The sequence below is a fragment of the Streptomyces sp. LHD-70 genome (assembly GCF_031157275.1).
Lineage (GTDB): Bacteria > Actinomycetota > Actinomycetes > Streptomycetales > Streptomycetaceae > Streptomyces.
The window spans coordinates 1-56,408 of record NZ_JAVIFW010000009.1 but is presented as its reverse complement, the minus strand read 5'-3'; the positions used below and the strand labels follow the sequence as shown (position 1 = coordinate 56,408).

Below are 56,408 nucleotides of genomic sequence, written 5' to 3'. Positions count from 1 at the left end.
TTGGCGCCGAAGTACTGGCACACCCGGAAGACGGTCAGGTAGATCAGGTACCCCCACTGGATCGTCGGGGCCACCTCCATCACGGACTTCCCGTTGGACAGCTTGTGCCGGTAGTACTCGGGCATCGGCGGAAGCCCGACGTCCGAGATCCGCTTCCCGTCGAGGTAGAGCCCGAGGGTGCCGTCCTCACCGCCCTTGACGCGGTACGGCGAGTCCGGGTTCACGCGCACCGAGACGACGGTGCGCCGCATGTCGTACTGCCCGCCGGTGAGGACGATCTCCTCCGGCGGCCGGTTCAGGGCGGCCTGGCCCAGCTCGGGCAGGGTGCGGTGGTCGAAGGAGAAGATGAAGTACGACTTCGGCTTCACGTCACCGCCGGACCCGTCGGCGCCTCCGGACAACGCGGACTCGTCGAAGGCCATGCCGCCCCGCAGCAGGTCTTCCTTGATCACGGCTTCCCGTGGCACATGCGGGAAGCGTTCCATGAGGTCTTCGACGAGTGCGGTGCGATTCGGCGTCTCCATGTCCTCATTGGACCAGAGTCGTCCAGTGGGGTTCGTTCAGGGGGCGGGCTTCTTACTTCCCCGTGATTATGTCGTCTGGGACATATAGTGTGGTGGCGTGACTCAGCTCTATGCGGTCGAGATCGAACCCGAGGTGCGGGATTGGCTGGAGGCGCTCCCTGCCCGCCACTTCCTCAAGATCGACGAGTACGTCGGTCTGCTGGCCGAGCATGCGACGACGCTGGGGGAGCCGTTCGCGCGGCACCTCGGGGACGGCGTGCGCGAGCTTCGCCCTACGCTCGACGGGGCCGCGATACGCATCACGTGCTGGCTGACACCGCACCGCACCGCCGTGCTGCTGACGGTGTTCCGCAAGACGCGCATGCGCGAAGATGCCGAGGTGGAGCGGGCGAAACGGGCTCAGAAGATCTGCGCGGCCGAGCACGGTCCAGCGCACGATGATTTTGTGAGAGTGATCGGGAAGGGAGAGGTCTGACATGGCACACAGTCGATGGAAGACACTGCGGGAGCGCCAGCTCGCCGAGAAGCTCGCGGAACCCGACGACGTGGCCGAGGCGCGCCACGAGATCAGGCTCTCGATGGCGCTGGCGCAGGCCGTATACGCGCGACGTACCGAACTGGGCCTGACGCAGACCGAACTCGCGGGGCGCTCCGGCCTGACGCAGGCGAAGATCTCCCGTATCGAGGGCTCCGACACCGTGCCAACCCTGCCTCTTTTGACGAAGCTGGCCCGCGCGCTGGACGCATCGCTCAACATCGCCCTCGACGGCGACAGCACCGAGGTCACGTTCACCGCGCACCAGCACGACGCGGCGTGAGAACGGCGGACCGGCCCGGGCTGGGGATGGGGGTTGCTGGCTCTGGACGACGCCTGTGAGCACGCGTCGCGGCCCATGGCGGCCTCCCCTGCGATCCGTAGCACCCTGAACACGCACGGTGTGCAACCCCACCGGCCCGTACGGGCGTTGAATAAACACGCGCACCCCGCTCGTATCCTCGGGGGATGACGGATCAGCAGGCAGCCCCGAGTCCGCAGCCGCCCACCGCCAACTCCATGCGGCGAGCCCTCAAGCGGGCCCGGGACGGGGTCGCGATCGATGTGGCCGAGGCCGCCGTGCTGTTGCAGGCGCGGGGGGATGACCTGGAGGATCTCGCCGCCTCCGCAGCCCGCGTGCGCGACGCGGGCCTGGAAGCAGCGGGCCGCGCCGGAGTGCTGACGTACTCGAAGAGCATCTTCGTCCCGCTCACCCGACTCTGCCGGGACCGCTGCCACTACTGCACGTTCGCGACCGTCCCCGGCAAGCTGCGCCGCGCCGGGCACGGGATGTTCATGTCGCCGGACGAGGTGCTCGACCTCGCCCGACGCGGAGCCGAACTCGGCTGCAAGGAAGCCCTCATCACGCTCGGCGACAAGCCCGAGGACCGCTGGCCCGAGGCCCGCGAGTGGCTGGACGCGCACGGCTACGACGACACCATCGCGTACGTACGGGCCATCTCGATCCGGATTCTCGAAGAGACCGGGCTGCTGCCGCACCTCAACCCGGGCGTCATGTCCTGGACCGACTTCCAGCGGCTCAAGCCGGTGTCCCCGTCGATGGGGCTGATGCTGGAGACGACCGCCGAGCGGCTGTGGAGCGAGCCCGGTGGGCCGCACCACGGGTCGCCCGACAAGGCTCCGGCCGTACGGCTGCGGCATCTTGAGGACGCGGGGCGCAGCTCCGTGCCGCTGACGAGCGGGCTGCTGCTCGGCATCGGGGAGACCCCGCAGGAGCGCGCCGAGTCGCTGTTCGCGCTGCGCCGTATCTCCCGTGCGTACCACGGCATCCAGGAGCTGATCCTGCAGAACTTCCGCGCCAAGCCGGACACGGCGATGCGGGGCATGCCGGACGCCGAGCTGGACGACCTGGTCGCGACCGTCGCCGTCGCGCGGCACATCATGGGGCCGTCCGGCTGCCTCCAGGCGCCGCCCAACCTCGTGGACGACGAATTCGCGCGGCTCATCGCGGCCGGGGTCGACGACTGGGGCGGCGTCTCGCCCATCACGCCCGACCACGTCAACCCCGAGCGGCCCTGGCCCCAGATCGAGGAACTCGCCGCGAAATCCGCCGAGTCGGGCTTCCGGCTCGAAGAACGGCTCGCCGTCTACCCCGAGTTCATCCAGCGCGGCGAGCCCTGGATCGACCCGCGCGTCCTGCCGCACGTACGCGCCCTCGCCGACCCCGAGACCGGCCTCGCGAACCCGGACGCCGAGGTGCGCGGGCTGCCCTGGCAGGAGCCCGAGGACAGCTTCGTCCCCTCCGGCCGCACCGACCTGCACCGCACCATCGACACCGACGGCCGTACGTCGGACCGGCGCGACGACTTCGACGAGGTGTACGGCGACTGGGAGTCCCTGCGCGAACAGGCCGCGCCCGGGATGGTGCCCTCCCGCATCGACACCGACGTACGGGCGGCCCTGCGCGTCGCCGCCGACGACCCGACCCGGCTCACCGACGACGAGGCGCTCGCCCTGCTGCACGCGGACGGGCCCGCGCTCGACGCGCTGTGCCAAGTGGCCGACGACGTACGGAAGTCGGTGGTCGGCGAGGACGTCACGTACATCGTCACGCGGAACATCAACTTCACCAACGTCTGCTACACGGGCTGCCGCTTCTGCGCCTTCGCCCAGCGCCGCACCGACGCCGACGCGTACACGCTCTCCCTCGACCAGGTCGCCGACCGTGCGCAGCAGGCCTGGGACGTGGGGGCGGTGGAGGTCTGCATGCAGGGCGGCATCCACCCGGACCTTCCGGGCACGGCCTACTTCGACATCGCGCGGGCCGTGAAGGAACGCGTCCCCGGCATGCACGTGCACGCCTTCTCGCCGATGGAGGTCGTCAACGGCGCCACCAGGACCGGCTTGAGCATCCGGGACTGGCTTCAGCACGCCAAGGAGGCCGGCCTCGACTCCATCCCGGGCACGGCCGCCGAGATCCTCGACGACGAGGTCCGCTGGGTGCTGACCAAGGGCAAGCTGCCGACGGCGACGTGGATCGAGGTCGTCCGCACCGCGCACGAGCTGGGCATCCGGTCCTCGTCCACGATGATGTACGGGCATGTGGACCAGCCCCGGCACTGGCTCGGGCACCTGCGCACGCTGGCCAGCATCCAGCAGGCTGCATTGTCTCAAAACGTGGGAGGCTTCACGGAGTTCGTGACCTTGCCGTTCATCCACACCAACGCGCCGGTGTACCTGGCCGGGATCGCCCGGCCGGGCCCGTCGACGCGCGACAACCGCGCCGTCACGGCCATGGCCCGGCTGCTGCTGCACCCGCACATCCCGAACATCCAGACCAGCTGGGTCAAGCTCGGCACCGAGGGCGCCGCGGAGATGCTCCGCTCCGGCGCCAACGACCTGGGCGGCACGCTGATGGAGGAGACCATCTCCCGGATGGCGGGCTCCAGTTACGGCTCGTACCGCTCCATCGAAGACCTCGTCGCCATCGCGGACGCCGCGGGGCGCCCGGCGAAGCCGCGTACGACGCTGTACGGCGAGGTGCCGGAGGAACGGCAGCGGGTCGCGGCGGCATCGGACGGCCACTTGCCGCAGCTGCTGCCGGTGGTGGAAGGGGACTAGGCCCCTTCCCGGGCCCCCGTTTTCGCCGGTGCGGGCTGTTTTCTCCCCTCCCCGCCCCTTCCCGAAAGCCTGCGGCGCTTCGGGGGCCAGCCCCCGGACCCCCGCTCCTCAATCGCCGGAGGGGCTGAATTTTCAGCCCCTCCGGCAATTGAGGAGATTCGGGAAGGGGCGGGGAGGGGAAGGAAGCGCGCCCCGAACCGACCGTCCCCGTTCGATTACAGTGCTGCGAAGTCGTGGAAGGAGGCGTGGTGAGCGCAGGTGTGACAGCGGTCTGGGGCCGTGCCGAACAGCAGGACTTCCGCAGCCGCGTACGGGGCTCACTCCTCGGCGCGGCCCTCGGGGACGCACTCGGCGCCCCCGTGACCCGCCTCGACCTGGAGGCGATCCGCACCGAGCACGGCGCGGAGGGCCTCGCGGACCTGGCCCCCGCGTACGGCCGTCGAGGCACCGTCACCGCGGCCACGCAGCTCGCCCTGTTCACCGTGGACGGACTGATCCGCGCCCAGGTCCGCCGGGACACCGGCGCCTGGCACCCGCCCACCGACATCCACCGCGCCCACCGCCGCTGGGCCGTCACGCAGACCGAGTGGGGCCCCGACGAGCGCCGCGAGGAGGACGGCTGGCTGGCCCGCGAGGAGTGGCTGTACGCCCGCCGCGACCCGGCCCGTGCCTGCCTCACCGGCTTCGCCGACGACACGATGGGCACCCTGGAGACCCCGCGCAACCCCACCGAGCGCGGCCCCGAGGCGGTCACGCGGTCCGCGCCGTTCGGGCTGCTCGTCGGCTGGGAGCCGCAGCTCGTCCTGCAGCTGGCCGTGGAGTGCGCCGCGCAGACGCACGGCCACCCCTCGGCTTATCTGGCGGCGGGCGCGCACGCGGTGATCGTGCACGCCCTGGCCCGGGGCGAGTCCCTCGACGGGGCGGTGCAGCGGGCGCTGGCCCTGCTCGCCACCCGGCCGGGGCACCAGCCCGTCACGGACGCGCTCAAGCAGGCGCTCGGCGCGGTCCGGCAGGGCATGCCGAGTCCGGCCCGGGTCGAGTCCCTCGCCGAGGAGGGCACGGGGGACGCGGTGCTCGGGGCGGCGGTGTACTGCGCGACGGTCTGCGAGGACATCCGGCACGGACTGCGGCTCGCCGTGAACCAGGGCGGCGACTCCTCGTCGGTGGCGTGCCTGACCGGTGCGATGCTCGGCGCCCTGCACGGCGAGACGGCGCTCCCGCCCGGCTGGGTGGCCGAGTTGGAGGGCCGTTCGACGATGCTGGAGCTGGCGGACGACTTCGCGATGGAGATGACGCAGGGGCCCGCGCTGCACGGCCCTGCCGGGTCGTCGCCGGGGTGGCTGGCGCGGTACCCGCGCTCGTAGGCGTTCGGTGGCGCCGCCTCAGCGGTTCGGTGACCGTCGTACGGACAGGACCGCGACGTCGTCGTGCTGGTCCCCCTCTCCGGCGAAGGTGCGCGCGTCGTCGTAGAGCGCGCGCGGCAGCTCGGTGGCCGGCAGCGACACCCGCCGGGTGAGGCTTTCGTCGAGAGGGTAGAACGCGCCGTCGGCGGCACGCGTCTCGGTCAGACCATCCGTGGTCAGCAACAGTGTCGCGCCGGGCGGGAAGGCGAACCAGTCGACCGTCGCGGGTTCGGCGGCGAGTTCGGCCAGGCCGAGGGGCACGCCGAAGGTGAGGTCCGGAGTGCTGACGGCGGTGTCGTGCAGTACCTGCGGCAGGACGTGACCGCAGTTGATGGCCTGCACCTCCGCGTTCGCGTCGACGCTGATGATGAGTGCGGTGACGAACCGTTCGTCGTCGCCGGTCTGCGCGGCGTAGGAGTTGTGCCGTACGACGGAAGCGTCCAGGGCGTCGACGAGCGCGGTCAGGGTGGGCTCCCGGTGAGCCGTCGCACGAAAGGCGCCGATCACGGCGAAAGCCGCCCCGACCGCAGGCAGGCCCTTGCCCTGGACGTCGCCGATGAGCAACCGGGTTCCCCACGGTGAGTCGACGACGTCGTAGATGTCACCGCCGACGAGCCGGTCCTCCTGTACGGGTTCGTACACCCCGTCGACCAGGACATCGTCGGTGAGCAGGGGCAGCGGGCGCAGGATGTGGCGCTGCATCGCCGCAGCGGTCGAGCGCAGCCGCAGCATCTCCCGCTCGTGGCCGATGCGGCGGTGGCAAGCGTAGACGGAGGCCGCGCCCAGGACGAGCGTGAGCAGAATCATCAGCATCCTGTCGAGCCACGGCCACCCGTCCCCCAGCCGGAGCAGCATGGTGGCGATGACGACGAACCCGGTCCAGGCGAACACGAACTTCGTCTGGCGGACGGTGCACAGTGCGGACGCCGCTCCGGGCAGGAACACGAGAAGCCCGAGCAGCCACACCGGGGACTCCGACAGGGCCCCCAGGACCATCACCAGGAGCGTCACCGATGCGACCACGACCACGACTTCGGCTCCGCTCGGTGGCTTGATGACCTCGATCGGACGGGCCGACCTCTGCGGACGCTTACGGAACACGGGACCTCCCGGGCGGATGGAGCATTTCCCCCATACCGTAGGCAGGCTCGACACCAACCGGCCTCGCCCCGCCGGACAGTGCCCCCGCCCGGGCAGGCGGCCCTCTCCTCAGGCACGTCGTTCGCCCTGTCAGGGGGGATAGGGTTCCGTCGAGCCGTATCCACTTGATCCACTCGATCCGCCCGCGCTCCGGCGACGGGCACCGGGACGGCGGTCTGCCCGAGGGGACAAGGATGCTGCAGGCACTGGGACTTGGCCCGGACGAAGAGGCCGTCTACAACGCTCTGCTGCCGCGGCCGTCGGCCTCCGCGCAGGATCTCGCACGGCAGGCCGGACTGGAGCAGGGCGAGACCATCCGCATCCTGCGCGAGCTGGCCGCGCGCGGCCTGGTCCTGGTCACCCCCGAGACCGACTGCGCTGCCTCCGCCCCGGTCCGCTGCGGAGCCGACGGACCCGCCACCCGCTACCGGCTGTCGCCACCCTCCGTCGCCCTGGCCCCGCTCCTCGTCGAGCAGCGCAACGCACTGCACCGGGCCGAGACCGCGTTCGCGATGCTGACCGAGCAGTACCGCAGTACCGCCGCGCACCCCGCGGGCAGTGTCGTGGAGGTGGTCGTCGGCGTGGAGCAGGTCGCGCACCGGTTCCACCAGTTGCAGCGCGGCGCCCGGCGGGAGTTGCTCACCTTTCTCGTGGGCGCGCCCACCGCGGTGCCGCGTGAGGACACCGACGTGGTGGAGCACGCCGCCCTTGACCGCGGGGTGGACTTCCGGGTCGTGGCCACGCGGGACTATCTCGACGGTCATGAGGTGGCGCAGGACATCCGGGCGGCCATCGCGGCAGGGATGGAACTCCGCCTGGTCGAGGCCCTGCCGCTGAAGCTGGTCGTGGCGGACCGGGAGAGCGCCATGGTGCCGCTGGACGTGGCCGACTCCGGTGACGAGCCGAGCGCCATCGTGGTGCACCGCAGCGGTCTGCTCACGGCCCTGGTCCATCTCTTCGAGCAGGAGTGGGCTCAGGCCCGGCCGCTGTACGACACCGCCACGGGCGTGCGGGTGCGGGCTGAGGCGGACCAGTGGCCGACGGTGGGGGAACGTGAGGTCCTCGCCCTGCTCCTCGCGGGGTTCTCCGACCGCAGGGCGGCGTCCCAACTCGGTGTCTCCATACGCACCGTCGAGCGCCGGACCCGGCGCCTGATGGACCTCGCCGGAGTGGATTCACGCCTGCAGCTCGGGTGGTACGCCGCCCGCGCAGGGTGGCTGTGACCGCTCCTTCTCCCGGCAGCGCAAAGGGAGTTGGCATTCCCGCGCCTCCGTGAGCACCGTCTCCGCGCGCCCCTGTGACGGAAACCCGACATGCGGGCTACCCGTCACGCGCGGGCATCCCTACGCCCCGTGCACCTCTGCCAGGCTGCAGCCGCACCACAGGCATTGATGGCGCCAAGTAGGTCAAGTAGGTCAAGTAGGGAGACGCATGCGCCCCATATCGCGCATGGCCATGGGTGCGGCGACCGCCGCGGCCCTGGCCTTCACCGCGGTCACGCCGTCCGGAGCGGCTGACCCGCCGCAGAGCGGCTCGGCCAAGAAGAGACCCGTCGTCGGCAGCGAGGCCGCGAAGACCCGCGCCCGGCAGGCGACGGTCACGCTCGTCACCGGCGACAAGGTCCTCGTGACCACGGACAAGTCGGGCCGCAGCTCGGCGGCCGTGCTGCCCCGCAAGGACGGAACGCAGCCGATGTTCCGCACCTTCCAGTCGGGCAAGGACCTCTACGTCTACCCCGAGGGTGCGACGAAGGCCGTCGCCGACGACAGAGTCGACGCGGAGCTGTTCAACGTCACCGGGCTGATCCGCCAGGGATACGACGACGCGCACACCGACGCACTGCCGCTGATCGCCACGTACGGGAAGGGCGTCGACGTAGCCAAGAGCGCTCCGGAGACCCCCCGCGGCGCCAAGCGGAGCCTGCTCCTCCCCGCGGTGCGCGGTGTCGCGCTCAAGGCGGACAAGGACACCGCCGGTGCCTTCTGGCGGGAGGTCACCGGGTCCGGCGCCCGCTCCGCCGACACCCCCAAGAAGCTGTGGCTGGACGGCAAGGTCAAGGCCACCCTCGACCGGTCCACGAAGCAGGTCCACGCACCGGAGGCCTGGGAGGCGGGCTACGACGGCAAGAACACCAAGGTCGCCGTCCTCGACACGGGCGCGGACGCCGAACACCCGGACCTGAAGGGCCGGGTCGCCACCTCGAAGAACTTCACGGACTCCACGAACAGCGACGACCAGGTGGGCCACGGAACGCACACCGCCTCCACGGTCGGCGGGTCCGGGGCCGCAAGTGACGGCCGCATGAAGGGAGTTGCGCCCGGTACCTCCCTGCTCGTCGGGAAGGTCCTCAACGACAGCGGGTACGGGCAGGACTCCTGGGTCATCGCCGGCATGCAGTGGGCCGTCGACCAGAAGGCCGACGTCGTCTCCATGAGTCTGGGCAGTTCGGCGATCGGCGACTGCACCGACCCGGTGGCACAGGCCGCGCAGCAGCTCGCGCAGGAAAGCCTGTTCGTCGTCGCGGCGGGCAACACGGGGCCGAGCACCGAGACCGTGTCCTCGCCCGGGTGCGTGTCCGACGTGCTCACCGTCGGCGCCGTGGACCGGGACGACAGCACCGCCCCGTTCTCCAGCCGCGGCCCGGTCGCCGTCACCCACACCCTCAAGCCGGAGATCGCCGCCCCCGGCGTCGGCATCTCGGCGGCGAGCGCGGGCGGCCGCGGCGTCTACGCGTACCGCTCGATGTCCGGTACGTCGATGGCGACCCCGCATGTCGCGGGCGCAGCGGCCCTCGTCCGCCAGGCCCACCCGGACTGGAGCCCGCAGCAGATCAAGGCCGCGCTCGTCTCCTCGGCCCGCACCGGCGGCGAGGTGGCGGGGGCCGACCAGACCGGCGGCGGCGTCCTCGACGCGTTCGCGGCGGTGGAGCAGCAGGTGCTCGCCGCGCCCGCCGTGCAGGGCGGCAGCTACGACTGGCCGCAGAGCGCGTCGGACCGCACCACCGTGAAGGTGCCCTTCACCAACACCAGTGACCGCGAGCTGACCTTGAACCTGGCGGTCAGCGGCGTACACGGCAATGACGGCAGCACGGTCCGCTCCGCCGTCATCGAACCGGAGCGGCGCAAGGTGACGATCCCCGCGGGTGCCACCGCCCAGGTGCCGGTCCGCATCGATCCCACCGCCCGGCTCAAGGACTCCCAGTACGGCGCGGTCACCGGCCGGATCCTCGCCACCGGCGGCGACGTGCACGTCTCCGTGCCGGTCACGCTCTACGTCCAGCCGGAGACGGTCACCCTCAAGGTCAAGGCCCTGGACCGCAACGGCAAGCCCGCGACCGGCGCCTCGTCCCTGGACCTCGCCAGTCTGGACGCCGACAAGGGGGACCGGCGCGGAAACTCCGGGGCGCCCGAGCAGACGTACCGGGTCCGTCCGGGCACCTACTCGCTGAGCGGATTCGTGGCGACGCACGACGCCGACGGAGCCCCCGAATCGATGACCTACCTCGCACGGCCGCAGCTTCAGATCACCCGGGACACGACCGTCGTCCTCGACGCCCGCAAGGCCCACCGGCTGAGCCTGGACACCGAACGCCCGGCGGGCATCCAGAACACCACGTTCAGCTACGCCCGCACCTGGGACGACACCTGGCTGATGTCCGGCTCGCTCACCGCGGACGACACCGTCCAGAAGTTCTACGCGGACATCGACGGGCGCACCACGAGCGGCACCTTCGAGTTCCGGCCCACCTGGCGTGCCGTCGGCTCCGAGGAGGGCGCGTCGTACGTCTACAACCTGACGTTCCCGACCGCGGGACCGCTCGGCGCCGACCAGGTGTACCGGCCCAAGGACTCCCGCCTCGCGCGGGTCGACGAGACCTGGAACGCGCTGGGCAAGGAGGGCGATTACGTCGATGCCCTGTTCGTCCGCCCCACCGAGAGCGGCGACTACGTTCCCGTGAGCGGGTTCGGCGCGGTGCATGTGCCCACGACCCGTACCGCCTACTACACGACCGGCGACGACTCCTGGTACCACGGCGCGATGACCAGCTTCCCGTTCGCCGCGTTCATGGGCGACCAGGAGCGCACCTACCGGGCCGGGCAGCGCGGCACCGAGGAGTGGTACCGCGGCCCGCTGCGGCCCGCCGCCGAACGCACCCCGGACGGCGAGCGCGCGCTGGCCGGTGAGCGTCAGGGCGACCGGATCGGCGTCCAGACCGCGCTCTGGCTCGACGGGTCCGGCGATCACTGGTCGCCCGGCGGATCGTTCGGCGACCTCGGCAACCTCGTGCTGAAGCGCGACGGCGAGCAGATCGGCCGCAGCGTCGTCCCCTACGGCGTGTTCGACGTGCCGGACGAGGACTCCGCCTACGAGCTCACCCAGAACCTGCAGAAGATCCCGAGCTCGGACCGGAACTGGCTGCGCTCCACCGCCGTCACCACGTCCTGGTCCTTCCGCTCGCACCGGGAGCCCGACGTCTTCTCACGCGGTCTGCCGCTCCTCTTCCCGGGGTACGACGTGCCGGTGGACGGCATGAACACCCTTCCCGCGCAGAAGGACGTGAAGGTCGGCCTGTCGGTCGACGGCCATGCCGGATACACCCCGGCGGCGATCACGGAGGCCGCGCTGTCCTACTCGTACGACGGCGGGACCACCTGGACCAAGGCTCCGGTCGAGCGGCAAGACGGCCGTTGGACAGCCACCCTCGACCACACCGGCGCCTCCGGCAAGCAGGTCGCCCTGAAGGCGACGTTCACCGACGCCAACCACAATGCGGTCACCCAGACCATCACCCGCGCCTACGACGTCCGGTAAGCGCAGCGTTCCTCCGGCCGGGCGGCCTCTCTCCTGAGGCCGCCCGGCCCTCGGCCGTCCCGCGCAATCCCGGCTCACACGGTCGGGTCGGCAGCCAACTTCCGCTCCGCGTCCGCCTGTTCGCCCGCGCTGGGGTCGGTGTCGAGCGAATCCACCAGCGCCGCCCGCTCCACCGACCCCTCAGGCTTGAGCAGCCCCACCCCCACGTAAAGGACCAGCGACGTCAGCACCGGTGCGCCCACCGTCACCGTCTCGCTCGTGCCCTCGGCGCCCCAGTAGAGCCAGGCCCAGACCGCGAGGCCGCCGGCCCAGGAGACCATCGCTGCGGTCGGCCCGGTGCGCTTGAACCAGGGCAGCAGACCCAGCATGAGGGGGATGGAGATCGGGCCCATCGTCGCGGCCACCACACTCACCACGACCGTCATGATGAAGCCGTTCGGATCGGCGCCCAGCGCGATCGACATGGAGACGGCCACGAACGCGACCGTGGTGATCCTCGCGAAGAGCAGCTTCTGCCGTTCCGTGAAGCGCCGCACCTTCGGTACGAGGACGGGCGCCAGGTCCCGCGTGATGACCGCGGTGATCACGTTGGAGTCGGAGGCCACCATGGCCATCGTGTGCGAGAAGAACCCGGCGAGCAGCAGCCCGATCAGGCCGGAGGGCAGCAGTTCCTGGGCGAGCATGATGTACGAGCGCTCGGGGTTGCCGATGTCGGGCACGATCAGCGGCGCCGCGATCATCGGGATGAACAGGATCAGCGGCCACACCAGCCACAGCGCACTGGAGAGCAGCGCCGACCTCTTGGCGCGGCTGCCCGAGGGGGACGCCATGTAGCGCTGCGCCAGGTTCCACATGCCGCCGTTGTACTCGAAGGTCTTCACGAGCAGGAACGCCATGATCAGCCCGGTGGTGACCGTGCCGTTGACCGGGTCGCTGTGCGAGGCGGGCAGCTCGTCCCACATGGTCCAGAGGGAGGAGACTCCGCCGAGGTGCGCCATGACGGCGACGAGCATCGCGATGCCGGCGACGGCCTGGATGACGAACTGCCCGAAGTCCGTGAGGACATCGGCCCACAGCCCGCCGAAGGCCATGTAGAACATGGTGCACACGCCGGTGAGCGTGATGCCCCAGACCAGCGGGATGTCGGCGAAGCCCTGGAGCAGTACGGCGATGGCCACCCACTTGGCGGCGATGTCGACGACCTTGAGCAACGCGCCGCTGTAGGCGAGGAGTTGCTGGGTCGGCAGGTTGTAGCGCACGGCGAGATAGGCGAGCGGTGAGTCCACGCCGTGCTTGGCGCGCAGCCGGTTCCAGCGCGCGGCGAAGACGAACGCGCCGATGCCGACGCCCAGGCCGATGGTCAGCGGCCACCAGAAGTACACGGTGACGCCGTAGTCGTACGCGACGGCGGCGAAGGTGACGAACATGATGGCGCTGTAGCCCGACATATGGTGCGAGATACCGGACAGCCACCAGGGGATGCGGCCGCGTGCGGTGAAGAAGTCCGCGACGTCGTGGACGCGCGACTTCGACCACAGGCCGATGCCCACCATCACGAAGAAATAGCCGCCGAGCACGGCCCAGTCGAGGGTGTTCATGCGCACTCCAGGGGTCGCCGGCCCCGTCCAGGGGTGCGCTCATCCTGGGTAGGGGCGAGCGACGCCGACAACCGTCTGGAGAGTCAACGGACAGTAAAATCGTTCGAGTTGAGGATCTCCGTTCATATACGTGGACAACTCAACTCTGTTGGAGGCGAGTTGCTGAGGGTGTCTACCGCATCAGCTCACCCGCGTTCACCAGCAACGACTGCCCCGTGATGGCCCGCGCCCGGTCGGAGGCCAGGAAGACGCAGGCGTCCGCCACGTCCCCGTCCGTGGCCAGCTCCGGCAGCACCATCCGCTCGCCGAGCCGCCGCTTCACCTCCTCCTCCGGCACGCCCTCGGTGTGCGCGGTGAACTGGACGTACGCCTCCACCGGCGGCCCCCACATCCAGCCCGGCTGGACCGTGTTGACCCGGATGCGGTGCGGGCCGAGCTCGCGCGCGAGGGAGTACATGGCGGAGACCAGGCCGCCCTTCGAGGCCGCGTACGCCGCCTGCCGTACCTGCGAGGGCGCCGCCACCGAGGACTGCGTGCCGACCAGGACGAGTGCGCCGCCGCGTTCCTTGAGCGCCGGCAGGCAGGCCCGCGCCATCCGCAGGCTGCCGAGCAGATTGACGTCGAGCACGCGCTGCCACGTCGCGAAGTCCGCGTCCTCCAGGCCGCCGAAGTGCGAGTCGAGAGCGGCCACTTGGACGAGCGCGTCGATCCGTCCGGAGCGCTCCACGGCAAGCCCGGCGAGGGCCCGGCACTGCTCCTCGTCGGCGATGTCGGTGGCCCGGTACGCGGTGTGCGCGCCGCCCGGGTCGATCTCGGCGGCCGCCTTGGCGAGGTTGGCCTCCGTGCGGGCGCCGAGCACGGCGTTGCCGCCGTCGCGGACCACGGCGGCGGCGACCTCGTGGCCGAGTCCGGCGCCGACCCCCGAGACGATCACGGTCTTTCCGTCGAGCAGCATCGGCGCCTCCGTAGCCCTGGTGCATTCCCTGACGGGGCGTCAGAGTAGGGCCGTCCTGCAGGGGAAGGAAGGGGAGCACCATGGGCGAGGAGACCCGCAGTGAGACCTACGCGGAGCTGGCGTCGGTAGGGCCGTACGGCGTGCACCCCGGGCACGCCCTGATCACCATGGTCGAGCCGCACCCGGGCCATGAGCACGCCTACAACCGCTGGTACGAGGACGACCACTACTACGCGGGCGCGATGGCCATGCCCTGGATGTACGCGGGCCGCCGCTGGGTCGCGACCCGGGATCTGCAGCTCCTGCGCCGCCCGGAGAAGTCGGCGGTCGCCCAGCCCGTCACGGCCGGCTGCTATCTCTCCACGTACTGGATCACCGAGGGCCGCTATGACGACCACATGCGCTGGACCGTCGGCATCAACAAGCGCCTCAACCGCGACGGCCGCGTCCATCAGGACCGCACGCACGTCTTCACGGCCTTCCAGGACCACGTCGCCACGGTCTACCGGGACGGCGCCGGCGGTCCGCGTGACTTCCACGCGCTCGACCACCCGTACCAGGGCCTCGTCCTGGAGGTCATCGACGCCGAAGGGCCCGAGCAGCGCGCCGAGTTGCTGGAGTGGCTGCGCTCACGCCACCTGCCGGGCAAGCTCGCGCAGTCCCCGGCCGCGATGGTCGTCCTGTTCCGGCCGACCCCGCTGCCGGGCGACCGGATGTCGTACGTGAAGCAGGTCGAGGGTGTCGACGACCGGCTGACGCTGCTGTGGTTCCTGCAGTCCGACCCGCGCCCCTGTTGGCCGGAACTCTTCGCCGGGCGCGAGGCGGAAGTGGCCGAATCCGGTCTTGGGCGGGTCGAGTTGGTGGCGCCGTTCATCCCTACGGTTCCGGGCACGGACCTCTTCGTGGATCAGCTGCGGTAGCCGCACGGGCCGGACGCTGCGGGGGCGTGCTGGGTGCTGCGGGGAAAGGCCGAGCCCCCTCGGCCGGGACGGCGAACCAGTCGAGAGGGCTCTTCGGTGGTGCTGGTGGTGCGGTTGTGTCGTGCTCAGGATCAGGCGTCCCACGTACCCCGCGTGACCTGACCGACGAACGCGCTCCAGGACTCCGGAGCGAACGCCAGCGCCGGGCCCTCGGGGACCTTCGAGTCACGCACGTCGATCGCGTGCGTCACCGGGGACTTGACCTCTACACATGCGCCGTTTCCGGTGGAATACGAGGACTTGGTCCAGGTGTCCGTGACGCCTTGCTGAATTGCCATGTTCGCTCCGCTTGCCTATCGCCGGATGTGTGGGGGTGCGATGCCAACGGCTGGATCTTGCTTGCTTGTTGTTGGCGTGATCGACGCTACTCGCCAACATCGGGGCGCGAGGCGGGCATTCACTCGACCGGATGGCATATACCGGTGAGGTCTTCCCTATTGACGAGGCCAGGGTGTACCGTGCCGCGCCTTCAGAATGGAACCCTCCGGATACGCCGGTCTCCGAGTCGCTCAGGCGTGTTCGCGGGCGTAGGTCTTGGCCACTTCCGAGATGAACTGACGGGTCTGGTCCACGTTCAGGGCCTGCGCCCGCAAGTGCTCGTACATGACGCTGTACTTCTGCACGTCGTTCGCCTTCTCCAGGTAGAGGTCGCTGGTCACGCCCTCGATGTAGACGACGCTGGAGTCGGCGGCGTCGGGGAACTCGAGAATGGCGTACTGGCCGTTCACGCCCGGGTGCGCGCCCATCGTGAACGGCATCACCTGCACCGTGACGTGCGGCTCGTGCGACATCTCGACGAGATGCTCCAACTGCTCGATCATCAGCTGCCGGTCGCCGACGACACGGCGCAGCGCCGCCTCGTCGAGCACGGCCCAGAGCCGCAGCGGGGCCTCCCCGGAGTTGATCCGCTCCTGGCGCCGCATCCGGACCTGGACGCGCTTCTCGATGTCCGTGGTCGCGGTCTCCGGCAGCGCCCCGCCGATCAGCGCCTCGGCGTACGCGTGCGTCTGCAGCAGTCCGGGCACGACCTGCGGCTCGTACACGCGCAGCGAGGCCGCGTCCGTCTCCAGACCGATGTAGACGCTGTACGGAATGTCGCCGAAGGCGTGCCACCAGCCCTGCTGCCGGCTGTCCTTGGCCATCTGCATCAGCGACTCGACGACGCGGTGGTCCTCGACCTCGTACACCCCGCACAGGTCGCGGACATCGCGCTGGCTGATGCTGCGTCGGCCGTTCTCGAGGCGGCTGATCTTCGACTGGGAGACGAGGAGTTTGTCCGCCACCTCCTCGGCCGTCATGCCTTTGAGCTCACGGAGCCTGCGCAACTCCTGGCCCAATCGGCGTCGCCTGACGGTGGGATTGACATTGGACGCCACGGGACGTGCACCTCCGGCTGCGGGCCTCTACTTTGCGTATCTACTGCTCAGCAGAGTGCCACCAACGAGTGTCATAGCGCTGGGAAACAGCGGATATGCGAGAGCGCGGGGCGGCGGCCGGTGTCGTCGTCCAGGACGACCGGCCACCACCCCGCGCTCCTGTGCGGCTCCCGAACCGGTCTCAGGGGGACTGCGGTGCGGTGTCGGTGGTGCGGGTGGTGCGGAGGTGGGGCTTGTGGTGCGGGTGGATCTCTTCCCGGGCGTACGGGCCGTGCCTCAGTGGGCGACCGCCCGCGCCATGGGACCTCGGCGTGGCTGCATCGGAATCCGGCTGCCGCCGGCCTCCTGGGCGGCCGCACGGTCCGTCTTGCGGGCCGTGGCCGTGGCCGGGGAGCGACGGGGCTGGGCCGCCACTCCGTTCTGGACGTCCATGACAGCGTGCGCCACGAGGCCGCCCATCGGGTCGTGCCTGATCAGATCCCGGAGGCGGGAGCGCGACGAGCGCCCTTCGTTCCCGGGATACAGGTGCTTGCCGAGACCGACCGCATGGGCCAGCGCGGCGAGCGCCGCGGTCCGTGGGTCCGGCGGAACGCCGGTCCGGATCGCGGAGTCAAGCCGTGACCTGATCTCCCTGCTGATCGCCGTCTCCGTCGCCTGATAGCGCGTCGTCGGCAGCACTCCGCACATCTGGCCCGCCACGGCATGCACCATGCCGCACCGCTCCAGATGCGAGAGATAGGTCTGGCGCAGCCCCAGTCGGGGCCCGCCGATCCAGTGGACCGCGCGCACCGGGGCCCCGCGCCTGCGGAGTAGTTCCAGTGCACAGTCCAGAGTCGGATCTCCGGTCGGCCGTGGTGCTACCACGGCGATACGATCCCCGTCTGGGGCTATCCGTCCGGCCAGCGCCAGCTCTACTAGCTGAGCTCCTGCCAGACCTAGGTCGAGCGACTGCGGCTGCGCTGTGGTACCCGTGGTCGGGTCCAGAGCGAGCAACAGAAGCTCTTCCGGAATTGTTCTGCGGCTCCTGCCCATCCATGCCTCCCCGCGTGGATGAATGACAGGGTGACCCCTCTCACATTGGTCTGTCGAGAGTGCGTGTCCGGTTCGTTATGGAACCAGGAGATATGTCGTTCTCGTCTAGCCCGGCGGGCAATCCCGCACACAGGACACTGGTACATGGTTCGGACATTGACGTAGCGCGCGAGTGTGGGCGGGCAAGGCGTATCGAGGAGGCATGGGTGGCGGGCGAGACCCCCGACACGTCGGGGCAGCGAAAGTCTTCGGGGACGTCCTCGGGCAGTTCTTCGGGCGACCGTACGGCGAGGTCTTCGGGCGAGGCCTCGGGCGAACCGACGGCGAAGCCCGCCGACCCTCGGCTCGCCGTGTCCCGGCAGTCCGCCGCCGAGGAGGACGCTCCGGCGCGCGTCGACCAGCCGACGGCGGTGTTCTCCACGGCGGCGCTCGATTCCTCTTCCGGGGAGGCGGAGGCGGGGTCGTCGGCGGAGTCGTCGGAGGCGGAGGCGGAGGGCGCGGGGGAGGCCGATGCTTCCAAGGACGCCCGCCTACGCGCCGCGGTTGCCGCCTGGGTCTCGGGATCCGACGGGAACGACGATTCTCGGCCACCTGAGGACGAGGAGGCCCCCGAGTCGGCGGAAGAGCCCGCCGAGGAGGCCGAGGAGGCTGAGGGGGGCGCTGAGGGCGCCGAGGCGGCTGCTGCGGGTGCGGCGGGTGGGTCGGATGCGTCGGGCGCGGCTGATGAGGCGGACTCCGGTTCCGGTTCTGAGGCTGAGGACGAGCCCGAGGACGATGAGTCCGAGGCTTCGCAGGACGCGGACGCGGACCCGGCGGACGAGGACGAGTCAGCAGACGGTGACGAGGCCGCGCTCGACGCCGCACCCGAGGAGCCCGCGCCCACCTCCGAGGACGACGACGACCCCGCCGAGGACGACGCCCCCCAGGACGACGAGTCCGACGACGAAGAGTCCGAAGACACCAAGTCCGAAGATCCCCCCGCCGACCAGCCCGCTGACCAGCCCGTCGACCAGCCCACCGCGATCTTCAAGGCGCCGAAGGCGAAGGTCGACCAGCCGACGGCCATGCTCAAGCTGCCCGCCGACGCCGAGAAGGCCGAAGCCGAGAAGACCGAAACCTCCAAGGCCGAAGCCCCCAAGGCCGAAGCCCCCAAAGCTGACACCGAGGACCCGGCCGCCGAGGCCGAGTCCGAGCGCACCAGCAAATTCGTAGCCCTCAAGCCGCTCGACGAGCCGAAGGCGCCGAAGCAGCGGACGGAGAGCGCGAGCGACGCGAAGGCGCCGCAGGAAGCGGCAGCCGGTGCGGCGCTGCCGCCCGAGGCGCCGACGGCCGCCGCCAGTGCGCCCGGTGCCGCCCACCTGGGCCCCGAGCGGACCACGCAGCAGCCGCTGCCGCCGAAGCCGCCGCTCGACCTGCTCGCCGAGCTGACCAACCGGCCGAAGCCGCCGGAGACGGTGCTGCGTACCACCGTGCGCCGCGTGAAGATCTGGACGCCGCTGGTCCTGCTGCTCGTGGTCGTGTTTGCGGTCGTACAGTCCGTGCGCCCGCTGCCCACGCCGACGCTCGCGCTGACCGCCGACGCGAAGTACACCTTCGACGGCAGCGAGCCGAGCCTGCCCTGGCCGACCGAGGGGCAGGCGGTCGTGGACGTCGACGGGATCGGCAGCCTCGGTACGTACGGCGATGAGAAGCCCATCCCGGTCGGCAGTGTGGCCAAGGTCATGACGGCCTATCTGATCCTCAAGGAGCACAAGGCGACCGAGGAGCTGACCGTCGACAAGACCGCCGCCGACCATTTCCGGACCGGCGAGCCCGCCAACGAGTCCGTGGTCGAGGTCGAGGAGGGCGATGTCATCACGGTCGAGGAGGCCATCAAGGACCTCATGCTGCCGTCCGCGAACAACATCGCGAAGCTGCTTGCCCGTTGGGACAGCGGCGGCGACGAGGAGGCGTTCGTCAAGAAGATGAACGACGCCGCCAAGGACCTCGGCATGAAGAACACCACGTACACCGACGCGTCCGGGCTCGACGAGACCACCGTCTCCACAGCCGTGGACCAGGTGAAGCTGGGCAAGGCCGCGATGGAGATCCCACTGTTCCGGAAGATCGTGCGGATGCCGAAGTTCGACTCCACGACCTCCGAACGCCCCCAGGACGAGCGGAACTTCAACAAGCTGGTGCCGCTGTTCGGCGTCGTCGGCATCAAGACCGGCTCCACCACCAAGGCGGGCGGCAACCTGCTGTTCGCCGCGGAGAAGGAGATCGGAGGCGAGCGGCAGCTGATCATCGGCGCGGTCTTCGGCCAGCACCTGCCGCCGATCATCGACACCGCGACCGCCCGCAGCAAGGACCTGATCCTGCGGGCCCAGGATCTCCTGGAGACCCGGACCGTGGTGCAGAAGGGCGATGTCGTCGGGCACGTCGACGACGGCCTCGGCGGCACCACCCCGGTCGTCGCCACCGAGGACGTCTCGGCCGTCGGCTGGCCCGGACTCACCGTTGACCTGGCCGTCGGCGACGGCGGCGAGACCGTCCCGCACATCGCGAAGGCCGGTACGGAGGTCGGCGTCCTGAGCGTCGGCGACGGGAAGGAGGGCGCCGTGAAGGTGCCCGTGGCCCTCCAGGAGGACCTGAAGGAACCCGGGTTCGGCGCAAAGCTGACGCGTATCGGCTGACCGGCCGCCACCGCGTGCGAGCGTGACCGCGTACGAGTGTGAGGGGGAGCCCTGTCCTTCAGGGCTCCCCCTCACGCGTCCCCGTGCCAGCGCCGCGAGACCCGGGGGGCGGGTGCCGAGACGGCCTGAACAGAGGCCTACTGGTCCTGTACCGGGAACGCGATGTCGCACACCTCGTCCTCCGGGCCCGCCGCGTCCCAGTCCGCGAAGTAGATCTCCCGGCACGGCCCGGCGATCGTCAGGCCCTGCTCCGCGATCCACGCCTCGACCGCCTCGTACGCGGAGTTGATCTGCGGGTGCGCGACCTGCGCCTTGGTGATCCGGGTGCGGACGAGCCGCATCGCGGGCACGGTCCGGGCCCGGCCGCCGTGCCCGTTCGTCTCCGCCCAGGCGCGTGCGGCGTCCGCGTCGGCTACCGGTACGCAGGACTCGGCCGGGCCGTCGCTCTCCTGGCTGACCTCCGCGTAGTACTGCACGAACGGCGCGTCCACGATGCCCCCGCAGTGCTCCCGCGCGGCCCGCTCAAGGCGGCCGAGCGAGGCGCCGATGAACGCCGGCAGCTCGTGCGCGAGCGTGTGCCGGACCTCGCTGATCACCTGCTGCTCGGGTACGTCGACGGTCCTGATCTCGAACTTCTCGTACATCTCGGAACTCCTTCCGGTCAGGCGTCCACGGAGGTGATCCACGAGCGTCCGCTGCCCCGCCACCCGCTCCTCGACGGCCTTCCAGTACGCGGCGAGCGCCTCGGCGGCCTCCGGGCCCGGCAGGTCCAGGAACTCCCGGATGCGCGCGAGCGGCATGTCGAGCCGCCTGAGCAGCGTGATCAGCCGGGCCCGTGCCACCTGCGCGCCGCGGTAGTAGCGGTAGCCGGTGGCCTCGTCCACGTACGCGGGCGCGAGCAGCCCCTGCCGGTCGTAGAGCCGCAGCGCCTTGGGCGAGAGCCGGGCGCGGGCGGCGAAGACGCCGATGGTGAGGAGGGCGTCGTCGGGTGCCTGCGGTGCGTTCACGGGTTCATCCTCCGCGGCTGGGCGGCCGTTCCGCCCGGTCGGAGTCGGAGCGTGGGGTCTGCCCCTGGGGCAAGGTCAAGAATTCGGTGGACCGGGTCGCGGGCGGGCGGCTAGCGTGCCCGGCATGTCGAGCCCCGAGGCCTCCAGAGGCTAGCCACCGGACCACGTGTCCGGTGGCTGTACGAGTGGTCCTTCGAGGCGTGCGCGCGCTGATGTCGTCAGGCGTCAGGCGTCAGCCGTGAGCCGTAAGCCGTCAACCGCGTGCCGCTTGCCGACCCGTCGTAGAGCCGAGGCCCACTCCCCTTCACCTCTCACCACCTGCCGCCCTCTGTCGGCAGGGCTGGAGTCTCGACATGCCTCGTGCACCCCGCACACCCCGCATGCCACGCATGCCCCTCACCGTCCATCTCCTCGGGCTCGCCGTCTTCGCCATGGGCACGTCCGAGTTCATGCTTTCCGGGCTCGGCCCCGACATCGCCGCCGAGCTGCACGTCTCCGTCCCGACCGCGGCCACGCTGACCTCGGCGTTCGCCGTGGGAATGGTCGTCGGCGCTCCGGCGGCCGCGCTCCTCAGCCTGCGCTGGCCGCGCCGCCGGGCGCTGCTCGTCTTCCTCGGCGCCTTCCTGCTCACGCATGTCGCGGGCGCGCTGACGTCCAGCTTCGCGACGCTGCTCGCCCTGCGCTTCGTGGGGGCGCTCGCCAACGCCGGGTTCCTCGCGGTCGCCCTTGCCACGGCGGTGTCGCTCGTCGCGCCCGACGCCAAGGGGCGGGCGGCGTCCGCGCTGCTCGGCGGGGTCACCGTGGCGTGTGTCGCGGGCGTGCCCGGCGGTGCGCTCCTCGCTCAACTCTGGGGCTGGCGCGCGGCGTTCTGGGCGGTGGCCGTGCTTTCGCTGCCCGCGCTCGTCGCCCTCGTACGGTCCGTACCCGCCGGGCACGCGCAGGGAGCGCCCCGCCCGGACGCCCGCCGCGAACTCGCCGCCCTGCGCAGCCGGGACCTCCAACGCACGCTGCTGCTCGGCGCGTTGGTCAACGGCGCGACGTTCTGCGCCTTCACGTACCTGGCCCCGCTCCTCACCGACGTCACGGGCCTTGCCGCGTCCTGGGTGCCGGTGCTGCTCGCGCTGTTCGGCGTGGGCTCGTTCGTGGGTGTCACGCTCGGCGGCCGGTACGCGGACACGCGCGCCGCGCGCCTGCTGACCGTCGGCACGCTCGCCCTCTGCGCGGGCTGGCCCCTGTTCGCCCTCACGTCGAGCTGGGCCCCGGCGACCCTGGCCTTCGCGTTCGTCCAGGGCGCCCTGTCCTTCGCCGTCGGCTCGACCCTGATCTCCCGCACCCTGTACGCGGCCCCCGAGGCCCCGACCCTCGCCGGGGCCTACGCGACGTCGTCCTTCAACATCGGCGCCGCGCTCGGCCCTTGGCTGGGCGGCCTGCCGGTCTCGGCGGGGGCCGGGTTCCGGGGACCGCTGTGGGTGAGCGCGGGGTTGGTGGCTGCCGCGGTGGGAGTGGGGGCGTTGGGGGCGTTGCGGGTTCTCGTACGGCGGGGGAGGGGGCGGGGCCGGGAGCGGGTGCGGGCCTGATCCGGGGCGGTCGGCGGCCACCTGGTCCTGGGTTCACCTGGTCCTGGGTTCACCTGGGCCTGGGTTCGCCTGGGCCTGGGGGCTCGGGTTCACCTGGTCCTGGTTCACCCGGGCCGGGTGGCCGCCTCACGCAGGGGCCGGGATCAGTCCCGTACGCCCGCTCAGGTTCAGCGCGGCCAGCCGCAGTGGACGTGGCGGCTGTGGCCCGCGTCGCCCGGGCCGAGGACCTCCGTCGCGCCGAGCTTGCGGCAGGCGGACATCAGGCCCTGGTGCGGGGCGCCGTCACCGACGTGAACGCCGTTGATGTAGTTGATGTCGAAGGAAAGCCCCGCGTAGTGCCGGGAGTTGGAGCTGTGGTCGCCGCCGACGATCTCGGAGACGGAGACCCGGTAGCCGTACTGGCCGCGCAGCTTCAGGAGGCCGCTCAGCATCCGGGTGTCGAGGGCCACGCGCTGGTTCGGCCGGTCGCTCCACGGGCTGGTCAGCGCGCCCTTGCCGCTGGCCGTGTCGACGATGTTCTGCCGTGCGGTGGAACCCGCGTGGGTGCCGCCGGGGTGGACGGTCGCAAGGACGATGTCACGGTGGTCGCGGATCTCCTTGGCGAGCGCGGCCCGGTTCCCGGACGGTGCGCCGCCGGAGCCCGCACCGAGCAGCGCGGACCAGCTCTGCGGGCCGACGACCCCGTCGGCGCCGAGCCCCTTCGCCTTTTGGAACGCCTTGACGGCGGACGTGGTGGCCGGGCCGAACTTCCCGTCCACGGCGACGGACTGGCCGCGCGCCTTCAACAGCGTCTGGGCCGCCTTCACCGCCGCGCCCTGCGCCCCCTGACGCAGCGTCGGCGTCAGCTTCGCCCAGGTGGCGGGCCCGACGATGCCGTCGGCGCCGAGTCCCTTCGCCTTCTGGAACGCCTTCACGGCGGAGGTGGTGGCCGGGCCGAACTTCCCGTCCACGGCGACGGACCGGCCGCCGGCGACCAGCAGGTGCTGGAGCGCGGTCACTTCCGGACCGCTGGCTCCCGCCTTGAGCGTCGGCCCGGAGAGGGCGGCCGCGGCCTGGTTCGCGGTGGGCGCTGCGGACCTCCCGCCCGGCAGGGAGTCGGGGGTGGAGGCGGTGGCCACGGTGACCAGACCCGCACAGCCCAGGGCCCCGATGGCGATCGCGGCGGCCATTCGCCGGGTGCGGGTGGGGCGTGCGTGACGTGTGGTGCGTACGGACATGGCTGACTCCTTGGCCTCGGTGGGCGGTGGGCGGTGTGCAGGGGGCGGCCGATGGCTCGTACCGGCTCACGAGAGGAGCGGGATCGTCGGCCGCGGAATCACTCTGCACGCCTTGAGGCGCCCTGACCCGGGGTTGCGGCGGTGCATTGATGCGTGCATGAGCGGCTCGCTATGCACGGCGATGACCTGCGGTTATGCAGGGAGGAGTTAGCGGCGTCCGCTCGGCCCCGCGTCGCCGGGCGGCGTGGGCGTCACGGCCTTCGTGGCGCACACCTGCCCGCGCGGGGTGTGCGCGCAGGCCTTGGCGTCGTCGGGGCTCACGGCCTCGACCATCGTGGTGTGGGCGTCGTGTCCCCACTGCTGGGTGTAGTGGCGGCTGCGCCCGGCGTTGTTGGTGACGCGTACGACATCGCCCTGGGACGTGCCGCTCATCTTGGCCCACGCCGCCTGACAGGCCGGACTGAACCGCAGCTCGACGAAGACTCCGTGGGCGCGAGCCGTGTAGTACGTGGCGGCGTCCTCCCGGCAGACCGCGTACTTGGCGTCGATGCCGAAGCAGGACTCACCGCGGCACTCGGCGGGAGGCTGCGTACCGGTGGAGGTCGACTCCTCGGCGGGAGGCTGCGTACCGGCGGAGGTCGACTCCTCGGCGGGGAGGGAGGCGGAGGGCGTCTCCCGGTGGCCTGGCGGGGTGGTCCCCCGCCGCTCCTCGCCCAGCGTCATGAAGGCGGTGAGCCCGGACGCTCCGACGACCGCGGCGGCGACGGCGATCCACGGCCACTTCTTGCGGGAGGGGGTGGGGGGTGCCGGGCGTGCCGGGGGTGCTTCCGCTGTTTCCCCTGGTTCCCCGGTGGCGGTGGCTGCCTCCGTGATGTCCGGAGCCTCCGTGACCTCAGTAGCCTGCGCCTGCGCCTGCGCCTGCAGATTCAGAGCCAGGCTCAGCTCCTCCGGTGCCCGGCGCAGCACCTCGTGCATGGTGCGGATGACGTCGGGCCGGGCCGTCGTCGGCCGGGAGCGGTTCAGGTAGCGCGACAGCATCTCCTGGCTGATCTGCACGCCCCGCTCCGTGATCCGCCGGGCCAGCGCCTCCTGCGTGATCTTGTCGGGGTGCTCCTCCCACCAGCTCCGCAACAGTAGGGCGAGCTCCCGCTTCGCTGCCTGTCTCTGCTCGTCGCGTGCAACGCCCATTGATGCGTCCCCCCACGTTCACCGTGCATGACGGCAGCTCAACCGCCCTGCATCACCGGGGCCTTGTGCATGAATCAGCCGGCCAGCCGAAAGTGTAGGACTCCCCGGTGACGCGGGTGCATGGTTACGGCAACCACTTCCCAACTCCGGTCGAAAGACCACCACTTCGAGCTGCCCGCGTACTCCGAAACCCGCGTACTCCGAAACCCGCGTACTCCGAAACCCGCGTACTCCGAAACCAGCGCACTCCGAAAGGGGCCGACCATGCCCACCCGCTCAACTCCCGGCCGCCGTGCCCACCGCCGTCGCCGTACCGGCCTGACCCTCACCGTGGCAGCCGTCGCCGCCGCATCGCTCGTGGGCGGCGTCCTGCTGTCCACCGCCGACGAGAGCGTGGCGGCGCCGCCGAGTACGTACAAGGTGAAGGGCGTCGACACCAGCCACCACAACCACGACGCGACCGGCGAGCCCATCGACTGGAAGCGCGTCGCGCAGTCGAATTCCTTCGCGTTCCTCAAGGCGACGCAGGGCACCGGCTATCAGGACCCTTGGTTCGCCCGGGACTTCAAGGCCGCCTCCGGTACGTCGATGCTGCGCGCCCCGTACCACTTCTTCGACCCGGAGAGCACCACGGACGGCGGCGCCCAGGCCGACCACTTCATCCGCACCGCCAAGGCCGCCGGCTACACCGGGCAGAAGGCGGGGGAGCTGCCGCCGGTCCTGGACGTCGAGGGCACGTGGCAGAACGGCCAGGAGGTGTGCCCGAAGGCGCTGCGCGCCGGGCAGTTGACCGTGTTCCTGGACCGCGTCGAGGCCGCGTTCAAGGTGAAGCCGATCGTCTACACCCGGGCGTCGTTCGTGAACGGCTGCATGTCCGGCAAGGGTGAGGTCTTCAAGGACCACCCGCTGTGGCTGGCCCGGTACGAGAGCGGGTCGTCGGAGCCGCAGGACGTGCCGGGCGCGGGGGCCTGGTCACTGTGGCAGTACACGGAGTCCGAGTCGATCCCGGGCCTGCCCGGCAAGAACGGCACCACGGGCAAGGGCGACCGCAACGTGTTCCGGGGCACCCTGGACCAGCTGCGGGACCTGGCCGAGGGCGGCGGCACCCCACCCGAGCAGCCGGGCACGTCCTGGCCGACGGTCGAGCCGGGCCAGAAGGGCGTCGACGTGACGACCGTGCAACTGCTGCTCGGCGCCCACGGGTACGCGACGACCGCCGACGGCGTCTTCGGCACGGGTACGGCGACGAAGGTCAAGGCCTTCCAGAAGGCCGAAGGCCTGACCGCCGACGGGATCGTGGGCCCGGACACCTGGACGCGGCTCATCGTCACGGCGAAGCAGGGCTCGAAGGGCGACGCCGTCAAGGCCCTTCAACGCCAACTGGCCGCCCACGGCCACGACATCACCGCCGACGGCGTGTTCGGCACGGGTACGGCCACGCAGGTCAAGGCCTTCCAGAAGGCCGAAGGCCTGACCCCGGACGGCATCGCCGGTCCCGCCACGTGGGCGGCACTGGTCGGGTGAGTCCGGCTGAGCCCGGCTGACTACCGCCCCTGAGTCCGGCCGACCACTGCCCCTGACCTCCGTACGTAGGAGGTCAGGGGCGGTGTGCTCAGCGGTCGAGGACCACTGGGGGCAGTGGTCTCAGCGGTCGAGGACCACTGAGGGCAGTGGTCTCAGCGGTCGAGGACCACTACCGGAATCGTCCGCCTGCTCTTGGCCTCGTACGTGCGGTACACGGGAGCCAAGCCGGTCATCAGGTCCCAGAGCCGCTCACGTTCCGGGCCCTCGGCCGTGCGGGCGCGGGCGGGGAAACGGTCGGCGAGGACCTGGACCCGCACCTCCGGATCGGCTGTCAGGTTGAGGTACCACTGGGGGTGGGTGTGGGTGATGGCCGAGCCGGACGCGACGAGGATGTAACGGCCCGCGTCCTCCCCGTAGAAGAGACCGGTCCGGTAGAGCCTGCCGGTCCTCCGGCCCCGATGGGTGAGGACGAGATTGGTCATCCCGCCTTCCCGGTGACCGCTGGCGCCGTCGGTCGCGACGTAGCGGCGTACGTGCTCCGCCACTGAGGGGTCGGGGCTCTCGACGATGGCTGCGTCCTGCGCTGACGCTGACTGAGGACTCTCCGGGGGCATTCAACTCTCCAGGTCGGCGGGTGGGTTGGAGACGGGGCCGGTTCAGTGAGCGGCGACGAGGCCCTGGGCGAAGCCGCCGTCGACGGCCAGCTCGACATTGGTGGTGAAGGTCGCGTCGGCCGCCAGGAAGAGCGCGGCCGCGGCGACCTCCTCGACCGTGCCGTTGCGCCCCAGCGGAGTGCTCTCGTCACCCTGCTGCTCGAACTCCCTGCGCTGCTCCTCCGTCAGCCCGGCCACTCCCATCGTCGGCGTCTTGATGAAGCCAGGAGCGACCGAGGTCACCCGGATCCGCCGGGGCAGCAACTCGGCCGCCAGTACGTGGGCCAGGGCGCGGGTGGCCTCCTTCGACGCGGAGTACGCGCTCAGCCCGGGGAAGACGACGTCGTTGGCGACCGTGGTGAACACGATCGATCCACCGTCCTCGATCAGCGGGGCCAGCGCCTGGACGGTGAAGAAGACACCCTTGGTGTTGACGGCGAACTGGCGGTCCCAGGACGTCTCCGTGACCTCCGCCAGCTCGGCGAACTCCGCGATGCCGTGGTTGACGAAGAGGTGGTCGACGCGGCCGAGCTTCTCCTGGGCGAGGTCGGCGAGGGCGGCGATGTCCGCCATGCTGGCGGCGTCGGAGCGTACGACGTGCGCCGCCTCGCCCTTGAGCTCCGTCCGAGCCTCTTCGAGGGTCCGCTCACTGCGGCCCGTCAGGACGACCTCGGCCCCTTCGGCGAGCAGCGCCTTGACGATCGCCAGGCCCATACCGTGCGTCCCGCCGGTGACGACGGCCTTTTTGCCCGTGAACCTGCTCATGATGACTCCTTCGGCTGGTTGTGCGTGTGCGTGTGCGTGTGCTTGTGCTTGTAGCTCGTGGTCGTGGTTGCGGGAACGACTCTGCTGGGCGGTGCATTCGGTCTGCCTGCGGTCTGCTTTCGGTCCGCTTTCGGGTCGGGTTCGGGTCGGGGTCGGGTCGGGGTCGGGACGGGGTCGGGTCGGGTTCGGGTCGGGGTCGGGCGGCCGGGTTCGGGCCGTTTCCCCGTACGCGTTCGGTCCGTTGGCGGGCGCCCGCCCGCAGTCCGTGTGCCGGCCGTACGCTGAACCGATGCGCTTCGGGGTACTGGGACCACTGGCCGTCTGGAGGGCGGACGGCGATCTCGCGACGGTGCCCGAGGCGAAGGTGCGCGCCCTGCTCGCCGATCTCCTGGTCACGCCCGGCCAGGTCGTCTCCGCCGACCGGCTGGTCGACGACCTGTGGGGCGAGACCCCGCCCTCCCGCCCGGCCGCGGCGCTGCAGACCCTGGTGTCCCGACTGCGCAAGGCCCTCGCGGCTGCCGGGGAGGACGGCCTGGTGGTGCACCGACCGCCGGGTTACCAACTGCGGGTCGCCGACGACGCGATGGACGCGGAGCGCTTCCTCGAGCTGGCCGACCGGGCCCGCCGCACCGCCGACCCCCGCGCACGGGCCACGGGATTCGCCGAGGCACTGGCCCAGTGGCGAGGGCCCGCCTTCGCCGGTTTCGCGGACGAGATCTTCGCCCGGGCGGCGGCGGCACGGCTGGAGGAACAGCGGCTCCTGGTGCATGAGGAGCAGGCCGAGGCCCGGCTCCTGCTGGGCGAACACGGCCCGTTGGCAGGCGAGTTGAGAGAGCTGGCCGAGCTTCACCCCTTACGGGAACGGCTGCGCGCGGCCCATATGCGTGCCCTGTACCGCAGTGGCCGCCCCGGTGAGGCTCTTGAGGTCTACCAGGAGGTGCGCCGCCTGCTCGACGATGAGTTGGGGCTTGAGCCGGGCCCCGAACTGGCCGCGCTTCAGGGGCAGATCCTCAACCAGGAAGGCCTGGCTGCTGTTCCCCCGCCGGTGGCCGCGAAGCTTCCCGTTCCGCTCTCCGGTCTGATCGGACGGTCGCGATCCGTGGCCGACGTACGGGCGTTGCTCGTGACGCAGCGGCTGGTGACGCTGACCGGTCCGGGCGGAGTCGGGAAGACCCGCCTTGCACTGGAGGTCGCGGGCACGTCAGAACCAGGTCAAGTCCCGGACGGAACAACCCTGGTGGAACTCTCCGGCGCGGCTCGCTCGGCCGAGGCGTCGGGCCCCGCGGTCGACGAGCTGGCGGAGGTGGCCGCCGTGGCGCTCGGCATCAGGGACGACGCCCGTACCGGCGCCCTGCCCCCGTCGGCGGCCGGCAGCCCGCACCCCTTGGCGGACCGGTTGGCCGACGCGTTGCGCGACCGGCGTCTGCTGCTCGTACTGGACAACTGCGAGCACGTCATCGAGGCGGTGGCCGCCCTGGCGCGACTGCTGCTGCAGGCCGCGCCAGGAGTGCGCATCCTGGCCACCAGCCGCGAGCCGATGGGCATTGCGGGCGAACAGCTGTGGCCGGTGGCTCCGTTGGACGTACCGGAGCCCGGAGCCGCGCTGTCCGACGTGATGCGGTCGAGCGCGGTGCGGCTCTTCGTGGCGCGCGCCGCCGCCGTGTCGCCCGGCTTCGCCCTCTCCGAGGGCAACGCCGAGACGGTCGCCACCATCTGCCGCCGTATGGACGGCATTCCCCTCGCCGTCGAGCTGGCGGCCACCCGGCTCCGCGTGCTGGGCGCGGACGCACTCGCCGAGCGGCTCGACGACCGGTTCGGGCTCCTGACGAGCGGGCGGCGGGACGCCCCGGCGCGGCAGCAGACCCTGCGCGCGGTGATCGACTGGAGTTGGGATCTGCTGACCGCCGCCGAACGCGCGGTGCTGCGCCGCCTGGCGGTCCACCCCGACGGCTGCACCCTGGACGCAGCCGAGGCACTCTGCTCCGGGGGCGGCGTGAAGCCCGGCGAGGTCGTCGACCTGCTGGCCCGTCTGGTGGACCGGTCCCTTGTGGTCGTCGCCGACAGCACACAGGGCCCCGCCGCCGCCGAAGAACCGCGCCCGCGCTACCGCTTGCTGGAGTCGGTGGCGGCGTACTGCCTGGAACAGCTGCGGGCGACGCGGCCGGAGTCGTACCACGGAGGGGAGCGGTCCTACGGGAGCGGGCCCGCGACCGAGTACGACCACATGCGCCGGGCCCACCTCCGCTACTACGTCGAGCTCGCCGAGCGGGCCGAGAGTCGGCTGCGCGGCGCTGAGCAGCAGCGTTGGTTGCACCGTCTCGACGCGGATGCGGCCAATCTGCGCGCCGCCCTCGACACCGCGGCCGCCACGGGCGAGGCCGAGCTCGCCCGACGCCTCGTACGAGCCCTGTCCTGGTACTGGTTTCTGCGTGGCCGGCTCACGGAGGCGAAGCGCTGCCTGGCCACGGCGCTGGCCATCGGGTCGACTCCCGCGGCAGCCGAAGAGACACCCGCGACAGCCGAGGAGACTCCCGCGGCCATCGAGGAGACTCCCGCGGGCGCCGAGCAGAGGACCGGGACGGTCGAGCAGAGGACCGGGACGGCCGGTGCCGACCGTGCCTACCTGGCCGCGTGGCACGCCGGAATGGTCCTGCTGTCGGGCGATCCGCTCGGCTCCGGACAAGCCGGTCGCGTGCCGCTGCGGCTGTACGAGGAGATGACCGACGTCGGCGAGATCGGCCGGGTCGGCCCGGGCTGGTTCCTCGCCCATGCCGCGACGATGTTCGGTGCGCTGGAGGTGGGTGAGGAGCTGGTACGCCGGACGCTCGCCGACGCCAGGTCGGCGGGCGACCGCTGGGGCGTCGCGGCGGCGCTGAGCGTACGGGGCGTACAGCGGTACGTACGAGGTGAGCTGGCGGCTTCCCGGTCCGACGCGGCGGAGAGCCTCGCCCGCTTCCGTGAACTCGGCGACCGCTGGGGCCAGTTGCAGGCCACCGGGGTCCTGGGCAGGCTCGCGGAGATCGAAGGCGACTACCGGTCAGCGCAGGCCGAGCACGAGAACGGCCTGCGCATCGCCGAGGAGCTCGGCCTGTGGACCGAGGCATCCGTCCGCTGGTCCGAACTGGGCCGTATCGCCCTCCTCGACGGCGATCACGCGCGAGCCGAACGACTCCACGACAACGGCCGACGGCTCGCCGTACAGCACGCCGACCACCGCGCTCAGGAGTTCGCCGAGGTCGGACTCGCCCTCGGAGCGCGGCGCCAGGGACGCTGGGCGGACGCCGAGCGCCACCTGCGCACCTGGCTGAAGTGGAACCGTCGCTTCGAGGCGGAGAACGGCACCGCCCTCATCCTTGCCGAACTCGGTTTCCTCGCCGAACTCCGCGGCGACCACGCCGCCGCCCTGGCCCTCCATACCGAGGGCCTGACAGCCGCCCGTACCACCGGGGACCCCCGGGCCGTCGCCCTCGCCCTGGAGGGTCTGGCGGGCGCCCATCACCTGGCCGGCCGCTCCGAAGTCGCCGCTCAACTCCTCGGCACCGCCCACCGCTCCCGCACCGCGGTGCGAGCACCGCTACCACCGGCCGAACGCGGCGACGTCGACCGCATCACGGGGGCCGTCCGCACGGCCCTCGGCGATCCGGCCTTCACCACGGCGTTCGCGCGCGAGGCCGGGGGCTACGCCTAGGGTCGGGGCTTCTCGTACTGCATGCGCGTGAGGCGGCGTACGAAGAGGAACGCGAGGACTGACGGCCTGGCCGTCCAGCCGACGCTGTTGATCCCCCGTTCCCCACAGCGCCGGAGCGTCTCGTCGGCCTGCCGCTACGAGCTGTCGCTACGAGCTGTCGCTACGAGTTGTCCGCTGAAGTGACCGGCCCGAAGTGCACCCACTACAACAAGAAGATCTCCAAGAAGAAGGACATCGTCACGATCTGCCAGTCCGACGCCTTCTTGGACACCTGCATCGACCGGGGCGTCCGGTGGCGGTGACCAACCCTGCTGATTCGCGCGGTTGCCGGGTGCGTGACCAGATCCACGCTCCGTACGACTCCATGCCCCGCTCGCGAGAGCCGCCCCGCTGGAGAGGGCGAGGACGGCGGGCCCAGGACCCCGCGGCCGCTGCCCGCGAGATCGAGCAGCAGCTCGCCCCGCCGCCGCGGCCGTGTCCCCGACCTGTCCCCGCACACATGCGAACGGCCCCCTCGGAGTCCACTCCGAGAGGGCCGTCCACTGCTCAATGCCTGGTCAGGCACAGTGCCCCCGGCAGGATTCGAACCTGCGACACCCGCTTTAGGAGCATGATCGTTTGTGGGATGACGATCTTGGGGTGACCTGCGGGTTGTCGCGTGCTGTAGTCGCACAGTGGCTCTGACCTGGTCTTATGCGCTCTCCACAGGTCCCTTCCGCTCCTCTTCCGTCCCGTGCCCTCTCGTCCGGTACGTCCCCGCTGTGTCCCCGCACGGGCTGTGTGTCCCCGCTCTGTCCCCGCATCGTCCCCGCACGGGAGCGGGCGGCGTCCGGCGCGACGGGCGTGGCCCTTGCCGGGCAGGTCGGGGCTCGGTTGTCGTTCTGCGAGCACCGCTTGGCGTTTGCGGGCGAAGGTGAGGTCGGTGTCGGGGAGTCCGTGGGGCTGGTCGCGCGGGCTGTCAGGGCTTGGATCCGCCGCCGGTCTGATTCATGGGTGTATGGGGTGAATTCTGGACGGTGCTGATCAAGTCAATTTCTTGGGGCTGGAGTGAGTGCCTAGGCAGGGGTATTCGCCTCACCTGAACCTGTGGCCCGGTTGTGGTGTAGTGGCCGCTGCTTCTAGGTGATGGGGGAACCGTGCCGCGGTGGGGGAAGGTCACGCTGACGGTTGTCGTGGTGCTGGCTGTTGTGGGGCTGGCCGTGCGCCAAGACGTCGAGGAGTGGTGGTTGGCACGTCAGGCATGCGGCGGGGCGGTGCCGCGCGAAGTTATCGACGCGCGCATGCCCGATGATGCCCGGCTGCTTCCCGCCGAGGAGAAGCTGATCGAGGAGACCGGCTGGTACCGATGCGATCTGCGCTTTGAGGAGCCTGGCGGCGGTAGGGACCAGGTGCTCCATGTGGTGGCCACCACCGATCAGGAGGAGCAGGGCGAGATTCTGTACGACACGTTCGAGTTCAACGAGAGCTGGAGCTGGCGCGGGCAGGTGCCTGAAGGGTTGCCCGGCATTCTGCAGGTGAACGACACCCTTCAACTGCTCATCGATTGCCCGGCCTTGGGCAAGGACGCCAAAGGGAGTCCGCGCAAGCTCCTGGTGCGCAGCGGAATCGGCCCCTGGTCCGGCGAATCGGCCCCACCCGAGCTGGCGAAGTCTGCGGCTTCCTTGGCCAACGAGGCATCCCGCAGACTTGGTTGCGGTGCCGAACCGCTGAAGCCGCCGACGGGAAAGGTGTATCGGGAACCACGGCCATTGGCCCCGAAGCAGGCAGCGGGTACCCCCTGCGCGTGGACGGCGCGCGCGGATCTGCCCGCAGGGGCGAGGGTCTCCGTCAGTGGTACCCGGACCTCGCACGCCGTACGGTGCGATCTCCACTGGGGTGCCAAGTTTCGCGATCCCAAAGTGATGTTGAGTGCCTACTACGGAGACTGGGGCAAGCGCCTCCGGTTCGACGACGATGGGCGGATCTTCCCCGGCGCGGTGCAGGCCCGGTGTAGGGGCGAAGCGGTCATCTTCAAGGCGGCGACGGAACCGGACGCCAGCGTTACGGAGAAGCAACTGCGTGTGTTGGCGCAGTCGTTTGCTCGTGCGGAGCTCAGGCAACGGGGCTGCTGATGCTTGCTGGCCACACGTCGAACCGTCACCTTCGTCCGACGTTGCACCCCGCTCAAGCCAACGTCATCGGGCGGCGGGAGTGCGGGTCCCTGGCATCCGCTGGAGGATGAAGATGAAGGACGACGGCATCGCGTGGATCGCCGACGCTGACCTGTCCTGGCTCGGGTACTGCGTCACCCTCTCCCGCGGTCTGACCCCGGAGCAGTTGGTTGCCCGACTTGCCGGTGATCGCACGCCTGCCCCACTGGGGGAACACTCCGCGGCGGAGGTGGAGGCGCTCCTGGGGCAGCGGGACCGGGAGCGGGGCACATGCGACAGCATCGCGGTGCGGTACGGAGAGGTCGGCGGGCTGGCCTACGCCGTCGCGTACGGAGACAACTGGCCTGGGAATATGGGCCCCGGTTATACCGACGGCCTCTCGGACGGCGGAGCGGACGTGTTCCAGCTGTACTGGGAGATGGAGAACCCGAAGCTTCCCCCGCCCGCCTTCGCCTACTTCCGCGACGGTGAGTACATGTGCGGCTTCGACATGTTCATGCATTCGTGGTCGCACGAGATCACAGGCCCTCGCTCGGACCTGGTCCGCGGAGACGTGGAGGCTGCGGGCATCCCCGCGGAGACGGACCGGGACACGGCCCACCGCAAGTCCCTCACCGTCGTCGAGGAACGGTTCGGCCTCACCTTGCCCAAGGAACTGGTGCTGGGCGGGAAGCTCCCTGCAGCCCTGATCGCAGGGCATCCGTAGGGAGTCGGTGCCCTCGGGCCTGGCGTTTGCGTCAGTGAGCCCCGGCCGCACGAGCGGCCGGGGCTTGGATCCACCGTTCTGATTCATGGGCGTCTGGGCTGAATTCTGGTTGGTGCTGATCAAGCCAATTTCTGACGTGGTGCTGGCTGTTGTGGGGCTGGCCGTTCGGGGGCGCGTCGGGCACTCGGTGCCGTACTCGTTCGGCCTACTCTTCAGCGCCTGTCAGAGGTAGTCCGCCTAAGGTCGAACCGACGGTCTCGGGGAACGTAAGGAGGCCCAAGTGAAGCGCCGTACTGCCGTGCCCTGCATAGCCCTGGCTTTCGCTTCCATCGCTCCGCTCTCCGAGGTTGCGCACGCTCAAGTGGATCTCGACTGCCGTGACTTTCAGTTCCAGGAAGACGCCCAGGCCCACTTCGACATGGACCCCAGTGACCCGGACCGGCTCGACGAGGACCAGGGCCCGGACGACGGCATCGCCTGCGAGGTGCTGCCCAGAAGAGGTAGCACCGCCGTCACACCCGCGCCTGTCAGCCCGTCCGTCACACCCACGCCTGTCAGCCCGACTGCCACCCCCACGCCTGTCAGCCCGTCCGTCACACCCACGCCTGTCAGCCCGACCGCGATGCCTTCCCGAGGCGTCCGGGGCGGAGTGGGTGGCGCAGCGGGTCCAAGCGATTTCGATACTGGCGCGGGCATCTTCCTCGTGACCGGCGCGGCCGCCGGCATCGTTTACACCGTCCTGCGGCGTCGACGCCGCGCTTAGGACTTGTGCGGGTGAGCGGCTGCGGCTGATGCCGCGGGAGAGGTCGACTGGGACATTGCGGTGGACCCCCGCCACCGTGCGCCCGCATCAGCACTCGGCTGTCGCCCGCACCGCTCCGCCGCCTGCTCGCACCTCAAAGAGGGCTGAAGTCCCAGAACATGCGCGAGACCGCCTGGCAGAGCTTGATCGCCCGGTTGGTCCGGGACTCACGTGGTGGGTTCACCTGCAAGCTCCACAAGAGCGTGCGCCTACACCACCACTTCCGCGCTGGTCGACGAGCTCGCCGAGGCCGACGCAGCCCGGCTGAGGAGAACCGAGATGGGAAAGATCGTCATCAGCGAGAACGTCTCGCTCGATGGAGTTGTCCAGGACCCGACCGGAGAGGAGGGCTTCAGACTCGGCGGCTGGTTCGGCCAGATTGGGGAGCGGGACCGCGAAGCGTGGGCCCAGGTCGAGTTCGCCGAGGCGCTTGGCGCCGAAGCCCTGCTGCTGGGGCGGCGGAGCTACGAGTGGTTCGCCGCGCGGTGGCCATCACGCAGCGGCGAGTGGGCGGACAGGCTGAACAGCCTGCCGAAGTACGTCGTGTCCTCGACCCTCGAAGACCTCGATTGGAACAACTCGACGGTCCTGAAGGGCGACGTCGTGAACGAGGTCTCGAAGCTGAAGCAAGGCGTGAACGGGGAGATCGTCGTCTATGCCAGCGGCCAGCTCGTGCACTCACTGCTGGAGCACGACCTCGTCGACGAGCTTCGGCTGATGATCTTCCCGTGCGTGCTCGGGGCAGGGGAGCGCCTCTTCGGCGAGGTCAGCGACAAGAAGCGGATGCGTCTGGTCGACACCCAGACTGTCGGTGACGGCCTTGCCCTTCTCACCTACCAGCCCGTCCGAGGCGCCTAGCATCAAGATGCTCAAGCGCCAGATGTTCGGCAGAGCGGGCTTTGCCCTGCTCCGCAAGCGCGTCTTGCTCTACTCGTGAAGCAGAGGTCGGGTGCGGACGATCGCTCTGTAGGGAGGTGCGGACGGCGGCTGCCGGGAGTGAAATTCCGCTAGACCAGGCAGAACTCGTTTCCTTCCGGATCGGCCATCACCACATGATCGGGCTTGCCCTGCAGGTCCTCCTCACGAACCACGGTCGCACCCGCAGCGGTCAACCGCTCCACCGCCTTGACCACGCGCGGCCATCGCACCTCCCACGGGGTTTCACGGCCGCCACCGACTTGTACGTCCAAGTGCGCCCGGTTCTTTACCGTCTTCGGCTCCGGCACCTTCAGGAAGGACAAGTTGGGGCCCGCCCCTTCAGGATCACAGAGGTACGCGCCCTCATCCCACTCGTCCTCCGGGATCCCGTGATGAGAGAACCATTCCTCCCAACTCCCGAATCCTGCGGGTGCGGGCTTCGCCGCATAGCCCAACGCCAGTGCCCAAAACACGGCCAGCTTCGCCGGGTGCGCGCAGTCGATCGTCAAGCTCCACCTGGTCGCCATGCGGCCCTCCTCGGTCAGATGCGGCGACGGTACTGCGCACCTCTGACATCACGGTCAGTTAGCCCTCCACATAAAGAGAGCCAGAACCCGAGAACGGACAGCACCCGTCGACCCGTCGACTGACTCCCCGTCCTGGGCAGAGGGTGCCCTTCCTGGCCCTCGGTACCCGCGACTGCTGCAGTTCCCGGCGGACAGCCAAGACAGACCGGCCCGGTCCTCGGCCTCTGGGTACCGGTGGTCCCTTCGCCTCGCCTGCGGTGCACGCCCGTGGTGCGATGAAGCAGGGGTCGGGAAGGAGAGAGCGATGACACCACCGGCAGGGGAACGCAAGGTTGGCGCGGGCCCTGTGTCGGTCCGCCCGCTGGGTGAGGCGGACCTGGATCGGGCCGACGAGATCTTCAGGGTCGCTTTCGGGACGTTCCTCGGGGTTCCCGAGCCGAAGACGTTCTTCGGGACGGCCGACTACGTCCGTACCCGCTGGGCGGCCGATCCACAGGCGGCCTTCGCAGCGACGGTCGAGGGCGAAGTCGCCGGATCGAACTTCGCCGTCAACTGGGGCAGCGTCGGGTACTTCGGCCCGCTGACCGTACGTCCGGACCTGTGGGACCAGGGCGTCGGCAGGCGTCTCATGGAGCCGGTCATGGACTGCTTCGACACCTGGGAGAACCGCCACCTGGGCCTGTTCACCTTCTCGCACAGTCCGAAGCACCTTGAGCTGTACCGTCGGTACGGTTTCTGGCCCCGATTCCTCACAGCCATCATGAGGAAGCAGGTCGCAGGCAGTGCCACGGTCCCTCGCCGAATGCTGTACGGCCAGCTGGCCGCCGCCGAGCAGCCCGGCGCCCTGAGCCTCTGTCGCGAACTGACCGGGTCCGTGTACGAGGGCCTGAGCCTGGAACGCGAGATCGTAGCCACGCACGCGCAGGGACTCGGTGACACCATCCTGCTCCAGGGCGCCGGCTCCGAGCTCGATGGCCTGGCCGTCTGCCACTGCGGAGCCGGATCGGAGGCCGGAGAAGACGTGTGCTTCGTCAAATTCGGCGCTGTGCGTCCTGGCCCGGAGGCCGCCGACCGGTTCGAACGACTGCTCACCGCGTGCGAGCAGCTGGCCGCCGAGCGCGGACTGGGTCAACTGGACGCCGGGATGAACCTGGGCCGCCCGGATGCCTACCGTCGCATGGTCGACTGCGGCTTCCGCACCTGGCTGCAGGGCGTGACCATGCACAGGCCCAACGAACCTGGCTACAGCCACCCCGACGCCTACGTGATCGACGACTGGCGCTGAGACCCCGCCACACTCGGCCCGCGAGGAAGGCCGGGTGCTGCCCGAACCCGTGAACATTCCGCGTCGGCGCTGACGGCCAGACACCTCCCGGACCACTGTCGAAGTGCTGTCCATTCTCATAAACGGAGCCATTCCACAGGTAGCGGAGGCCGATGCGGTGTCCGGTGGGATGGGCGAGGTAGGCCACGGGGCCGGATGTGCTGTCCCCGTCGAGTGATCAGCCTTCGCCGAGCTTCTCTGCCGTCTCCTCGGCGAAGGCCTTGAAACCGTTGATCGTTACGGTGTGCTTGGTCTTCTTCGTCTTCTCCGGGGCGTCTTTTGATTCCTGCCTCGCTGGCTCACGCTGCGGCCACCTCTGTGAGGCGGTCCAGGGTCCGGAGCATGTGGCGGGCCTTGTGCTCGAACTGGGCTTGTTCCACGACCGAGTTGCGGTGGCGGATGACGGCGGAGCGTTCGGTGAGGGCCTTGGCGACGCCGCCGTCCTCTGTGGTCAGGGAGTTGCCGCACCAGATGGCGACCTTGGGGCCGAGGTCCCAGGTGATGGCGTTGACGGCGGCGCAGGCTGTGGCCAGGGGGTCGATGTCGTTGCCGAACCAGCGGAATTCGTGTGGGTTCAGGCCGCGGTCGCGTAGTGCTTGGGCGATTGAGCGGAACATGCCGCCGGTGCCGATGGCCGGCTCTCGTACGCTCGTGTCGGGTTCTGACGTCCCGCTGTCCAGCGCTGGTGTTGCGGGACATGAGGTTGTTGACGCCTGATCAAGCCTTCCCTGCGTCGCGATGAGTCCTGGAAGATCGCGGTGCGCCCGGACGTTGGCTCCAGGTATGAAGATCAGCGAGGCTTCCAGAGTCAGCGGCGTGAGTGCGCGATCGTTGCGGCACTACGAGGATGAGGGCTTGATCGTCCCCGGTCGTTTCAGCAATGGGTTCCGCGACTACTGCCAGTCCACTATCGACCGGGTGCTCGTCATCCGCTCGCTGCTGGAGTCCGGGCTGCCCGTGCGGTTGATCAGGGAAGCTCTGCCCAGCCTCACTGACGGATCTGATGGCTGCACGGACGTCGTGGACGCGGAGTTCCTGCACGAGGTGCAGAGCCATCGCGATCGCCTCGCTGCGCGTATCGCCATTCTCAGCGATCAGCAAGCGGCACTCGACGCCTACCTACGGGAGGCTCGTCGCGCTGGTCTATGACCGCCACTTGACCTTGACGTAAGTGTGAGACTCCTACGTTTCGTGCATGGAGATCAACGAGCAGCAGACCAGCGCCGGACAGACGATGCGGGCATTGGTCCAGCGGTCGCGCCGAGGGCCGAAAGACCTGACCCTCACGACCGGTCCGCGCCACCCCACCCTGGGGCCCGGCGAGTACCTGATCCGCGTAGGCGCCGCCGGGGTCAACTTCGCTGACGTCATGCAGACCCACGGCACGTACGCAGGAGGCCCACGGGCGCCCTACGTGGCGGGCTTCGAAGCCGCTGGCGAGATCGTGGGCGTCGGCCCGGACGTCAAGAGCCCTCTTTCGCTCGGCACTCACGTCGTCGGAGCCGGACCGGGCGCCTTCGCGCAGTACATGACGATGCCGGCCTCCGGTGTGCTCCCCGTGCCTTCCGGTTGGAGCGACGCCGAAGCCCTCGGCATGGTGCTGAATTGGGCCACCGCCTTGGCAGCACTGAAGCCGTTGGGCGAGATAGAGGCGGGTGAGGTGGTGCTCGTTCATGCCGCGGCCGGAGGCGTGGGGCAGGCCGCCGTCCGCCTCGCCCACCACTACGGTGCACGCGTGATCGCCACGGCCTCACCGGCCAAGCACGACACCGTCAAAGCTCTCGGCGCCGACGAAGTCCTGGACAGCCGACGTGCCGATCTGGCCGAGGAGATCACCCGCCTGACCGGCGGGGTCGACCTGGTCCTGGAATCGGTGGGACAGGCCACCTTCGAGGTCAGCCTGTCGGTCACCAAACCCTTTACCGGACGCGTCGTCGTGTTCGGCGCCGCTTCCGGCGACGCCACGGTGACCACGCGCGACTTGGTCTTCACCCACCAAGTCCAGCTCAAGGGCCTACACATCGGTGCGCTGGCGGCCACCGCACCGTCCCTATACCAGTCGCTGCTCGTCGAGATCGAGGCACTCATCGCTCACGGCGTGTACCCGCCCGGCACCCCTCAGGTTCACCCCCTGGCCGAGGGGGCGTCAGTGCTGCAGCAACTCGAAGCCGGCCAGACCCGCGGCAAGCACGCGCTCGATCCCTGGCGCTAGGAATGCCTGTGACTCACCGCAACGCACCGCTGTCCCCAGAGGGGGCGACTGCGCCTCGCACAACGCTGCCGGAACCGCCCGATCGCTCACGTGGTGGCCGAGAGGCATCTCCCGCGCGTGCGCGTCGAAATGGGTCAACCGCTACCGTCGCTATGGTGAACTCGGTCTGCTCGAGGGTTCCTCAGCACCCCAACGCCAGCCGACCGCGACCAACGCGGACATCGTGGCCAAGATCGAGGCACTCCGTCGCGTCGAAAAGTGGTCAGCGTCCCGGATCGCGTTCGAACTTCAGACTGAAGGAATCTCGCTCAGTCGCCGCACCGTCTCGCGGCATCTGCTTGCCCTCGGACTGAACCGGCGCCTGTTCATCGACCCCAACGGCCAATCGAACCGGCACCCGCGGAAGATCGTCGCCCGCCGTCCCGGCCACATGGTCCACATCGACGTGAAAAAGGTCGGCCGGATCCCAGAAGGGCGGCGGCTGGCGCGTCCACGGATCTTTCGCTTTGTGGCATGGGTGGGAGCCCCGGGGCCGACCGCTCGCATCTGTGCGGCCCCGGGGAGTCATGGGGTTTGGTTAGGCGTGCTCGGCCTTCCAGCCGGTCACGTAGGAGCCGACCTCTTCGGCCAGTTGAGTCAGGGCGAGGTCGCCGGGCGGGTCGCCTTCGGGTGTCGTCGTGTCGTAGATGACCTTCGACGTGCCGTAGGTGTTGTCGATGTGGACGGCGCACCAGCCGCCGAGCTCGGAGCGGTCGTCGTGCCAGGGGAGTGCGTAGCGGCCTGCGATGGCGACGTACTGCTCTCCGTCGCCGGTGAGTTGGACGGTGATGCTCAGCTCGTTGCCGCACCAGTCCACGCCTACGTCGGTGCAGTGTTCTTCTAGGGCCGCGATCACGTCCGCGTAGAGCGCGCGTGCCCTGTCTTCGTCGGCTTGGCGCAGGAGTTGGACGGCGCTGAGGTAGGTGAGGGTCATCACTCGTCCACCTCGCCCTCGCCCTCGGCCAGGTCGGGTGGGACGTGGCGCTGGCAGACGAGGCTGAGCGGTTCGCCGTCTACGGGCAGGTCGATGTCGAGGGTCTCCGGGGCCTCGCACAGCAGGCACTTCATGGTGATGGTGCGGACCATGCGGTGCATCCGTACGGTCGTCCGCCGGGGCAGGTGCAGACGGGGTCCGGCGCCGGGTAGCGCGATGGCCACGAGTTGTACGTCGGGGGCGACTTCGAGGTTCTCGACCCATCGCACGACGAGAGGTGTCCGGGGTGCGGTGTCGAGGCTGAACGTGTCGCCGGGGCGTAGTTCGCCTGCCTCGACGGGGCGGTTGAAGGTGATGGTGATCAGGGTGTTTCCGTTGGTGGCGGTCATCGGTCGGTTCTCCTTTCTCTGCTTGAGCTGCTGCTGGGGGCTACTCGGCGAGGAGGGTGGCGGATCTGCTGAGGGGGCCGTGGTCGAGTTCGTCGGCGATGTGTGGTGGTACGCGGGGCACGCGGACTGCGACGAGAACGACCTCTCCGCGGCCGAAGTCGGCGGTGACGGTGCCTTGTTCGGGGTCCACGGAGGTGACGCGTCCGTAGGCGGGCTGATCGGGGTGGCGGATCCAGTGGCCTGGGGAGAGCGCGGGCAGATGCTGGGCGCACAGGCCCGGGTCGCGCAGGGAGAGGTGCGAGGCCGAGGGTCTCCAGCACAGGGCGCCGTCGGGGTGGGGGTGTTCGCAGCCGCGGGTGACGTGGCCGTAGCCGTCGCATCGGATGAGGAACTCGCTGGGCGCGGGCGCGGTCGTGCGGACGACGGCCAGGGTGACGGAGCCCTGGGGTCCCTGCTCGTGGTGCGTTACGTGTTCGATGGTGAGACCGATCATGGTGGGCCAGGTCCTCAGCGCGGTGGCTGAGAGGGCTTGTGCGTGCTGGGCGGGGATCGGCGGGGCTGCGGTGGGCTGGACGGTCAGGGTCATGACAATCCTTTTGTGTCGTCCATGGGGAGTAGGAGGAGCGCGGTGTGGTCGTCCGGCCCGCCCGTGCGGAACAGGTGCTGTGCCCTCAGGTGAGGTAGGGCTTGCATCTGGGTGGCGAGGGCGCTGATCTGCCGTTCGGTCTCGGGTGGCCATAGCGGGTGCTGGTCGTCGACCGCGAGGGGTTTGCCGAGGCTTCCGACCGCGTCCGCGGTCTCTGCATGGGTGATGGCCTGGACGCGGCAGGGGTCGGCCGAGAAGTCGACGGTGAGCAGGGCGGCGTCCGGGTGGTGCGTACGGACGAGTTCGGCGAGTTTCGACGCACGGTCTGCGGGAGGCAGGTCGAGCACCCACAGGCCGTCCGCGTCCGGCTCGGGGCGTACCGCGCTCCATGCTGCGGATGTCAGGCCGGTGAGCGCGTCTGTCAGGTCGTCGGTGATCTCGCCCAAGTCGAGTGCTTCCTGCGCGACTTCGTCAGGGATGCGCACCTCGGTGCCGTCGGGTTCGGTGCTCGAGAGCGACTGTAGGTCTGCTTCTCGTGCACGTGCGTAGTGGGCGAAGGTCAGGTGGGTGGCCGTGGGGAAGGCGTTGCGGACGCGGGCGGCGATGTGGTCGAGGACGCTGATCTCGTACCTGGCCAGTGCCTCGTTGACGGCGCGCGCGGCCGTGTTGCGGTGCCGGAGGGCGTCGGTGACCTCGGTGACCTCGGTGACTTCGGTCGAGGGCTGATGGGTGGCTGGCGTGGTCCGGGAGCTCTTGGAGCTGGGCGCGTTCACGGCGCGGAGGTGGGGTTGGCGGACGGCAGGGGGAGCAGCCTCGGTGCGACTTCGTCGTCGCAGGTCGGGCCTCCGAAGGGGAGCAGGTTCCCGTCGCTCAGGTGGGGGAGGGCGTGCACCTGGGCGAGGAGGTGGGCGAGTGTGTGGCTGGTGCGGAGGGGCCAGGGGTCTTCGGCGTCGCGGGTGCACTTGCCGCAGGGGATGCCGGTGGTCTGCCCGTCTGTGTCGATGACGGCGATCAGGCATACGCCGATCGCGTGTCCGGCCCAGCGGAAGCTGCAGACCAGCCCTTCGGCGTTCGGTACGTAGGCACGTACCAGCTCGGCGATTGCGTCGATGCGGTCTGCTGGCGGGAGCACGATCCAACGGCGGTGGGGATAGGCGTAGTTCGGGTGGGGGCGGACCAGTCCCCAGGTCTGGAGGTAGCCCGTCGCGAGGGAGTTCTCCAGGTCGTGGACCAGCTGGTGCAGGGCCAGTGGGTCGTCGGTCCAGTCCTCGGAGTCGGCGTCCAGGTCGCAGAGCTGGCGGTAGTTGGCGAGTCCGTCTGTCTGTTCGCTCCAGATGCTGTGCAGTGTGACGTCGTCCGTCTCTGGGTCGATCGTGACCTCGAGGTAGCGGGCGTCCTGGTGGCAGGCGGAGCGGATGCGGGTGGCGATGTCGTCGAGGAAGGCGAGGTGGAGGGCGCGCCCTGCCCGTACGTAGGCGAGGGAGAGCTGGGCGAGGGGGTCTTCGTTGTCGCGTGCGGGCTCGTTCATGTCGTCGTGTGTGTTGTTCGGGTTGTTCATGGTTGTTGTCCTGGTTCTTGTCAGGTGGCGCGCTGGATGACGACGGCGGTGGCGTTGTCGGTGCCGGTGAGGCCGCCGGCGCGGGCGAGGATGTTGGCGGCCTCGGTGGCGTCGGTGCTGGGGTCGCGGAGGACTGTGGCGATGGCGCGGTCGGCCAGGTGCCGGTGAACGCCGTCGGTGCACAGCAGGAGGCGGGTGACCTGCCGTACGGGCAGGTGGGTGGTGACGAATTCGTTGCGGCCGACGGTGCGCGTGACCTGCCGTTCGTCGGTGGTGGCAGATCCGCTGCGCTGTGCTGCCTCGGTCATGGGTGTGGGGAGGCAGTGGTCGAAGGTGGCTCGCTCCAGGGCGCCGGACTCGTACATCACGTAGGCGCGGCACAGTCCGGCCCAGGAGATCCACAGCCGACTGTGATCGGTGGCGAGGAGCGCGGTGACGATGGATGCGTCCGCTTGGGCGTCGAGGCCGCGGGGTTCGGCGTCGTTGTAGTGGGTGGCGCGGCGAACGCGCGCTGTCTGGCAGCCGTGGCCGGGGTCGTGGCGCAGGGTGGCCTTGGTCGCTGCCGTGGCGGCGAGTTGGGCGATGGTGGCGGAGTCCTTGGTGTCGCCGATCCCGTCGGTGACGGTTGCGGCGATGCGTCCCGTGGTGTCGTCACGGTTGACGGCGTACGCGTCGGCCTGGATGTCTCTGCGGCCCTTGCTCTGGGCGGAGCCGGTCAGCCACTGGTGGCTGGGCAGGCTGGGCATGGGTGAGTTCCTGCTCTCTCTTTGTGGAAGGTGATGCGTGGCGCGCGTTGTTGAGGGCGCCAGGTGAGGGGGCGGTCGTCCGGGGCCGGGCTGCTCGCACCGGCGCGGCCCCGGACGGTGATCAGTGCGGGAGGCGGCTAGACCGGCACGGCTTCGTGTGCCGTGCCCGTGTCCGAGCCCTGGAACAGCGCGCAGGAGTCGCCGTCCGGCAGGTCGTGTTCGCTGTCCCACTGCCCGCATCCGGAGCACTGCGGGTGGCCGGGGTCGGGGATCGGGGTGGCGATGAAAACGCCGGGCAGTCCGCCGTAGGTGAAGGTCACCGCTCCGGTGATCTCCTCCAGGCATGCCGCCCCGAGCCGGGCTCGGAGGGCGCGGATGAGTGCGATGCGTACGCGTGCGCCGGAGCGGATCACGGAAGTCGGGCGGGAGTCCGGCGAGGTTCGGGGATCCTGGTAGGCGACCGTGTACGCGGGGAAGTTGGCCTCGGCGGGGTGGGTGAGCGGGCGGGCCTGGAACTGCCATGGGCGGTCGTCGTCCCGGGGGTCGTCCTCGAAGGGGACGACCGCTTCCACGATGGTGAAGACCAGGTCCTCCTGGTGTGCGTCGAGTCCGACGGCCTGGGCGGCTCGGCGGCACATCAGGCGGAAGATGTCCGGTGAGTGCCGGTCCAGCCACTCGTCGGGAGTCAGCGCTCGCCCCATGGCTTGCTGGTGGACGGCGACGTCGTGCTGTACGGCCCGTGCGACGAGGCGGATGGCCTCGTGGATCTGCGTCGGGCTGACGCCGTGTCGGGCGGCTTCCGCGTAGAGCAACTGCTCGCGTGTGAACTGGTCCACGTTCTCTCTCTCCTCTGTTGCTTCGGGTGGGCCGCTCCCGCCTCCAGTGGGGGTTTCGGCGGGAGCGGCGGGGTCACGGTGCTGTGGGGCTGTTGACCGTCCGGGTGTGCAGCTCGGTGAGGCGCGCGGAGAGGCGTCGGCCGAGGGTGCGGGCCGGGTGGGCGGTGCCGTGGTCGTCGGTGACGGCCTCCAGGCACCAGCGCCGGTGGCCTTCGCGGCGGATGAAGTCGACCGTCTGGCCCGGGTTCTGGCCGTGCAGGGACAGCCGGTAGACGGTGGCGTCGCCGTCGCCGTCGCCGTCGTCGACGTGGTGTTCGGTGGGGGCGTGGACGATGCGGGCCGCGAGGACTATCGCGGCGATGTTGGTGATGTCCATCGGGGTTCCTCGCACTCTGGGTTGCCTGACCCGATATGGGTCAGGGAAGGTGTGTAAGTGTCTCCACGTATGACGAAGTCACAGGAATGTGCCTGCGGGTCAGAGCAGGTCGCGATAGAGGTCGGTACGACCGGTGGCCTCGCGCAAGGCGGCGATCAAGAGCCGGCCGGCTCCCTCGACGCCGAGGATGTTGCGAACGAAGTCGGCAGGCGCGACCTCGCGGCCGACCGCCTCGCCGAACGCCGCAGCCATTTGCTCGCTCGCGTCCTTGGCCAGCAGTTGAGCCTCCGTGAACTGCCCCGGGCTGACGCCTTGGCGGGTGAGGCTCGCTTCGAGTTCTTGCTGCATGTGCGGAGTGACGGGCTGGAACATGGGATGCAACCTTCGTCGGTCGGGGGGTGTTGTTTGATCAAGCTGATATAACTTTATCAATCTTGATCATTTGTCGTCAATATCTCTCTATGGTCGCTGAGTTCGGCGGGCTGGCCGTTTCCGTGCGGCGGTCGTAGCGCATCGCGGGCTGCTTGACGGGCTCTGGCGAGCATGCCGTCACGCTCCTGCTGCGCCACCATTCCCCGGCGTGCGCGTTGCTCCTGCAGCCAGAGTCGGGTGCTCAGGCGTTCGCGTTCCGCGGCCTCTTGGTCGGCGGTGGCGTCGGCTGTCCTGCGCTGCGCGCGCGGGTTGGTGCCGCAGCCGCGACAGTTGGCGCCGGGGGTGTGAGGGTGAGCGAGGCAGTCGGCGGCTGGTCGGTCCGCGGCTTCGCGTTCACTCTCGGGCTGGTGCGGCTGGTGCGGCTGGTGCGGCTGGTGCGGCTGGTGCGGCTGGTGCGGCTGGTGCGGCTGCGGCTGCGGCTGCGGTTGGGGCTGGGGGTTCTTCTGCTGGTGGTTCTCTGACGGTTCCCCGGCCACATTGGCCGGTTGCTGTGCCTGGTCTGGCCGCCGGTCATCCTGGCCACCGGCCGAACTGGCCGTCTGTTTTGCCGGGGTGGGCGGAGGCGTGCTGGGGCGAGCGTTCTGGATCGTGTAGCGGTTGCTGGTACGGAATCCGTGGGCAAACCGCGCTTTGGACACGATGAAGCCCTCCCGCTCCAGCCACTTGAGATGCCGGCGAACTGTGCGCTCACCTTGGCTGGTCTTGGTCGCGAGAGTCTCGTGGCCGGGAAAGCAGGACCATGACTCGTCGGCGAAATCGCACAACGCCAGCAGGACGAGTTTCGCGCCGGGGTTGCTGATGCTCTGCCGGAATGCCCATGCAACAGCCTCGATACTCAAACCCTGGCCCCCTGTTCCCTCTTCCACGCGGCACGCCAGCGGGAGACCGTTCGCTGCTCGGTACCGAGAAGGCCGACGATGGCCGCAAGGGCGTATCCCTCGCCCGTCATGAGACGCGCGGCGAGCTGCCGTTCGGCATGGTTGAGCTCGGGTACCGGCCGATCGCCGTTGACGGCCCGTTCGACAGCCAAGAAGTCGATGACGGGGGTTCCGGTGTCCGTAGTGCTGACGTGGATGTGGCGGGCCTGCCGGGTGGGGTCGGTAGCCGCGACGGTGTGGGAAGCCGTGGTGAGCGGCCGCGAGACGTAGGCAGCGGGCATGATCACCTCTCCTGTGCGGCGTCGACGGTGCGGCCACGCTCCGGGGTCTGTGCGCTCTGGTGCTCGGCCTCAGGAGCGGTTGCTTCCGTGTTGCGGCCTGCCTGCGGCTCGGGGCTGGCGCCGTCGCTTTCGAGCACGGCGATGGCGTCACTGGCACGGTGCCCGCCTGCGCGCAGCAGGCGCACGGCTTCGGCGTTCAGCTGCTCCAGGGCGGCGGCGATGTCTCGCGCCTCGTCGCGTTCGATGAGGGCCGCAACGGCTCGCTGACGCCATGAACGCGACGCCCGCTGCAGTTGGTCGATGACTGGGGCGACGACCTTCATCGCGTCACTGGCCAGGTCTGCCGAGAAGTCGGCATGCGCCAGGCGAGGCCAGCAGGAGGCGAGGTGGTCGGCGATGCGCTCCTGCAGCACGGCGGGCGGAGGGCTGGCGGGTTGCTCGTCGGTTCCCAGTGCTCCGGTCGAGGGCTCAAGGATGGCCAGGAGCGCGGGCACGGGAGTGTCGCTCCCGCCGCTGTTCTGGCTCGCGAGCAGTTGCAGTGCGGCGTCGATGCGGAGCTCGGGTGGGTTGTTGGGCGGGTTGGCGTCGGGCGGGGTGGAGGCGGTGGTGTCCATGCGGGACCTTCCGGTGGTTGGCATGAGGCGGAATGGGTGGTGGGGCAGGCCGACCACTGGGTCCGACAACTCGAGCCCAGTGAGCAGCAGTTGGGAGGGCGGGGGCGCTGTCAGGGAGTGTCAGGCAGGCGAGAGACGTTGATGGTGCGCGAGGAGCGGCCGCCCGACTTGAGCGGCACGTCGAGGTTGAGGCCCTCGAGGATCCGGATCATCGCTTCGGGGTCCGGTACGGGCGGCCGCGGGTTGCCGCCTGACCACGAGAGCTTGAAGGCGCCGTACGTGCCGGGCTCCGCCGCGTCGAGCACCTTCCGCGCCTTGGCCTTGCGCTTCTTCGCCGCGCTCTCGATCTCGGCGGCCTCCGAGTAGGCGCCGAGCGCGGCGGCGAGGTCCTCACCATCCGCGATCAGGATGGTCTGAGGGGCTCGGTCGTCGGCCAGGGCGTCGAGATTCCAACAGGCCCTCTTGAAAGGGCAGTTGTCGCAGATGATCGACAGCCCCGGGCCGTCGAGGTCGCGGGGCATGGCCTCCGGCTCCGGGCTGGCGAGCACGTCATCCGCCCAGGCGAGCGCCTGATCGGCGACATCCTGGTCGTACGGGCGTTGGTGGACCACGACCTGGCCGTACTCGCGGCCCACGTACCTGAGCCGTACGACGTCCACGGGCAGCGGCTCACCGACGGGCAGCTTCGGATGCTCGGCCAGGCCGCCCGTCTTCAACAGGTGCGCGTACAGGTGGACTTGAAACCACTCATGTCGGTGCGGTCCGTGGCGTACGACCATGTCCAAGGCGCGAGTGGACTTCGTCTTCAGGTCTTCCACTACGCCGACCTCGGCGCCATACGGGCTTGTCTGCCCGGTGAGGCTCGCGGGCGCCCAGTAGGCGTCCGCGTGGCCGAGGAGCGTGCCGTTGGTGAGTTCGAGCTCTGTGAACGCTCCGTACTGCTGCTCCAGTACGCGCAGGATGCCCTCGTGGAGCCAGGTGCCGAGGATCGCGGCGTGCATGGTGTCGGCGAGGTCGGTGGGCCAGGTGCCGTGCACCTCGTAGGCGGCTCGGCGCCTGCACAGGCCGATGGAAGACGGGCCGAGGAGCTGTTGGCGGGCGCGCGGACGGGCACGGTCGTCTCTGTGCGCGGCCTTCCACAGGTCGGGGATGGGAACGGTGCTGGTGAGGGTGTCGCTGGGCATGCAGGTCCTCGCACTCTGCTTGTTGGTGAGGTGTCCCGCGAGCGGCGGGATGACGTGTCAGCTGGTGGGCTGGCAGCTATGGCTTCTTGCGCGCGGTGGCCTTCGTCGCCGTGTTCCGGCGCGTAGCTCGCTTGGGGCTCGCTTCAGCGGCGGGCCGGGATGCGGTCCTCTTGGCGGTGCGCTTGGAGGCCGAGGTCTTCTCTGCTGCCGTGCGCTTCGTGGGCCGCTGGCCGCCCCGCTCACCCGCCTCGGACTCCTCCCGCTGCTCGCGGAAGGTGGCGATGCGGGTGGTCATTCGGGGAGTGCCGAGGTGTTCGGCGGAGTCGGCCAGCAGGCGGGCCAGGTCGTTCAACTGGTCTGCCCCGGCGTCTTGGTAGGCCACATCGTTGAGCTCGAAGCAGAGGTCGTTGACCTCGCCGAACGTGATGTCCAGGACGTCTGCAATGCGCTCGACGTCTTGGCGGGCGAGGGGGAGCGGGTCCCGTGCGGGCTCGTCTGTTGCATCAACCGCGAGGGCCGCCGCCTCCCCGACTGTGCCATTCGCCCCTTCACTGGCTTCTTGGTGATCCGAAGGTGCGACGGATTGGTAGCGGCGCTCCGGCTCACCCTCGACAACTTCGGCATCGACCACTTCGGCCGCCGAGGGCTCCTGCTCGGACTGCTGCGCCTCCTTGGCGGAGGGCCGCGAGGGCTCGGCAGGTGTCGCAGTGCTGTAGTCACGCAGTCGGGCGGCTGCGGCCTGGACGCGTTCCCGGGACTCGGCAGCGTCCGCCGCGTGCATCTCCTCGTCCACCTGGAGCCCGGACAGGTCTGCCGGGCAGGCACGCCTCAAGGCCAGTGCTTCGGCAACCTTGCTGAGCTGGCTCGCCGGCATCTGGGGCCAGAGGCCGCCGAGCTTGTAGTCCTGGGATTCGTAGTCCCACACCTTCGGTGCGTACTCCCGCCAGTGCGCGACCGCGGGGAACCGGGAGCCTCCGCGCCAGAGCACCGCCCTGCATGCGGCAGGCGGTTCATCGCGCAGCCACACGGTGTGTTCGCTGCCTTCGGCGTCGTACCAGACGAAGTCTTCGTAGGCGAGCGCCTGTCCGGCTCGGTCGGCGGCGCGGCGGGCGATGAGCCGGTAGCCGTCGATGCCGGTTTGGATGGTCCAGCGCACCTCTCCGCGTGACCGTCGTTTGATCATGTAGATCTGGCGGCCGAATGGATCAAGCCCGGATGCCTTGCAGTAGTGGAAGAAGATCCCCAGCTGAGCCGGGGCGGCTTCCGCCAGGTCCGGGAACGCTGAGCGCAGTGCGCGCAGTTGCTGGTCCTCGAACGCCTTCTGGTCCTCGCGGATCGCGAGCCAGGTGACGGGTGGTTCCGCCATGTCCCCTCCGGTCATGTGTTTCCCCAGTCGGTCTGACATCTGTCTCCACGTACGCATAGCGCAAATGTCATCTATATAACTTTATTCGTCGAACATTTTCACCGTCAAGGATCTCCTGACGGTCGTGCGTTCTCTCGTGAGCGCGCGACACGAACGGCGAAAGCCCGCCAACCCTTCGGGCTCGGGAAGTGGCGGCTCGTCATCGGTCGCACCGGCAGTCGTCCCTCGGCCGGGCTTCTCGCGTCGAACTGCACGATCAAGCATGGTGGTCGCACATCCGTCTGGACGTATGTGAGTCACACTGTAAATCGTGATCGCGGATGCGGCCAGAGCCGCCTTGGTTGCGGCTCGGACTGGTCTGATGACTCAACTTTGCTGCCATCAGGCGCAGTTGCTACTGGCGTGAATGCGTTTCGACCGGGCATGGTGGAGGGACTCGGCGTCGTAAGGCGCCACATGGTTCCGTCATGGGAACCCGACTTGAGGGAGGGCGGACATGGCTGCGTATCACCGGCTCATGAACTGCTCTGCCCACGACAAGTAGCGCGAGGCCGACCGGGGAAGTCACGGCTCGCTCCTGCGTGCAGGTCGCTGCATGCGCAGGAACGCATCTCAACCCTTCCGATCAGGCGTGCTGATCCACGGCCGTCTGTCCTCGTTGGCGCCCCGGCTCTTCGGCCACCGGACGTTGTCCAGTCAACTCTGGCTCGCATCGGAGGAATCCCATGACCATCACGCTCGCGCGGTTCGCCACCGCCATACCTCAGACCCTGCTGGCGGTCACCATCGTGCTGGCCGACACGTTCCTGATCGCTCTCGTCATCGTCGTACGGGGCACCGCGCCCGAACAACGCCCAGCGGTCTTACGGGCCTTCGCTCAAGTGCTCCCCGTACGACGGAGATAGAGCACCGCCCCTGGGGGTGTGCCGGCGCGCATCCCCAGGGGTGATGAGGATCGTTGAATTTGGCTCTGACCGCAATTCCAATTCCGTGAAAGCGCAGGTCGGCGATGGGGGCGCAACACCTTCGCCTGGGACGTCTCGCCTCGTGGCGATCAGTGGCCGCGGAAGGTATGGGCAGCGGCCGGCGATCTCGTGGTGATCCGATGGCTCGGCTGGTTCACGCCTGGAACTGGGTGAGATCGATGGTGTAGACGCGCAGCGGATAGCCGTACACCGGGTGTGTCGTCACGCGTTCCGGCACCATGTCCAGCTTCCGGATGACGTTCTCGGAGGCGTCGTTACCCACCCGGTTAATGCTGATCACGCGGTCGAGGCCACGGTCCTGGAGCGCGAACTCCAGGGCGGCTTGGGCGGCTTCGGACGCGTATCCCTGGCCCCAGAACTGTGAGCCGAGCCGCCAGCTGATCGCCACGGCGGGCAGCACCTCCGGCAGGAACTCGGGCACGGACAGACCCGTGAAGCCGACCAGTTCACCCGAGGCCAGCAGCTCGACGGCGAAGAGCCCGAAGCCCTCCTCGTCCCACTCCTCCTCCCATCTCTCGATGGCCTCCGCCGTGTGGCCCAGGTCGCGCACCGAGCCGTCGTCGATCCACTGCATGACTCGCGGGTCCGCGTTGACGTCCGCCATCGGCGCGAGGTCGTCGTCATGCCAGCGGCGGAGGAGGAGGCGGGGGGTGCGGATCTCGGTCATGGCGCCCATCCTGCCGAAGGCAAGGGCCTCATCGGTAATCGGCGCTTGTCCATGTTGCCGCTCCGGAACCGCAAGGCGAAGGCTGCCCGCACGCACGCACGCACGCACGCACGCACGCCGGGGATGAAAGGTCGGGCTGATGGTCCGGGGAGGCAGCCTGCCTCGGCACCAAGATCATTCACGGAATCGGAATCGCGGTCAGAGCCGATTTCACAGATCCTCATCAGGGGCGGTACCCGTGCGGAGCTGCTGAAGTCAGCGCTTGGCGCGTACCGAGACGGTCAGGCCGGCGGCCCAGATCTCCTTGATGAAGGCGGTCACCTCGTCCAGATCCGCCTCGTCCGGCTTGTAGCTCCGCGTGGGAGGCAACGCCGGAGGCGCCGGCTTGGGCTCGGTGCTCTTCTTGCGGCCCCGCGGCTTGAGACCTTCGCGCTCCCCGGCGCGGAGTCGCTCAATCGCGTCAGGCAGTACGGTCCGGCTGCGTTGCTCGGCGTCCTCCAGGACCGTGTCGAGCAGCCACAGAGGGGAACCGGAAACGACGGCGTCCTCCGCGGCGAAGCTGTTGCGTGCACGCCACTGGTAGATGTCGCCGTACTTCTTGCCGAAGATCCAGGGGATCTCCTTCAGGCCGACGACCGGCGGGAGGTCGTCGACCTTGTCGACGACGTACCAGCCGCGCCGCTCGGCCTTGAACGCCTTGAGGCGCTCCTTGTTGGCCTCACGGACGTGCGGCTCTGCGAGGCCGAGGACGGTGGGAAGGAACCAGTACGGGTTCCCGGAGACGACGAAGTCGGGGTCGGGCAGGACCCCGCGCGTCCGCCACAGCTGCGACGTCTGCCGTTCCACGCCGTAGAGGGACGCGATCTCCGAGTGCCCCAGCAGGTAGGGGAATGCTCCCGCTGCCATAACGGCCTCACGACCTCTCCGGACGACCCGTCCACGTATAAAGAAGGCTTGATACGTCAAGCTTAGTTGGGTGGGGTGGTGCGGGGTCCTTCTGGGGCCAGCAGCTCACGCGGAGCGGGTCGATCGCATGTCCGGCGGTTGATGAACGCCGGGGCGCTCACCTACCCTGGGGCCCTCTTTCCTTTGTGGAAGTGGCGCCCCGGGATTCTGACTCGCACTCTGGTCCGGGGCGCCTTCATGTCCGAGGGCTGCCGGCGTATCGCCTTGCCGGTGTGGTGACCGTGTCCGAACGGCCGATGGCGTCATTCGCTCCAAGCGGACTTGTCCGTCGCCTTGATGCAGTACTTGTCCCACGTGCGTGACTCCTGCGTGGACGGTACGGCGCATGCGGTGACGCCGAAGGACTCCTCGACGACGGACATGTCCGTGAAGCGGTCCCTGCCGTAGTCGACTACCGCGCTCTGGGCCGAGCCTCCGTCCACCCGCTGAGTCACAGCATCACCTGCTTTCGCCTGCAGGACCCGGGCCCAGACCACTCCGCAGTGCTTGCTGTAGCGGAGGTGCAGTCGCACCGGGTTGTCCTGCTGTGGCTCAAAGGTCACGGCGTCAGCTGCGCAGCCCTGTGTCAGCGGGCTCTTGCCGTCACACCCGGCGCCAGGGCATTCGGGTGCCGAGGGCGTGAGCAAGTGGGTGAGGAGGACTGGTACGACTCCACCGACCAGCGCGACGGCAAGCGCGGTGATGACGGCGTTTCTGGCGGACGCGCGGATCCATTCCCATGCCGATCGCAGGCGGGGTGCTGCGTTGCTGCGCAGGCTGGTCCCCAGACTTCGGAGCCGCTGGAGACTGAACGGGTTGGCCACGGGGAGCTCCTCTGCAACGGCGATCAACCGGCCTTGTGCTCCTACGAGTTCGCTACGACACCAGTATCCGAGGGGCAGGGCTGTTTGCCGATTGAGTTTCCGTGGGGAGGGCGCCCACGTCGATCAGGCGATCAGGTGTCGACCGTACGCATCAGCACAATCACCACCGACGCGACTGCCGCGAGGACGGCGATCGTGGGCAGCGGCCAGCGGTTCTTCTCCAAGGAGGCCACACGCGCCTCAAGGTCCGCCAGCTCCTTATCGGTCTGGTCCGAGCGCTGCACGAGTAGGGCGAGCTGGCCGTCGATGCGGCTGAGACCGAGCTCCAATGCGCGGCGCAACTCGGCCAGAGCCAGAGCGACTTCACCGTCCGGCACTTCTACTTCTCCTTCCACTCTTGATTCGGTACTTGGCTGACCGTCGCCTCACCTGGTTACGTTCGCCGGGTCCGCCTTCTTGGGTAGCCAGGAGCCTGTGCCCCAGTGGCCGAGGACCGTGCCGAGCGCGGACTTTAGTGCGGCGAGCGCGGCAGGCAGGGCGGAGACCGCGGCCGACTGCCATGTGGAGAGGTTCACCAGGTCGGTGGCCTGCGTGGCGGCGAGGAGTCCGAGGAACGTCTGGACGTACGTGGCCAGAGTGCGCTCGGCGACATCGGCGAGGGTCTGCGACATCGCGTCGGACTGCTGATTCTTGGGTGAGTTGGTGGCCGGTTCGGTACGACGGCGACGGGTGCCGCTGTCTCTGGGACCGGGACCGGGACTGGGGACAGGGGCACGACCGGGGACGCGGAGTCTGTCCCAGCTGTCCTTTCCGGGGATACCGTCCGCTCCGGCACCCCGGTGTCCGCACTTGAGCTGCCAGGCGGCGTACGAGCGACGGTGGGCGTCGTTCCACTTCGAGCCGGGGCCCTGCGGGTAGCTGTCGCAGCCCTCGGCGACCAGGCGCTCTCCCACTGCGGCGATGAGTGCTGAGGAGCGGCCTGCCCGGAAGTGACCGGCTCCGGGGAAGGGCTCGTACCGGCGCTGAGCAGTGGCCGAGACGTCGTCATCTCTGCCGGTCTTCGCGGGCTTCCGGTTCTCCTCGTCGTCGGCGGTGTCCTGGGTGTCGGGATTGCCGCGCTGACTGGACGGCACCTTGAGGTGCCGCGCGACTCGTGCACGAAAGTCATCCATGTCGATGCCGTACGGGTCGGACTTACCAGGCTTCCACTCCTTGTGGCCGATCACGCTGTGTTCGTTCCAGCCGTGTGCCTTGCAGATCGCGGCGGCCGCGCGTGCCATCGCGTCGACTTGAGCCGCCGGCCAGTTCTGGCCGCGCCCGGAGTTGATGCACTCGAAGCCGTAGAAGTGCCGATTGCCGTCTGCGTCAGGCTCGTTGTCGGTCGGGAGTTTCTTCTTCTCCGCCATGACGGCGAGCAGGACGTCGGTGTCGCCCATGCCGGCGTGGTTGGCCCGTCCGTACCCGACGAGGTGGACGGTGCCCGAGCGGTCGATGACTCCGTGGCAGAGGGGCCCGGGCAGGTCGTTGTAGCCGTTGCGGCACAGCTCGACCATGTCGTCCTCGGAGGAGTAGCCACCGGTGTGGTGGATCATCACCCCGTTCATGGGGCCCCAGTTGCCGTGGGTGTTGCGGTTGTGGGTGCGCCAAGTGCCGTGCTCTACGACGCCGAGGTGCGCGTTCTTGAGGGCGGACAGGAACTTGTCCGCGGAGAGGGGAGTAGCCACCTGCTCATGCCTTCAACCGGTGCCCGGAGGACAGTTGGCCGTGTCCGGGGTGCTCCGGGACGGTCCCTCGGTGGGCTAGCGCTCTTCGCAGGGCGGGTGGAGGGTCACTCGCTGGTGGTGGAGTCTAACGACGACGTCGGCTATCGATGTTCGGCCGTCTCGGCCTGAGGGTCGGGGACCGGTTCGGCACGTTGTCTCCGGCTCCTGGCGGCACTTACGACCAGAACTCGTCGTATGCCGCTTGATCCGCCCAAAGCTCCCAACCTTCGACGATCTTGCCGTCGCTGATGTGGAAGACGATGACATAGTCCATATCGAGCTCCTTACCCGCCCGCGACGCCGTGGCATGGAGCAGAGCGACCGTATGCGCATCGTTTGCGAGAACATCGTGGAGCTGCGGGCGGTACGTGCCACCTGACAGCTCGAAGTCCCGGGCGAACATCTCGAACGTCGCTTCGCGACCCTGGTAGTCCCCCGACAGCGGGCCCCGGCCCCCCAAGTGCCATGCGACATCGGGGTGGAAGACCTCCGCCAGCGCGTCCATGTCGTCGACTGAGAGGTCGTTAAGTCCGTTTCTGGTAGCGGCCTCGTCCGGGTTGGGTGAGGAAGCCTTGGCGGGTGAGGCGTCCGAGGCGGCTGCGCGTGACGTTCATGACCGGGTCGTCGGTGGGCAT

General features: G+C 69.6%; 53 protein-coding genes and 2 pseudogenes (1 of these 55 running past the window's edge). 21 read left to right on the top strand and 34 right to left on the bottom strand.

Annotated elements, in window-relative coordinates:
* A protein-coding gene (locus tag RCO28_RS18950) for a radical SAM protein (RefSeq protein ID WP_308942332.1) crosses the window boundary here: on the bottom strand, positions 1-524 show its start. The gene continues 817 nt to the left of window position 1, outside the view; 524 of the gene's 1,341 nt are visible here — the first part of the coding sequence; its start codon is at positions 522-524; its stop codon lies beyond the left edge, outside the window.
* Positions 525-621: 97 nt separating this feature from the next.
* Between RCO28_RS18950 and RCO28_RS18945 the strand changes: the two genes are divergently transcribed.
* The 4 genes from RCO28_RS18945 to RCO28_RS18930 all read left to right on the top strand — a co-directional run bounded on the left by RCO28_RS18945 (position 622) and on the right by RCO28_RS18930 (position 5,504).
* Positions 622-999, top strand: a complete 378-nt coding sequence (locus tag RCO28_RS18945) for a type II toxin-antitoxin system RelE/ParE family toxin (protein ID WP_308942331.1) — start codon at positions 622-624, stop codon at positions 997-999.
* A 1-nt stretch (position 1,000) separates the two neighbouring features.
* Positions 1,001-1,342, top strand: a complete 342-nt coding sequence (locus RCO28_RS18940) for a helix-turn-helix domain-containing protein (protein ID WP_308942330.1) — start codon at positions 1,001-1,003, stop codon at positions 1,340-1,342.
* 185 nt (positions 1,343-1,527) lie between these two features.
* The gene (locus tag RCO28_RS18935) at positions 1,528-4,140 is read left to right on the top strand and encodes a bifunctional FO biosynthesis protein CofGH (protein ID WP_308942329.1); all 2,613 of its coding nucleotides are present in this window, start codon (positions 1,528-1,530) and stop codon (positions 4,138-4,140) included.
* A gap of 248 nt (positions 4,141-4,388) precedes the next feature.
* Entirely contained in the window at positions 4,389-5,504 is a 1,116-nt protein-coding gene (locus RCO28_RS18930; RefSeq protein ID WP_308942328.1) for an ADP-ribosylglycohydrolase family protein, read from the top strand.
* Positions 5,505-5,522: 18 nt separating this feature from the next.
* Here RCO28_RS18930 and RCO28_RS18925 read toward each other — a convergent pair whose 3' ends face one another.
* The gene (locus tag RCO28_RS18925; protein ID WP_308942327.1) at positions 5,523-6,644 is read right to left on the bottom strand and encodes a PP2C family protein-serine/threonine phosphatase; all 1,122 of its coding nucleotides are present in this window, start codon (positions 6,642-6,644) and stop codon (positions 5,523-5,525) included.
* A 233-nt stretch (positions 6,645-6,877) separates the two neighbouring features.
* On the opposite strand from RCO28_RS18925, the gene RCO28_RS18920 reads away from it, so the two are divergent.
* Both RCO28_RS18920 and RCO28_RS18915 read left to right on the top strand, forming a co-directional pair.
* A complete protein-coding gene (locus tag RCO28_RS18920; RefSeq protein ID WP_308942326.1) occupies positions 6,878-7,906 on the top strand; it encodes a helix-turn-helix domain-containing protein in 1,029 nt (342 codons plus the stop codon).
* A gap of 208 nt (positions 7,907-8,114) precedes the next feature.
* On the top strand, positions 8,115-11,495 hold the full coding sequence (locus tag RCO28_RS18915) for a S8 family serine peptidase (RefSeq protein WP_308942325.1): 3,381 nt from the start codon (positions 8,115-8,117) through the stop codon (positions 11,493-11,495).
* 74 nt (positions 11,496-11,569) lie between these two features.
* Here the strand turns inward: RCO28_RS18915 and RCO28_RS18910 are convergent, their stop codons facing one another.
* Entirely contained in the window at positions 11,570-13,093 is a 1,524-nt protein-coding gene (locus RCO28_RS18910; protein WP_308942324.1) for a sodium:solute symporter family protein, read from the bottom strand.
* Between the two features lie 172 nt (positions 13,094-13,265).
* Positions 13,266-14,048, bottom strand: a complete 783-nt coding sequence (locus tag RCO28_RS18905) for an SDR family oxidoreductase (protein ID WP_308942323.1) — start codon at positions 14,046-14,048, stop codon at positions 13,266-13,268.
* 80 nt (positions 14,049-14,128) lie between these two features.
* Between RCO28_RS18905 and RCO28_RS18900 the strand changes: the two genes are divergently transcribed.
* Positions 14,129-14,968 carry a hypothetical protein gene (locus tag RCO28_RS18900; RefSeq protein WP_308942322.1) on the top strand — a complete coding sequence of 280 codons (840 nt, stop codon included), beginning with the start codon at positions 14,129-14,131 and terminating at the stop codon, positions 14,966-14,968.
* Between the two features lie 131 nt (positions 14,969-15,099).
* Here RCO28_RS18900 and RCO28_RS18895 read toward each other — a convergent pair whose 3' ends face one another.
* The 3 genes from RCO28_RS18895 to RCO28_RS18885 form a co-directional block, all read right to left on the bottom strand.
* Positions 15,100-15,306: a DUF397 domain-containing protein gene (locus tag RCO28_RS18895; protein WP_282539582.1), complete on the bottom strand. Its 207-nt coding sequence runs from the start codon at positions 15,304-15,306 to the stop codon at positions 15,100-15,102.
* A 231-nt stretch (positions 15,307-15,537) separates the two neighbouring features.
* Positions 15,538-16,404 carry a helix-turn-helix transcriptional regulator gene (locus RCO28_RS18890; protein WP_308942321.1) on the bottom strand — a complete coding sequence of 289 codons (867 nt, stop codon included), beginning with the start codon at positions 16,402-16,404 and terminating at the stop codon, positions 15,538-15,540.
* A gap of 276 nt (positions 16,405-16,680) precedes the next feature.
* Complete coding sequence (locus RCO28_RS18885; RefSeq protein ID WP_308942320.1) at positions 16,681-17,436, bottom strand: GPP34 family phosphoprotein; 756 nt, start codon at positions 17,434-17,436, stop codon at positions 16,681-16,683.
* A 206-nt stretch (positions 17,437-17,642) separates the two neighbouring features.
* Between RCO28_RS18885 and RCO28_RS18880 the strand changes: the two genes are divergently transcribed.
* Entirely contained in the window at positions 17,643-20,111 is a 2,469-nt protein-coding gene (locus RCO28_RS18880) for a D-alanyl-D-alanine carboxypeptidase (RefSeq protein ID WP_308942319.1), read from the top strand.
* A gap of 137 nt (positions 20,112-20,248) precedes the next feature.
* Here RCO28_RS18880 and RCO28_RS18875 read toward each other — a convergent pair whose 3' ends face one another.
* The gene (locus RCO28_RS18875; RefSeq protein WP_308942318.1) at positions 20,249-21,118 is read right to left on the bottom strand and encodes a MerR family transcriptional regulator; all 870 of its coding nucleotides are present in this window, start codon (positions 21,116-21,118) and stop codon (positions 20,249-20,251) included.
* 389 nt (positions 21,119-21,507) lie between these two features.
* Here RCO28_RS18875 and RCO28_RS18870 point away from each other — a divergent pair, with 389 nt between their 5' ends.
* A complete protein-coding gene (locus RCO28_RS18870; protein ID WP_308942317.1) occupies positions 21,508-22,695 on the top strand; it encodes a Cmx/CmrA family chloramphenicol efflux MFS transporter in 1,188 nt (395 codons plus the stop codon).
* A gap of 167 nt (positions 22,696-22,862) precedes the next feature.
* Here the strand turns inward: RCO28_RS18870 and RCO28_RS18865 are convergent, their stop codons facing one another.
* Positions 22,863-23,912 carry a peptidoglycan-binding protein gene (locus RCO28_RS18865; RefSeq protein ID WP_308942316.1) on the bottom strand — a complete coding sequence of 350 codons (1,050 nt, stop codon included), beginning with the start codon at positions 23,910-23,912 and terminating at the stop codon, positions 22,863-22,865.
* A gap of 207 nt (positions 23,913-24,119) precedes the next feature.
* A complete protein-coding gene (locus RCO28_RS18860) occupies positions 24,120-25,100 on the bottom strand; it encodes a DUF2690 domain-containing protein (protein WP_308942315.1) in 981 nt (326 codons plus the stop codon).
* Between the two features lie 264 nt (positions 25,101-25,364).
* On the opposite strand from RCO28_RS18860, the gene RCO28_RS18855 reads away from it, so the two are divergent.
* On the top strand, positions 25,365-26,624 hold the full coding sequence (locus RCO28_RS18855) for a peptidoglycan-binding protein (RefSeq protein WP_308942314.1): 1,260 nt from the start codon (positions 25,365-25,367) through the stop codon (positions 26,622-26,624).
* A gap of 152 nt (positions 26,625-26,776) precedes the next feature.
* Here RCO28_RS18855 and RCO28_RS18850 read toward each other — a convergent pair whose 3' ends face one another.
* Positions 26,777-27,238 carry a nitroreductase/quinone reductase family protein gene (locus RCO28_RS18850; RefSeq protein WP_308942313.1) on the bottom strand — a complete coding sequence of 154 codons (462 nt, stop codon included), beginning with the start codon at positions 27,236-27,238 and terminating at the stop codon, positions 26,777-26,779.
* 42 nt (positions 27,239-27,280) lie between these two features.
* Positions 27,281-28,042, bottom strand: coding sequence for an SDR family oxidoreductase (locus RCO28_RS18845; protein ID WP_308942312.1), 762 nt, complete (start codon positions 28,040-28,042; stop codon positions 27,281-27,283).
* A gap of 289 nt (positions 28,043-28,331) precedes the next feature.
* On the opposite strand from RCO28_RS18845, the gene RCO28_RS18840 reads away from it, so the two are divergent.
* The 6 genes from RCO28_RS18840 to RCO28_RS18815 all read left to right on the top strand — a co-directional run bounded on the left by RCO28_RS18840 (position 28,332) and on the right by RCO28_RS18815 (position 36,246).
* On the top strand, positions 28,332-31,730 hold the full coding sequence (locus RCO28_RS18840; protein ID WP_308942311.1) for a BTAD domain-containing putative transcriptional regulator: 3,399 nt from the start codon (positions 28,332-28,334) through the stop codon (positions 31,728-31,730).
* Positions 31,731-31,897: 167 nt separating this feature from the next.
* Complete coding sequence (locus RCO28_RS18835) at positions 31,898-32,032, top strand: hypothetical protein (protein ID WP_308942310.1); 135 nt, start codon at positions 31,898-31,900, stop codon at positions 32,030-32,032.
* Between the two features lie 870 nt (positions 32,033-32,902).
* A complete protein-coding gene (locus tag RCO28_RS18830; protein ID WP_308942309.1) occupies positions 32,903-33,841 on the top strand; it encodes a hypothetical protein in 939 nt (312 codons plus the stop codon).
* A 106-nt stretch (positions 33,842-33,947) separates the two neighbouring features.
* The gene (locus tag RCO28_RS18825; RefSeq protein ID WP_308942308.1) at positions 33,948-34,586 is read left to right on the top strand and encodes a DUF6461 domain-containing protein; all 639 of its coding nucleotides are present in this window, start codon (positions 33,948-33,950) and stop codon (positions 34,584-34,586) included.
* A gap of 280 nt (positions 34,587-34,866) precedes the next feature.
* Entirely contained in the window at positions 34,867-35,349 is a 483-nt protein-coding gene (locus RCO28_RS18820) for an excalibur calcium-binding protein (protein ID WP_308942307.1), read from the top strand.
* Between the two features lie 318 nt (positions 35,350-35,667).
* Complete coding sequence (locus tag RCO28_RS18815; protein ID WP_308942306.1) at positions 35,668-36,246, top strand: dihydrofolate reductase family protein; 579 nt, start codon at positions 35,668-35,670, stop codon at positions 36,244-36,246.
* Between the two features lie 149 nt (positions 36,247-36,395).
* Here the strand turns inward: RCO28_RS18815 and RCO28_RS18810 are convergent, their stop codons facing one another.
* A complete protein-coding gene (locus RCO28_RS18810; RefSeq protein ID WP_308942305.1) occupies positions 36,396-36,833 on the bottom strand; it encodes a VOC family protein in 438 nt (145 codons plus the stop codon).
* Positions 36,834-37,137: 304 nt separating this feature from the next.
* Here RCO28_RS18810 and RCO28_RS18805 point away from each other — a divergent pair, with 304 nt between their 5' ends.
* A complete protein-coding gene (locus RCO28_RS18805; RefSeq protein WP_308942304.1) occupies positions 37,138-38,118 on the top strand; it encodes a GNAT family N-acetyltransferase in 981 nt (326 codons plus the stop codon).
* Between the two features lie 338 nt (positions 38,119-38,456).
* Here RCO28_RS18805 and RCO28_RS18800 read toward each other — a convergent pair whose 3' ends face one another.
* A complete protein-coding gene (locus tag RCO28_RS18800; protein ID WP_308942616.1) occupies positions 38,457-38,837 on the bottom strand; it encodes an N-6 DNA methylase in 381 nt (126 codons plus the stop codon).
* A gap of 103 nt (positions 38,838-38,940) precedes the next feature.
* On the opposite strand from RCO28_RS18800, the gene RCO28_RS18795 reads away from it, so the two are divergent.
* From RCO28_RS18795 to RCO28_RS18785, 3 genes and pseudogenes are all read left to right on the top strand, one after another.
* On the top strand, positions 38,941-39,306 hold the full coding sequence (locus RCO28_RS18795; protein WP_308942303.1) for a MerR family transcriptional regulator: 366 nt from the start codon (positions 38,941-38,943) through the stop codon (positions 39,304-39,306).
* Between the two features lie 46 nt (positions 39,307-39,352).
* Entirely contained in the window at positions 39,353-40,369 is a 1,017-nt protein-coding gene (locus tag RCO28_RS18790) for an NADPH:quinone oxidoreductase family protein (protein ID WP_308942302.1), read from the top strand.
* A gap of 8 nt (positions 40,370-40,377) precedes the next feature.
* Positions 40,378-40,866 (top strand): annotated as a pseudogene (locus tag RCO28_RS18785) (helix-turn-helix domain-containing protein); the annotation flags it as partial.
* Positions 40,867-40,946: 80 nt separating this feature from the next.
* Here the strand turns inward: RCO28_RS18785 and RCO28_RS18780 are convergent.
* The 14 genes from RCO28_RS18780 to RCO28_RS18715 form a co-directional block, all read right to left on the bottom strand.
* On the bottom strand, positions 40,947-41,342 hold the full coding sequence (locus RCO28_RS18780; protein WP_308942301.1) for a hypothetical protein: 396 nt from the start codon (positions 41,340-41,342) through the stop codon (positions 40,947-40,949).
* Positions 41,342-41,731, bottom strand: coding sequence for a hypothetical protein (locus RCO28_RS18775; RefSeq protein WP_308942300.1), 390 nt, complete (start codon positions 41,729-41,731; stop codon positions 41,342-41,344). Before RCO28_RS18775 ends, RCO28_RS18780 begins: the two co-directional genes overlap by 1 nt.
* Before the next feature lie 40 nt (positions 41,732-41,771).
* Entirely contained in the window at positions 41,772-42,317 is a 546-nt protein-coding gene (locus RCO28_RS18770) for a hypothetical protein (RefSeq protein ID WP_308942299.1), read from the bottom strand.
* Positions 42,314-43,090, bottom strand: a complete 777-nt coding sequence (locus RCO28_RS18765; protein ID WP_308942298.1) for a hypothetical protein — start codon at positions 43,088-43,090, stop codon at positions 42,314-42,316. Before RCO28_RS18765 ends, RCO28_RS18770 begins: the two co-directional genes overlap by 4 nt.
* Positions 43,087-43,875, bottom strand: coding sequence for a hypothetical protein (locus tag RCO28_RS18760; RefSeq protein ID WP_308942297.1), 789 nt, complete (start codon positions 43,873-43,875; stop codon positions 43,087-43,089). The genes RCO28_RS18765 and RCO28_RS18760 overlap by 4 nt, the downstream gene beginning before the upstream one ends.
* 20 nt (positions 43,876-43,895) lie before the next feature.
* Positions 43,896-44,621, bottom strand: a complete 726-nt coding sequence (locus tag RCO28_RS18755) for a hypothetical protein (RefSeq protein ID WP_308942296.1) — start codon at positions 44,619-44,621, stop codon at positions 43,896-43,898.
* 137 nt (positions 44,622-44,758) lie between these two features.
* Positions 44,759-45,457, bottom strand: a complete 699-nt coding sequence (locus tag RCO28_RS18750) for a hypothetical protein (RefSeq protein WP_308942295.1) — start codon at positions 45,455-45,457, stop codon at positions 44,759-44,761.
* 73 nt (positions 45,458-45,530) lie between these two features.
* Positions 45,531-45,833: a hypothetical protein gene (locus RCO28_RS18745; protein ID WP_308942294.1), complete on the bottom strand. Its 303-nt coding sequence runs from the start codon at positions 45,831-45,833 to the stop codon at positions 45,531-45,533.
* Positions 45,834-45,932: 99 nt separating this feature from the next.
* Positions 45,933-46,205: a hypothetical protein gene (locus RCO28_RS18740; RefSeq protein WP_308942293.1), complete on the bottom strand. Its 273-nt coding sequence runs from the start codon at positions 46,203-46,205 to the stop codon at positions 45,933-45,935.
* 56 nt (positions 46,206-46,261) lie between these two features.
* Positions 46,262-47,104 (bottom strand): helix-turn-helix domain-containing protein, encoded by an 843-nt coding sequence (locus tag RCO28_RS18735; RefSeq protein ID WP_308942292.1) that lies wholly within the window; start codon positions 47,102-47,104, stop codon positions 46,262-46,264.
* Positions 47,101-47,424 (bottom strand): hypothetical protein, encoded by a 324-nt coding sequence (locus RCO28_RS18730; protein ID WP_308942291.1) that lies wholly within the window; start codon positions 47,422-47,424, stop codon positions 47,101-47,103. The genes RCO28_RS18735 and RCO28_RS18730 overlap by 4 nt, the downstream gene beginning before the upstream one ends.
* A gap of 2 nt (positions 47,425-47,426) precedes the next feature.
* Positions 47,427-48,038, bottom strand: a complete 612-nt coding sequence (locus RCO28_RS18725) for a hypothetical protein (protein ID WP_308942290.1) — start codon at positions 48,036-48,038, stop codon at positions 47,427-47,429.
* A 110-nt stretch (positions 48,039-48,148) separates the two neighbouring features.
* Positions 48,149-49,222, bottom strand: a complete 1,074-nt coding sequence (locus tag RCO28_RS18720) for a PD-(D/E)XK nuclease family protein (RefSeq protein WP_308942289.1) — start codon at positions 49,220-49,222, stop codon at positions 48,149-48,151.
* 76 nt (positions 49,223-49,298) lie between these two features.
* Entirely contained in the window at positions 49,299-50,588 is a 1,290-nt protein-coding gene (locus RCO28_RS18715; RefSeq protein WP_308942288.1) for a recombinase RecT, read from the bottom strand.
* A 725-nt stretch (positions 50,589-51,313) separates the two neighbouring features.
* Between RCO28_RS18715 and RCO28_RS18710 the strand changes: the two genes are divergently transcribed.
* Positions 51,314-51,493 (top strand): hypothetical protein, encoded by a 180-nt coding sequence (locus RCO28_RS18710; protein WP_308942287.1) that lies wholly within the window; start codon positions 51,314-51,316, stop codon positions 51,491-51,493.
* A 214-nt stretch (positions 51,494-51,707) separates the two neighbouring features.
* On the opposite strand, the gene RCO28_RS18705 is transcribed toward RCO28_RS18710, so the two are convergent.
* The 6 genes and pseudogenes from RCO28_RS18705 to RCO28_RS18680 form a co-directional block, all read right to left on the bottom strand.
* On the bottom strand, positions 51,708-52,241 hold the full coding sequence (locus RCO28_RS18705) for a GNAT family N-acetyltransferase (protein ID WP_308942286.1): 534 nt from the start codon (positions 52,239-52,241) through the stop codon (positions 51,708-51,710).
* A gap of 255 nt (positions 52,242-52,496) precedes the next feature.
* A complete protein-coding gene (locus RCO28_RS18700) occupies positions 52,497-53,147 on the bottom strand; it encodes a hypothetical protein (protein WP_308942285.1) in 651 nt (216 codons plus the stop codon).
* A gap of 302 nt (positions 53,148-53,449) precedes the next feature.
* The gene (locus RCO28_RS18695) at positions 53,450-54,010 is read right to left on the bottom strand and encodes a DUF2690 domain-containing protein (protein WP_308942284.1); all 561 of its coding nucleotides are present in this window, start codon (positions 54,008-54,010) and stop codon (positions 53,450-53,452) included.
* Positions 54,011-54,141: 131 nt separating this feature from the next.
* Positions 54,142-54,387, bottom strand: coding sequence for a hypothetical protein (locus tag RCO28_RS18690; RefSeq protein ID WP_308942283.1), 246 nt, complete (start codon positions 54,385-54,387; stop codon positions 54,142-54,144).
* A 396-nt stretch (positions 54,388-54,783) separates the two neighbouring features.
* A pseudogene (locus RCO28_RS18685) lies at positions 54,784-55,734 on the bottom strand (peptidoglycan-binding protein); the annotation flags it as partial.
* A gap of 214 nt (positions 55,735-55,948) precedes the next feature.
* Positions 55,949-56,278 (bottom strand): nuclear transport factor 2 family protein, encoded by a 330-nt coding sequence (locus tag RCO28_RS18680; protein WP_374991195.1) that lies wholly within the window; start codon positions 56,276-56,278, stop codon positions 55,949-55,951.
* Positions 56,279-56,408 lie beyond the last annotated feature (130 nt).

Bases quoted from the DNA above. Each gene is read 5' to 3' on its own strand.
- RCO28_RS18940 (WP_308942330.1), top strand. From the start codon at position 1,001: ATGGCACACAGTCGATGGAAGACACTGCGGGAGCGCCAGCTCGCCGAG.
- RCO28_RS18935 (WP_308942329.1), top strand. From the start codon at position 1,528: ATGACGGATCAGCAGGCAGCCCCGAGTCCGCAGCCGCCCACCGCCAAC.
- RCO28_RS18920 (WP_308942326.1), top strand. From the start codon at position 6,878: ATGCTGCAGGCACTGGGACTTGGCCCGGACGAAGAGGCCGTCTACAAC.
- RCO28_RS18915 (WP_308942325.1), top strand. From the start codon at position 8,115: ATGCGCCCCATATCGCGCATGGCCATGGGTGCGGCGACCGCCGCGGCC.
- RCO28_RS18910 (WP_308942324.1), bottom strand. From the start codon at position 13,093: ATGAACACCCTCGACTGGGCCGTGCTCGGCGGCTATTTCTTCGTGATG.
- RCO28_RS18905 (WP_308942323.1), bottom strand. From the start codon at position 14,048: ATGCTGCTCGACGGAAAGACCGTGATCGTCTCGGGGGTCGGCGCCGGA.
- RCO28_RS18900 (WP_308942322.1), top strand. From the start codon at position 14,129: ATGGGCGAGGAGACCCGCAGTGAGACCTACGCGGAGCTGGCGTCGGTA.
- RCO28_RS18895 (WP_282539582.1), bottom strand. From the start codon at position 15,306: ATGGCAATTCAGCAAGGCGTCACGGACACCTGGACCAAGTCCTCGTAT.
- RCO28_RS18885 (WP_308942320.1), bottom strand. From the start codon at position 17,436: ATGGGCAGGAGCCGCAGAACAATTCCGGAAGAGCTTCTGTTGCTCGCT.
- RCO28_RS18870 (WP_308942317.1), top strand. From the start codon at position 21,508: ATGCCCCTCACCGTCCATCTCCTCGGGCTCGCCGTCTTCGCCATGGGC.
- RCO28_RS18865 (WP_308942316.1), bottom strand. From the start codon at position 23,912: ATGTCCGTACGCACCACACGTCACGCACGCCCCACCCGCACCCGGCGA.
- RCO28_RS18860 (WP_308942315.1), bottom strand. From the start codon at position 25,100: ATGGGCGTTGCACGCGACGAGCAGAGACAGGCAGCGAAGCGGGAGCTC.
- RCO28_RS18855 (WP_308942314.1), top strand. From the start codon at position 25,365: ATGCCCACCCGCTCAACTCCCGGCCGCCGTGCCCACCGCCGTCGCCGT.
- RCO28_RS18850 (WP_308942313.1), bottom strand. From the start codon at position 27,238: ATGCCCCCGGAGAGTCCTCAGTCAGCGTCAGCGCAGGACGCAGCCATC.
- RCO28_RS18845 (WP_308942312.1), bottom strand. From the start codon at position 28,042: ATGAGCAGGTTCACGGGCAAAAAGGCCGTCGTCACCGGCGGGACGCAC.
- RCO28_RS18840 (WP_308942311.1), top strand. From the start codon at position 28,332: ATGCGCTTCGGGGTACTGGGACCACTGGCCGTCTGGAGGGCGGACGGC.
- RCO28_RS18825 (WP_308942308.1), top strand. From the start codon at position 33,948: ATGAAGATGAAGGACGACGGCATCGCGTGGATCGCCGACGCTGACCTG.
- RCO28_RS18815 (WP_308942306.1), top strand. From the start codon at position 35,668: ATGGGAAAGATCGTCATCAGCGAGAACGTCTCGCTCGATGGAGTTGTC.
- RCO28_RS18810 (WP_308942305.1), bottom strand. From the start codon at position 36,833: ATGGCGACCAGGTGGAGCTTGACGATCGACTGCGCGCACCCGGCGAAG.
- RCO28_RS18805 (WP_308942304.1), top strand. From the start codon at position 37,138: ATGACACCACCGGCAGGGGAACGCAAGGTTGGCGCGGGCCCTGTGTCG.
- RCO28_RS18795 (WP_308942303.1), top strand. From the start codon at position 38,941: ATGAAGATCAGCGAGGCTTCCAGAGTCAGCGGCGTGAGTGCGCGATCG.
- RCO28_RS18790 (WP_308942302.1), top strand. From the start codon at position 39,353: ATGGAGATCAACGAGCAGCAGACCAGCGCCGGACAGACGATGCGGGCA.
- RCO28_RS18780 (WP_308942301.1), bottom strand. From the start codon at position 41,342: ATGACCCTCACCTACCTCAGCGCCGTCCAACTCCTGCGCCAAGCCGAC.
- RCO28_RS18775 (WP_308942300.1), bottom strand. From the start codon at position 41,731: ATGACCGCCACCAACGGAAACACCCTGATCACCATCACCTTCAACCGC.
- RCO28_RS18770 (WP_308942299.1), bottom strand. From the start codon at position 42,317: ATGACCCTGACCGTCCAGCCCACCGCAGCCCCGCCGATCCCCGCCCAG.
- RCO28_RS18760 (WP_308942297.1), bottom strand. From the start codon at position 43,875: ATGAACAACCCGAACAACACACACGACGACATGAACGAGCCCGCACGC.
- RCO28_RS18755 (WP_308942296.1), bottom strand. From the start codon at position 44,621: ATGCCCAGCCTGCCCAGCCACCAGTGGCTGACCGGCTCCGCCCAGAGC.
- RCO28_RS18745 (WP_308942294.1), bottom strand. From the start codon at position 45,833: ATGGACATCACCAACATCGCCGCGATAGTCCTCGCGGCCCGCATCGTC.
- RCO28_RS18740 (WP_308942293.1), bottom strand. From the start codon at position 46,205: ATGTTCCAGCCCGTCACTCCGCACATGCAGCAAGAACTCGAAGCGAGC.
- RCO28_RS18730 (WP_308942291.1), bottom strand. From the start codon at position 47,424: ATGCCCGCTGCCTACGTCTCGCGGCCGCTCACCACGGCTTCCCACACC.
- RCO28_RS18725 (WP_308942290.1), bottom strand. From the start codon at position 48,038: ATGGACACCACCGCCTCCACCCCGCCCGACGCCAACCCGCCCAACAAC.
- RCO28_RS18720 (WP_308942289.1), bottom strand. From the start codon at position 49,222: ATGCCCAGCGACACCCTCACCAGCACCGTTCCCATCCCCGACCTGTGG.
- RCO28_RS18715 (WP_308942288.1), bottom strand. From the start codon at position 50,588: ATGGCGGAACCACCCGTCACCTGGCTCGCGATCCGCGAGGACCAGAAG.
- RCO28_RS18710 (WP_308942287.1), top strand. From the start codon at position 51,314: ATGACCATCACGCTCGCGCGGTTCGCCACCGCCATACCTCAGACCCTG.
- RCO28_RS18705 (WP_308942286.1), bottom strand. From the start codon at position 52,241: ATGACCGAGATCCGCACCCCCCGCCTCCTCCTCCGCCGCTGGCATGAC.
- RCO28_RS18700 (WP_308942285.1), bottom strand. From the start codon at position 53,147: ATGGCAGCGGGAGCATTCCCCTACCTGCTGGGGCACTCGGAGATCGCG.
- RCO28_RS18680 (WP_374991195.1), bottom strand. From the start codon at position 56,278: ATGGACGCGCTGGCGGAGGTCTTCCACCCCGATGTCGCATGGCACTTG.